This window comes from Altererythrobacter sp. Z27 (assembly GCF_052683155.1).
In genome coordinates, this window is the sequence record NZ_JBQYMC010000001.1 from 1,176,932 (window position 1) to 1,231,947 (window position 55,016).

At 63.4% G+C, this 55,016-nt stretch carries 55 protein-coding genes and 1 other RNA gene (2 of these 56 running past the window's edge); 33 read left to right on the forward strand and 23 right to left on the reverse strand.

The features are described 5' to 3' along the window. A protein-coding gene (locus ACUJ47_RS05815; RefSeq protein ID WP_445537473.1) for a S1 family peptidase crosses the window boundary here: on the forward strand, positions 1–1,556 show its 3' portion. Its footprint begins 19 nt before the window's first position; only the last 1,556 of its 1,575 coding nucleotides appear in the window; its start codon lies beyond the left edge, outside the window; the stop codon is at positions 1,554–1,556. Between the two features lie 17 nt (positions 1,557–1,573). Here ACUJ47_RS05815 and ACUJ47_RS05820 read toward each other — a convergent pair whose 3' ends face one another. Further along, entirely contained in the window at positions 1,574–2,401 is an 828-nt protein-coding gene (locus ACUJ47_RS05820) for a TauD/TfdA dioxygenase family protein (RefSeq protein ID WP_445537474.1), read from the reverse strand. A 206-nt stretch (positions 2,402–2,607) separates the two neighbouring features. Here ACUJ47_RS05820 and ACUJ47_RS05825 point away from each other — a divergent pair, with 206 nt between their 5' ends. From ACUJ47_RS05825 to ACUJ47_RS05860, 8 genes are all read left to right on the forward strand, one after another. Beyond that, positions 2,608–3,162, forward strand: coding sequence for a F0F1 ATP synthase subunit delta (locus tag ACUJ47_RS05825; RefSeq protein ID WP_445537475.1), 555 nt, complete (start codon positions 2,608–2,610; stop codon positions 3,160–3,162). Between the two features lie 2 nt (positions 3,163–3,164). Continuing rightward, positions 3,165–4,694 carry a F0F1 ATP synthase subunit alpha gene (atpA, locus tag ACUJ47_RS05830; RefSeq protein ID WP_445537476.1) on the forward strand — a complete coding sequence of 510 codons (1,530 nt, stop codon included), beginning with the start codon at positions 3,165–3,167 and terminating at the stop codon, positions 4,692–4,694. 28 nt (positions 4,695–4,722) lie between these two features. Further along, on the forward strand, positions 4,723–5,595 hold the full coding sequence (locus tag ACUJ47_RS05835; protein WP_445537477.1) for a F0F1 ATP synthase subunit gamma: 873 nt from the start codon (positions 4,723–4,725) through the stop codon (positions 5,593–5,595). Between the two features lie 15 nt (positions 5,596–5,610). Next, positions 5,611–5,967, forward strand: a complete 357-nt coding sequence (locus ACUJ47_RS05840; RefSeq protein ID WP_445537478.1) for a hypothetical protein — start codon at positions 5,611–5,613, stop codon at positions 5,965–5,967. 35 nt (positions 5,968–6,002) lie between these two features. Next, on the forward strand, positions 6,003–7,460 hold the full coding sequence (gene atpD / locus ACUJ47_RS05845) for a F0F1 ATP synthase subunit beta (protein WP_445537479.1): 1,458 nt from the start codon (positions 6,003–6,005) through the stop codon (positions 7,458–7,460). Between the two features lie 5 nt (positions 7,461–7,465). Then, a complete protein-coding gene (locus tag ACUJ47_RS05850; RefSeq protein WP_354144272.1) occupies positions 7,466–7,723 on the forward strand; it encodes an ATP synthase F1 subunit epsilon in 258 nt (85 codons plus the stop codon). Between the two features lie 178 nt (positions 7,724–7,901). Then, complete coding sequence (locus ACUJ47_RS05855) at positions 7,902–10,007, forward strand: prolyl oligopeptidase family serine peptidase (RefSeq protein ID WP_445537480.1); 2,106 nt, start codon at positions 7,902–7,904, stop codon at positions 10,005–10,007. Positions 10,008–10,203: 196 nt separating this feature from the next. Further along, positions 10,204–10,476 (forward strand): DUF1153 domain-containing protein, encoded by a 273-nt coding sequence (locus tag ACUJ47_RS05860; protein ID WP_445537481.1) that lies wholly within the window; start codon positions 10,204–10,206, stop codon positions 10,474–10,476. A 33-nt stretch (positions 10,477–10,509) separates the two neighbouring features. Here ACUJ47_RS05860 and ACUJ47_RS05865 read toward each other — a convergent pair whose 3' ends face one another. Beyond that, entirely contained in the window at positions 10,510–10,788 is a 279-nt protein-coding gene (locus ACUJ47_RS05865; protein WP_445537482.1) for an HNH endonuclease, read from the reverse strand. Between the two features lie 7 nt (positions 10,789–10,795). Continuing rightward, positions 10,796–12,154 (reverse strand): bifunctional UDP-N-acetylglucosamine diphosphorylase/glucosamine-1-phosphate N-acetyltransferase GlmU, encoded by a 1,359-nt coding sequence (gene glmU, locus ACUJ47_RS05870; RefSeq protein ID WP_445537483.1) that lies wholly within the window; start codon positions 12,152–12,154, stop codon positions 10,796–10,798. Positions 12,155–12,213: 59 nt separating this feature from the next. Between glmU and ACUJ47_RS05875 the strand changes: the two genes are divergently transcribed. The 3 genes from ACUJ47_RS05875 to ACUJ47_RS05885 all read left to right on the forward strand — a co-directional run bounded on the left by ACUJ47_RS05875 (position 12,214) and on the right by ACUJ47_RS05885 (position 15,120). Beyond that, entirely contained in the window at positions 12,214–12,897 is a 684-nt protein-coding gene (locus ACUJ47_RS05875) for an HAD-IA family hydrolase (protein WP_445537484.1), read from the forward strand. 143 nt (positions 12,898–13,040) lie between these two features. Further along, positions 13,041–13,976 carry an SDR family NAD(P)-dependent oxidoreductase gene (locus ACUJ47_RS05880; RefSeq protein ID WP_445537485.1) on the forward strand — a complete coding sequence of 312 codons (936 nt, stop codon included), beginning with the start codon at positions 13,041–13,043 and terminating at the stop codon, positions 13,974–13,976. 70 nt (positions 13,977–14,046) lie between these two features. After that, on the forward strand, positions 14,047–15,120 hold the full coding sequence (locus tag ACUJ47_RS05885; RefSeq protein WP_445537486.1) for a hypothetical protein: 1,074 nt from the start codon (positions 14,047–14,049) through the stop codon (positions 15,118–15,120). A 63-nt stretch (positions 15,121–15,183) separates the two neighbouring features. Here ACUJ47_RS05885 and ACUJ47_RS05890 read toward each other — a convergent pair whose 3' ends face one another. From ACUJ47_RS05890 to ACUJ47_RS05905, 4 genes are read right to left on the reverse strand one after another with little or no spacing between them, the layout of a single operon-like run. After that, positions 15,184–15,549 (reverse strand): DUF2794 domain-containing protein, encoded by a 366-nt coding sequence (locus tag ACUJ47_RS05890; protein WP_445537487.1) that lies wholly within the window; start codon positions 15,547–15,549, stop codon positions 15,184–15,186. Beyond that, positions 15,549–16,247: a serine O-acetyltransferase EpsC gene (gene epsC, locus ACUJ47_RS05895; RefSeq protein WP_445537488.1), complete on the reverse strand. Its 699-nt coding sequence runs from the start codon at positions 16,245–16,247 to the stop codon at positions 15,549–15,551. Before epsC ends, ACUJ47_RS05890 begins: the two co-directional genes overlap by 1 nt. A 26-nt stretch (positions 16,248–16,273) precedes the next feature. After that, positions 16,274–16,885, reverse strand: a complete 612-nt coding sequence (locus tag ACUJ47_RS05900) for an ATPase (protein WP_445537489.1) — start codon at positions 16,883–16,885, stop codon at positions 16,274–16,276. A gap of 19 nt (positions 16,886–16,904) precedes the next feature. After that, the gene (locus tag ACUJ47_RS05905) at positions 16,905–18,188 is read right to left on the reverse strand and encodes a heavy-metal-associated domain-containing protein (RefSeq protein ID WP_445537490.1); all 1,284 of its coding nucleotides are present in this window, start codon (positions 18,186–18,188) and stop codon (positions 16,905–16,907) included. Between the two features lie 73 nt (positions 18,189–18,261). Here ACUJ47_RS05905 and purM point away from each other — a divergent pair, with 73 nt between their 5' ends. The 3 genes from purM to ACUJ47_RS05920 are packed head-to-tail and all read left to right on the forward strand — an operon-like array spanning position 18,262 to position 21,551. Next, entirely contained in the window at positions 18,262–19,368 is a 1,107-nt protein-coding gene (gene purM, locus ACUJ47_RS05910) for a phosphoribosylformylglycinamidine cyclo-ligase (RefSeq protein ID WP_445537491.1), read from the forward strand. Further along, complete coding sequence (gene purN / locus ACUJ47_RS05915) at positions 19,358–20,335, forward strand: phosphoribosylglycinamide formyltransferase (RefSeq protein WP_445538869.1); 978 nt, start codon at positions 19,358–19,360, stop codon at positions 20,333–20,335. Before purM ends, purN begins: the two co-directional genes overlap by 11 nt. A 4-nt stretch (positions 20,336–20,339) precedes the next feature. After that, the gene (locus ACUJ47_RS05920; RefSeq protein ID WP_445537492.1) at positions 20,340–21,551 is read left to right on the forward strand and encodes a sulfotransferase family protein; all 1,212 of its coding nucleotides are present in this window, start codon (positions 20,340–20,342) and stop codon (positions 21,549–21,551) included. Here the strand turns inward: ACUJ47_RS05920 and mddA are convergent. The 4 genes from mddA to ACUJ47_RS05940 all read right to left on the reverse strand — a co-directional run bounded on the left by mddA (position 21,548) and on the right by ACUJ47_RS05940 (position 24,914). Further along, positions 21,548–22,285, reverse strand: a complete 738-nt coding sequence (gene mddA / locus ACUJ47_RS05925) for a methanethiol S-methyltransferase (protein WP_445537493.1) — start codon at positions 22,283–22,285, stop codon at positions 21,548–21,550. The two genes, ACUJ47_RS05920 and mddA, sit on opposite strands and share 4 nt — an antisense overlap. 149 nt (positions 22,286–22,434) lie before the next feature. Further along, positions 22,435–22,857 carry a nucleoside-diphosphate kinase gene (gene ndk, locus ACUJ47_RS05930; protein ID WP_445537494.1) on the reverse strand — a complete coding sequence of 141 codons (423 nt, stop codon included), beginning with the start codon at positions 22,855–22,857 and terminating at the stop codon, positions 22,435–22,437. A 96-nt stretch (positions 22,858–22,953) separates the two neighbouring features. Next, positions 22,954–23,400: a DNA polymerase III subunit chi gene (locus ACUJ47_RS05935; RefSeq protein WP_445537495.1), complete on the reverse strand. Its 447-nt coding sequence runs from the start codon at positions 23,398–23,400 to the stop codon at positions 22,954–22,956. 47 nt (positions 23,401–23,447) lie between these two features. Then, positions 23,448–24,914, reverse strand: a complete 1,467-nt coding sequence (locus ACUJ47_RS05940; protein ID WP_445537496.1) for a leucyl aminopeptidase — start codon at positions 24,912–24,914, stop codon at positions 23,448–23,450. Positions 24,915–25,025: 111 nt separating this feature from the next. Between ACUJ47_RS05940 and ACUJ47_RS05945 the strand changes: the two genes are divergently transcribed. The 5 genes from ACUJ47_RS05945 (at position 25,026) to ACUJ47_RS05965 (ending at position 31,200) form a co-directional block, all read left to right on the forward strand. Then, entirely contained in the window at positions 25,026–27,287 is a 2,262-nt protein-coding gene (locus ACUJ47_RS05945; protein WP_445537497.1) for an LPS-assembly protein LptD, read from the forward strand. 197 nt (positions 27,288–27,484) lie between these two features. Further along, positions 27,485–28,813, forward strand: a complete 1,329-nt coding sequence (locus ACUJ47_RS05950; RefSeq protein WP_445537498.1) for a peptidylprolyl isomerase — start codon at positions 27,485–27,487, stop codon at positions 28,811–28,813. Continuing rightward, positions 28,810–29,838 (forward strand): 4-hydroxythreonine-4-phosphate dehydrogenase PdxA, encoded by a 1,029-nt coding sequence (gene pdxA, locus ACUJ47_RS05955; protein WP_445537499.1) that lies wholly within the window; start codon positions 28,810–28,812, stop codon positions 29,836–29,838. The genes ACUJ47_RS05950 and pdxA overlap by 4 nt, the downstream gene beginning before the upstream one ends. Beyond that, a complete protein-coding gene (gene rsmA, locus ACUJ47_RS05960; protein WP_445537500.1) occupies positions 29,831–30,649 on the forward strand; it encodes a 16S rRNA (adenine(1518)-N(6)/adenine(1519)-N(6))-dimethyltransferase RsmA in 819 nt (272 codons plus the stop codon). Before pdxA ends, rsmA begins: the two co-directional genes overlap by 8 nt. A gap of 158 nt (positions 30,650–30,807) precedes the next feature. Then, on the forward strand, positions 30,808–31,200 hold the full coding sequence (locus ACUJ47_RS05965; RefSeq protein WP_445537501.1) for a PilZ domain-containing protein: 393 nt from the start codon (positions 30,808–30,810) through the stop codon (positions 31,198–31,200). A 4-nt stretch (positions 31,201–31,204) separates the two neighbouring features. Here ACUJ47_RS05965 and ACUJ47_RS05970 read toward each other — a convergent pair whose 3' ends face one another. The 3 genes from ACUJ47_RS05970 to ACUJ47_RS05980 all read right to left on the reverse strand — a co-directional run bounded on the left by ACUJ47_RS05970 (position 31,205) and on the right by ACUJ47_RS05980 (position 34,490). Then, the gene (locus tag ACUJ47_RS05970) at positions 31,205–31,624 is read right to left on the reverse strand and encodes a DUF3703 domain-containing protein (protein WP_445537502.1); all 420 of its coding nucleotides are present in this window, start codon (positions 31,622–31,624) and stop codon (positions 31,205–31,207) included. Between the two features lie 80 nt (positions 31,625–31,704). Continuing rightward, positions 31,705–32,379, reverse strand: a complete 675-nt coding sequence (locus tag ACUJ47_RS05975) for a helix-turn-helix domain-containing protein (RefSeq protein WP_445537503.1) — start codon at positions 32,377–32,379, stop codon at positions 31,705–31,707. Positions 32,380–32,393: 14 nt separating this feature from the next. Beyond that, complete coding sequence (locus ACUJ47_RS05980) at positions 32,394–34,490, reverse strand: malate synthase G (protein ID WP_445537504.1); 2,097 nt, start codon at positions 34,488–34,490, stop codon at positions 32,394–32,396. Positions 34,491–34,662: 172 nt separating this feature from the next. Here ACUJ47_RS05980 and ACUJ47_RS05985 point away from each other — a divergent pair, with 172 nt between their 5' ends. From ACUJ47_RS05985 to ACUJ47_RS06000, 4 genes are all read left to right on the forward strand, one after another. Continuing rightward, on the forward strand, positions 34,663–35,874 hold the full coding sequence (locus tag ACUJ47_RS05985; protein WP_445537505.1) for a hydrolase: 1,212 nt from the start codon (positions 34,663–34,665) through the stop codon (positions 35,872–35,874). Then, positions 35,871–36,887 (forward strand): arginine N-succinyltransferase, encoded by a 1,017-nt coding sequence (locus ACUJ47_RS05990; RefSeq protein ID WP_445537506.1) that lies wholly within the window; start codon positions 35,871–35,873, stop codon positions 36,885–36,887. The genes ACUJ47_RS05985 and ACUJ47_RS05990 overlap by 4 nt, the downstream gene beginning before the upstream one ends. Beyond that, a complete protein-coding gene (locus ACUJ47_RS05995) occupies positions 36,884–38,134 on the forward strand; it encodes an N-succinylarginine dihydrolase (RefSeq protein ID WP_445538870.1) in 1,251 nt (416 codons plus the stop codon). Before ACUJ47_RS05990 ends, ACUJ47_RS05995 begins: the two co-directional genes overlap by 4 nt. An 87-nt stretch (positions 38,135–38,221) precedes the next feature. Continuing rightward, positions 38,222–38,470 carry a hypothetical protein gene (locus ACUJ47_RS06000; protein ID WP_445537507.1) on the forward strand — a complete coding sequence of 83 codons (249 nt, stop codon included), beginning with the start codon at positions 38,222–38,224 and terminating at the stop codon, positions 38,468–38,470. Here ACUJ47_RS06000 and ACUJ47_RS06005 read toward each other — a convergent pair. From ACUJ47_RS06005 to mscL, 3 genes are all read right to left on the reverse strand, one after another. Then, a complete protein-coding gene (locus tag ACUJ47_RS06005) occupies positions 38,463–38,852 on the reverse strand; it encodes a VOC family protein (protein WP_445537508.1) in 390 nt (129 codons plus the stop codon). The two genes, ACUJ47_RS06000 and ACUJ47_RS06005, sit on opposite strands and share 8 nt — an antisense overlap. A 58-nt stretch (positions 38,853–38,910) precedes the next feature. Beyond that, positions 38,911–39,256: a transfer-messenger RNA gene (gene ssrA / locus ACUJ47_RS06010) on the reverse strand. A gap of 128 nt (positions 39,257–39,384) precedes the next feature. After that, positions 39,385–39,810: a large conductance mechanosensitive channel protein MscL gene (mscL, locus tag ACUJ47_RS06015; protein ID WP_445537509.1), complete on the reverse strand. Its 426-nt coding sequence runs from the start codon at positions 39,808–39,810 to the stop codon at positions 39,385–39,387. A gap of 157 nt (positions 39,811–39,967) precedes the next feature. Between mscL and ACUJ47_RS06020 the strand changes: the two genes are divergently transcribed. Genes ACUJ47_RS06020 through ACUJ47_RS06040 form a run of 5 tightly spaced genes read left to right on the forward strand, consistent with a single transcriptional unit; the run spans position 39,968 to position 43,449 of the window. Beyond that, positions 39,968–40,576, forward strand: coding sequence for a LemA family protein (locus ACUJ47_RS06020; protein ID WP_445537510.1), 609 nt, complete (start codon positions 39,968–39,970; stop codon positions 40,574–40,576). A gap of 8 nt (positions 40,577–40,584) precedes the next feature. Beyond that, a complete protein-coding gene (locus tag ACUJ47_RS06025) occupies positions 40,585–41,403 on the forward strand; it encodes a TPM domain-containing protein (RefSeq protein WP_445537511.1) in 819 nt (272 codons plus the stop codon). Further along, positions 41,404–42,081, forward strand: coding sequence for a TPM domain-containing protein (locus ACUJ47_RS06030; protein WP_445537512.1), 678 nt, complete (start codon positions 41,404–41,406; stop codon positions 42,079–42,081). A gap of 10 nt (positions 42,082–42,091) precedes the next feature. Beyond that, positions 42,092–42,661, forward strand: a complete 570-nt coding sequence (locus ACUJ47_RS06035; RefSeq protein WP_445537513.1) for an NUDIX hydrolase — start codon at positions 42,092–42,094, stop codon at positions 42,659–42,661. Positions 42,662–42,666: 5 nt separating this feature from the next. Beyond that, positions 42,667–43,449: an SDR family oxidoreductase gene (locus ACUJ47_RS06040; protein WP_445537514.1), complete on the forward strand. Its 783-nt coding sequence runs from the start codon at positions 42,667–42,669 to the stop codon at positions 43,447–43,449. 119 nt (positions 43,450–43,568) lie between these two features. Here ACUJ47_RS06040 and ACUJ47_RS06045 read toward each other — a convergent pair whose 3' ends face one another. The 3 genes from ACUJ47_RS06045 to ACUJ47_RS06055 are packed head-to-tail and all read right to left on the reverse strand — an operon-like array spanning position 43,569 to position 44,058. After that, positions 43,569–43,784: a PspC domain-containing protein gene (locus tag ACUJ47_RS06045; RefSeq protein WP_445537515.1), complete on the reverse strand. Its 216-nt coding sequence runs from the start codon at positions 43,782–43,784 to the stop codon at positions 43,569–43,571. Beyond that, positions 43,781–43,906: a hypothetical protein gene (locus ACUJ47_RS06050; protein WP_354144233.1), complete on the reverse strand. Its 126-nt coding sequence runs from the start codon at positions 43,904–43,906 to the stop codon at positions 43,781–43,783. The genes ACUJ47_RS06045 and ACUJ47_RS06050 overlap by 4 nt, the downstream gene beginning before the upstream one ends. 35 nt (positions 43,907–43,941) lie before the next feature. Beyond that, a complete protein-coding gene (locus tag ACUJ47_RS06055; RefSeq protein ID WP_354144232.1) occupies positions 43,942–44,058 on the reverse strand; it encodes an enoyl-CoA hydratase in 117 nt (38 codons plus the stop codon). A gap of 239 nt (positions 44,059–44,297) precedes the next feature. Between ACUJ47_RS06055 and recF the strand changes: the two genes are divergently transcribed. After that, positions 44,298–45,374 (forward strand): DNA replication/repair protein RecF, encoded by a 1,077-nt coding sequence (gene recF, locus ACUJ47_RS06060; RefSeq protein WP_445537516.1) that lies wholly within the window; start codon positions 44,298–44,300, stop codon positions 45,372–45,374. Here recF and ACUJ47_RS06065 read toward each other — a convergent pair. Further along, complete coding sequence (locus ACUJ47_RS06065) at positions 45,371–46,081, reverse strand: arylesterase (protein ID WP_445537517.1); 711 nt, start codon at positions 46,079–46,081, stop codon at positions 45,371–45,373. The genes recF and ACUJ47_RS06065 overlap by 4 nt on opposite strands. A 48-nt stretch (positions 46,082–46,129) precedes the next feature. Here ACUJ47_RS06065 and ACUJ47_RS06070 point away from each other — a divergent pair, with 48 nt between their 5' ends. Both ACUJ47_RS06070 and ACUJ47_RS06075 read left to right on the forward strand, forming a co-directional pair. Then, positions 46,130–46,834 carry an ABC transporter ATP-binding protein gene (locus ACUJ47_RS06070; protein WP_445537518.1) on the forward strand — a complete coding sequence of 235 codons (705 nt, stop codon included), beginning with the start codon at positions 46,130–46,132 and terminating at the stop codon, positions 46,832–46,834. After that, on the forward strand, positions 46,831–49,350 hold the full coding sequence (locus ACUJ47_RS06075) for an ABC transporter permease (RefSeq protein WP_445537519.1): 2,520 nt from the start codon (positions 46,831–46,833) through the stop codon (positions 49,348–49,350). Before ACUJ47_RS06070 ends, ACUJ47_RS06075 begins: the two co-directional genes overlap by 4 nt. Before the next feature lie 35 nt (positions 49,351–49,385). Here the strand turns inward: ACUJ47_RS06075 and ACUJ47_RS06080 are convergent, their stop codons facing one another. Both ACUJ47_RS06080 and ACUJ47_RS06085 read right to left on the reverse strand, forming a co-directional pair. Beyond that, the gene (locus tag ACUJ47_RS06080) at positions 49,386–50,219 is read right to left on the reverse strand and encodes a hypothetical protein (protein WP_445537520.1); all 834 of its coding nucleotides are present in this window, start codon (positions 50,217–50,219) and stop codon (positions 49,386–49,388) included. Positions 50,220–50,337: 118 nt separating this feature from the next. Continuing rightward, positions 50,338–52,923 carry a TonB-dependent receptor gene (locus tag ACUJ47_RS06085; RefSeq protein ID WP_445537521.1) on the reverse strand — a complete coding sequence of 862 codons (2,586 nt, stop codon included), beginning with the start codon at positions 52,921–52,923 and terminating at the stop codon, positions 50,338–50,340. Between the two features lie 301 nt (positions 52,924–53,224). Between ACUJ47_RS06085 and typA the strand changes: the two genes are divergently transcribed. Next, on the forward strand, positions 53,225–55,016 hold the 5' portion of the coding sequence (gene typA / locus ACUJ47_RS06090) for a translational GTPase TypA (protein ID WP_445537522.1). It continues 44 nt past the right edge of the window; the window shows 1,792 of its 1,836 coding nt (coding positions 1–1,792); the start codon lies at positions 53,225–53,227; its stop codon lies off the right edge, out of view.

Genomic DNA, 55,016 nt, shown 5'->3' on the forward strand with positions numbered 1-55,016 from the left:
TTTTCGCACTCTTCCTTGCGCTGGCCATGCCGCAACCGGCAGGCGCAGACCCCGCCGATATCGACGCGGCGGCGCGCGGAGTGGTGCGTGTGGTGATTATCGGCACTGACGGTCGAGAAGTGTTCCCGGTGAGCCACGGATCGGGCTTTGCCGTTACCCCAACGCAGATCGTCACCAACGCGCATGTGATCCGCGAGGCGCTGCATGACGACACGCTGAGGATCGGCGTAGTGCCCTCGGAAGGCGCCGATGCCGCCTATGCCCGCGCGGTTTCGGTCAACCCGCGCAATGATCTGGCGCTGATCGAGATCATCGACGGCAGCTTGCGGCTGCCCCCCCTTACGATTTCGGGCAGCACTCTGGGCGACATGGGTGAAGTCTCGGCGGTCGGTTATCCGATGAATGTCGACCAGGCGCAGGGGCTTGAAATTGGCGACATCTTCCGCGCGCAACCGCCGGTGAAGAGCCGCGGGTTCCTGTCCGGCGCGCGCCCTTCGCGCCAGTTCGACACGATCCTCCACACGGCGCCGATCGCGCGCGGCAATTCGGGCGGCCCGCTGCTCGACGGTTGCGGTCGGGTCGTAGGCGTGAACAGTTTCGGCGCGGATTCGGACGGTTCCGATGCCGAGTTTTACTTCGCCGTGTCGACCCGCGAACTGCTGCCCTTCCTGCGCAGCAATGAGGTGGAAGCGAGCATCAATGCGCTGCCTTGCCGTAGCCTAGACGATCTCGAACAAGCCGAGCGCACCCGCATCGAACAGCAGCGGGCGGAAGCGCGCGACCGGCTTGCAGCACGCGAAGCCGAGCTGAACGACCGGCGCGACCGTGCCCAGCTCGAAGCGCAGCTTGAAGTCCAGGGCGAGCGCGAGAACGCGATGGCGCTGGCACTGATCCTGCTGCTCATGGCCATCGCGGCAGGTTATGTGGCCGTGCAGGCGCGCGGACAGGAAGGCATGGAGCGCCGTGTGACTGCGGCGGGAGCCATTGCGATTGCCACCTTCTTCGCGGCAGTAGCGCTGTGGGTCATGCGCCCGGGGATCGACGAGATCGACCGGCGCGTGGAGGATGCGATGAAAGCCGCGACTGGCGAAGCGCCTCCCGAACCTTCGTCCGAGGCGCGCGAAGGCACCATGCTGTGCACGCTGGTTCCCGAGCGCAGCCGCGTGACTGGCGCGCGTACGGACGATGTCGAATTCGACTGGGCCGCCGACGGCTGCGTCAACACGCGAACGCAATACGGCCTCAACAGCGGCGAATGGACCCGCGTGCTGATCCCCGACGACGAGGATGCGGTTTCGGTCAACCGCTATGATCCGGAAACGCGAACCTTCCTGAGCGAACGCTACTTGCTCGGTCGCAATGCGATGGCTGAGGCTCGCGCCGCGCGCGACGGCTATGCCCCGCCGCAATGCCACACCACCGACGCAGCCAAGGTTCTGGGCGAACAACAGCAGGCGGTGATTTCGATGCTGCCGCCCCAGCCGAACGAGCGCCTTGTATATAGCTGTGCGCCGTCGACCTCGCGCGCGGCTGCCGCAGGTGGCGGCGAACAGTAAGCTAGTCGGCCAATAAACTACGCCGCGAGCGCTTCCCCGCTCAGCGTGATGCGATGCATCTCGCGGTAGTACCCTTGGTAATCGTTGAGGGCGTTATGCCATGTGGTGCGGTTGTCCCAGATCGCCACCGTGCCCGGCTCCCATTCGACCCGGCACTGATTGTCGTCGCGCACCGCTGCCGCGAGCAGTTTCTGGAGCAAAGGCAGGCTCTCTTCGCGCGACTTGCCGACGAAATTGATCGTGAAGGCGCTATTTACATAGAGCAGCTTGCGTCCGGTGTGCGGATGGCGGATCACCACTGGATGGACTGCGCCGGTCTTGAGGTCCTGCCCGCGAAGTTCGCCACCCATGTCGGTCTGCGCGTAGATGCCGCCTTCCTGATATACGTGATCGGCCGTGTGGAAGGCTTCGAGACCTTCGATCTCGGCCTTGAGCTCGTCAGGCAACGAATCATAGGCCGCGCCCATATGCGCGAACAGCGTGTCTCCACCCTTGGGCGGCAGCTCCCTTGCCACCAGGATCGAGCCCATAGCGGGAATCTGGTCGTATGAATGGTCGGTGTGCCAGGCGCCCCCGATATTGGTCACCTGGTCCGGCTTCTTACGTACGATCGCGATTTCGGGATATTTGTCCTGCAGCGGGAAGTAGTTGTTGATATCAATTCCGCCCCACCTTTTGGCAAAGGCAATGTGATCTTCGGGCGAGAAGTCCTGCCCGCGGAACATTGCGACCCCGTGTTCGTAAATCGCCTGCTTGATCTCGCTCATTTCCGCATCGCTGCAGTTGGCCAGCGAAACTCCCGAAATCTCGACCCCGCAATTCGGGGACATCGGCGTCAGCTTCATGTTCCTCTCCCTGGCCATTCCATGGGCCTTCGAGGGCTATCTTACGCCTTGAGGCAAACGAGTCCATAGAATCGCTTCCATTCGGGTTGCATCGCAGCATCCTCGATGCTAGGCGCGCGCCAGCTTTGCCGGGGTGCCCCCTTACGTGCCCGGAACGGTCAAGGCTGTGCAACGTTATCTTCCGGATCCAAGAGGACCTTCAACGCGTGGATATTTCCGCCGGTATACAGGCTAGCCTTGCTGGGCGTTATGCTTCCGCTCTGTTCGAGCTCGCAGCCGAACAGGGGGCCGTGACTGCGGTCGAATCGGACCTCGAAACGCTTGGCGCCGCGCTGGCCGAATCGGCCGAGCTGCGCGAAGTCACCACCAATCCCGAATTGAGCCGCAAGGCGCAGAGCGAAGCGATCGCCGCTGTTGCCGCGCTTCTCGGGCTTGGCACCCTGACGGGGAACTTCCTCGGCGTGCTCGCCGCCAACCGCCGCCTTTCGGCCGTTGGCGACATGATCCGCGCCTTCCAGACGATCGCTGCAGCGCAGCGCGGCGAAGTCACCGCAGAAGTCGCCAGCGCGCACCCGCTCACCGAAGAGCAGCTCAACGCGCTCAAGGACAAGCTGACCGCCCGCCAGGGCCGTACAGTAAAGCTCAAGTCGAGCGTCGACCCGGATCTCCTGGGCGGCCTCGTCGTCACCATCGGATCGCAGCGCATCGACGGCTCGATCCGCACCCGTCTGAATTCCCTCGCTAACGCGATGAAAGGCTGAAAATGGAAATCCGCGCCGCAGAAATCTCCAAGGTCATCAAGGACCAGATCGCCAATTTCGGTACCGAAGCCGAAGTGAGCGAAGTCGGCTCCGTTCTTTCGGTGGGTGACGGTATCGCCCGCATCCACGGCCTCGACAAGGTCCAGGCCGGTGAAATGGTCGAGTTCGCCAATGGCATCCAGGGCATGGCGCTCAACCTCGAAGCCGACAATGTCGGCGTCGTGATTTTCGGCTCGGACGCCGAGATCAAGGAAGGCGACAGCGTAAAACGCACCGGCACCATCGTGGACGTGCCGGTGGGCAAGGGCCTGCTGGGCCGCGTGGTCGACGCGCTGGGCAACCCGATCGACGGCAAGGGCCCGATCGAAGGGGCAGAGCGCCGCCGCGTTGAAGTGAAGGCTCCGGGCATCATCCCGCGCCAGTCGGTCAGCGAACCGGTGCAGTCGGGCCTCAAGGCGATCGACGCTCTCGTTCCCGTCGGCCGCGGCCAGCGCGAACTGATTATCGGCGACCGCCAGACCGGCAAGACCGCCGTCGCGATCGACACCTTCATCAACCAGAAGGACATCAACAAGTCGGGCGACGAATCGAAGAAGCTCTACTGCATCTATGTCGCCGTCGGCCAGAAGCGCTCGACTGTGGCGCAGATCGTGCGCCAGCTCGAAGAAAACGGCGCGATGGAATATTCCATCGTTGTCGCCGCGACCGCTTCGGAGCCCGCTCCGCTGCAGTATCTCGCGCCCTACACCGGCTGCGCGATGGGCGAATTCTTCCGCGACAACGGCATGCACGCCGTGATCGTGTATGACGACCTTTCGAAGCAGGCCGTCGCCTATCGCCAGATGTCGCTGCTGCTCCGCCGCCCGCCGGGCCGCGAAGCTTACCCGGGTGACGTGTTCTACCTCCACAGCCGCCTGCTTGAGCGTGCGGCCAAGATGAACGACAGCCAGGGTGGCGGCTCGCTGACCGCGCTGCCGATCATCGAAACCCAGGCAGGCGACGTGTCGGCCTATATTCCGACCAACGTGATCTCGATCACCGACGGCCAGATCTTCCTCGAAACCGGCCTGTTCTACCAGGGCATCCGCCCGGCCATCAACGTCGGCCTGTCGGTCAGCCGCGTCGGCGGTGCCGCGCAGACCAAGGCGATGAAGAAGGTCGCCGGCTCGATCAAGCTCGAGCTTGCACAGTATCGTGAAATGGCTGCCTTCGCGCAGTTCGGCTCGGACCTCGATGCCGCGACGCAGAAGCTGCTCAACCGCGGTGCACGCCTGACCGAACTGCTGAAGCAGGCCCAGTTCTCGCCGATGCCGGTCGAAGAACAGGTCGTGTCGATCTTCGCCGGCACCAATGGCTATCTCGACAGCGTCGCGGTCGACCGCGTCACTGCCTATGAAGAGCAGATGCTGGCGTTCATGCGCGCCGAGCATGCTGCCGTGCTCGCGGAAATCCGCGACACCGGCAAATTCGAGGACGATGTGAAGGCCAAGGTCGTCACCGCACTCGACGCATTCGCCAAGCAGTTCGCCTGAGCCTGAGAGAGACGAATAGGGAGCCGATATGGCCTCGCTGAAGGAACTCAAGGGTCGGATCAACTCGGTCAAGTCGACCCAGAAGATCACCAAGGCCAAACAGATGGTCGCAGCGGCCAAGCTGCGCCGTGCGCAGTCGGCTGCCGAAGCCGCACGCCCCTATGCCGAGCGCCTGGCTTCGGTGATGGCTTCGCTCGCTGCCAAGGTCGGCAAGAGCGACAGCGCACCCAAGCTGCTCGCCGGCACCGGAAGCGACCAGCGCCATCTGCTGGTGGTGGTCAACACCGACAAGGGCCTGTGCGGTGGTTTGAACTCGAATATCATCAAGGAAGCCCGCTCGCAGGCCAACAGGCTGATCGGTGCAGGCAAGGATGTGCAGTTCTACCTCGTCGGCAAGAAAGGCCGCGCGCCGATCAAGCGCGACTTTGGACAGCGCATCGCCAAGCTTTTTGACACGGCAAACGTCAGGACGCCGGGTTTCGACGAAGCCGACGCCATTGCGAACGAGCTGATCACCATGTTCGAAGAAGGCAAGTTCGACGTGGCTCACCTCGTCTACCCGACCTTCAAGAGCGCGCTGGCGCAGGACCCGACGACGGTCCAGCTGATCCCGGTTCCCTCGCCCGAGGAAACTGCGGGCGGCGATGCCGTGGTCGAGTATGAGCCGGGCGAAGAGGAAATCCTCGAGGAGTTGCTGCCGCGCTACGTCAAGACGCAGCTGTTCGGCTCGTTGCTCGAACGCGAAGCTTCCGAACAGGGCGCTTCGATGACCGCAATGGACAACGCCACGCGCAATGCGGGCGACCTGATCAACAAGCTCACGATCCAGTACAACCGCAGCCGCCAGGCCGCGATTACCACCGAGCTGATCGAAATCATCGCCGGTGCGGAAGCGCTGTAAGTTAGGGAAAGCCCAGTGAAGAAACTCGCCCTCATCGCACTCCTGCCAGCCTTCGCTCTCGCCGCTTGCGGTGAAGAGGCAGCGCCTGCGCCGCAGCCGACCCCGACCGAAACTGCCGTGGCAGTGCCGGAAGAGCCCGCTCTGCCCGCGCCCGACGCTGCAGTGTTCGCGGAGACTTTCGCCAAGGCATGCCCCGCAGCCAAGACCGTTAGCACCTCGGCTTGCAAGCGCGCAGGCTTCGGATCGGAAGACGTGATTTGCCAGTATGGCCTCGGCAAGGATGAATATCTGCGCCACTCGGCCACACTGACCCCCGGAGACGGCGAATGGACTGTCGCCGAACCCGAAACCGTTTGCGCCCAGGGCGCCTGACACAACGCCAAGAATTCTCAGAGCAGGACATAGAAATGGCCACCGCACCCGCATTGAACCAGACCACCAATGGCACGATCAGCCAGGTCATCGGCGCTGTCGTCGACGTTCAGTTCCCTAACGAACTGCCGGCGATCCTCACCGCGCTGGAAACCAAGAACGGCGACAACACCCTCGTCCTCGAAGTTGCCCAGCACCTCGGTGAAAACACCGTGCGCACCATCGCCATGGACGCCACCGAAGGCCTCACCCGTGGCCAGGAAGTGATCAACACCGGCGCGCAAATCTCGGTGCCGGTCGGCCCCAAGACGCTTGGCCGCATCATGAACGTGGTCGGCGAGCCGATCGACGAGCGCGGCCCGATTGGTGCCGATCAGCGCGCGCCGATCCACGCTGAAGCCCCTGCCTTCATCGACCAGTCGACCGAAGCCGCCATTCTCGTCACCGGCATCAAGGTGATCGACCTGCTCGCGCCTTACGCGAAGGGCGGCAAGATCGGCCTGTTCGGCGGCGCCGGCGTGGGCAAGACCGTGCTGATCCAGGAACTGATCAACAACATCGCCAAGGGCCACGGCGGCGTGTCCGTGTTCGCCGGCGTGGGTGAACGTACCCGCGAAGGTAACGACCTCTACCACGAATTCCTCGACGCCGGCGTTATCGCCAAGGACGCCGATGGTAATGCCACCAGCGAAGGTTCGAAGGTGGCGCTCGTGTTCGGCCAGATGAACGAACCCCCGGGCGCCCGCGCTCGCGTGGCTCTTTCGGGCCTGACCATGGCGGAATACTTCCGCGACCAGGAAGGCCAGGACGTGCTCTTCTTCGTCGACAACATCTTCCGCTTCACGCAGGCGGGTTCGGAAGTGTCGGCTCTGCTTGGCCGTATTCCTTCGGCCGTGGGCTACCAGCCGACCCTGTCGACCGACATGGGCAACCTTCAGGAACGCATCACCTCGACCACCAAGGGCTCGATCACCTCGGTGCAGGCAATTTACGTTCCGGCCGACGACTTGACCGACCCTGCGCCGGCAACCTCGTTTGCCCACTTGGACGCAACCACCACTCTGAGCCGCGCGATTTCGGAACTGGGCATCTACCCGGCGGTTGACCCGCTCGACTCGACCAGCCGCGTTCTCGAACCGCGCGTTGTCGGCACAGAGCACTACGAAACCGCTCGCAAGGTCCAGGAAACGCTGCAGAAGTACAAGAGCCTGCAGGACATCATCGCCATTCTCGGCATGGACGAACTGTCGGAAGAAGATAAGCTGACCGTCGCCCGCGCGCGCAAGATCCAGCGCTTCCTGTCGCAGCCGTTCCACGTCGCCGAAGTGTTCACCAACATCCCCGGCAAGTTCGTGCAGCTCGAAGACACCATCAAGTCGTTCAAGGCGGTGGTCGAGGGCGAATACGACCACCTGCCCGAAGCAGCCTTCTACATGGTTGGCGGCATCGAGGATGCGGTGGCCAAGGCCAAGAAGCTGGCTGAGGACGCCTGAGACCGATGGCACTGCACTTCGAACTCGTAACGCCGGAAAAGCTGGTCCGCAGCGAGGACGTCTACATGGTGGTCGTCCCCGGTTCGGAAGGCGAGTTCGGCGTGCTTGAGGGCCATGCGCCCTTCATGTCGACCATTCGCGACGGCGCCGTGCAGGTCTACAAGACCGAAGGCGCAAGCCCCGAGACCATCCAGGTCCGTGGCGGCTTTGCCGAAGTGGGCGATGCCGGCCTGACGGTGCTTGCCGAGCACGTCGAAGCCTGATCGTTCCGGCGACATATTGAAATTGCAAAGGGCGGCCTGAAAAGGTCGCCCTTTTCATTTGCGGAACAGGACGATCCGATTAGGGTTGCCCCATTGAGAATCCGGTCCCGGGTTCGCCTTCACAAATATCCGGAGAGGACATTTGAACCTTGTTTCGAAACTGGCGCTGGCCGCAGTCATGACCATTGGTACCGTAAACCCCGCTTTCGCAGATAATCAGGCCGCCGACACCGGCGTTCCCGGACCCGAGCAGGATCCGCATATCTGGCTGGAAGAAGCTCGCGGCGAAAAGGCGCTCGAGTGGGTCAAGGCCGAGAATGAGCGTACGCTGGGCTTGCTCACCGCCGATCCCCGCTTCGAGCAGCTCAAGGCCGAGGCGCTGACCATCCTCGACAGCGAGGATCGCGTTCCCTTCGTGTCGATCCGTCCCGACGGGCTCTACAATTTCTGGCAGGACAAGGCGAACCCGCGCGGCCTTGTCCGCAAAACCACGCTGGAAAGCTACCGCAGCGATGCGCCCGAGTGGGAAGTGGTGCTCGACGTCGACGCACTGGCCAAGGCCGAAGGGCACGAATGGGTATACCAGGGTTCGACCTGCCTGCCGCCCGAGCAGCGCCATTGCATGATCTCGCTTTCGGATGGCGGCAAAGACGCCACCGTGATGCGCGAATTCGATATGGCGACGAAGAGCTTCGTCGAAGGCGGCTTCGAATTGCCCGAAAGCCAGGGCAACATGCAGTGGATCGACAAGGACACGCTGCTCGTAACGCGCAATTTCGACGATACGCTCAAAACCGAGAGCGAATATCCCTACACCTCGCGCATCTGGAAGCGCGGCCAGTCGCTCGACGATGCTCAGGAAATCTTTCGCGGCTCGCCCAAGGACGTGTGGGCGGGCGCCAGCCTGCTGCGCGACAACAAGGGCACGATCCACGCCTACACAGCCTTCCGCGCGGTGAGCTTCCACGAAACCGAATATTACGTGCAGAAGGATGGCGAGTGGCTGCGGCTGGATATCCCGCTCAAGGCCTCGCCTTACGGCATTGTCGATGGACACCTGCTCTATTCGACCGATGTGGACTGGGCCGTGGACGGCCAGACTTTCCCTGCCGACAGCCTGATCTCGGTCGACCTTGAGGAATGGAAGGCCAACCCCAACGGCGCGAAGAAGACGCTCGTCTGGGCGCCCGGCGAACGCCAGACCAAGCAGGGCGGGTCGATCACCGGCAATTCGCTGTTCGTGACCATGCTCGACAATGTCGTGGGCAAGGTTGTGCGGTTCGACTTCGCAGACGGTGCCTGGCACCAGACGCCGGTTGCGCTGCCCGACAATGCGACGCTCGGCATCGCGACCTCGTCGAACGAGACCGACCAGATCATGTTCACGGTCACGGACTTCCTCAATCCGACCACGCTTTATTATTCGGACGGCGGAACGCCCGAGGCGATCAAGACCTCGCCGCTCTATTTCGACCCGGCGGGGATGGATGTCGAACAGTTCTCTGCGACCAGCAAGGACGGAACGAAAATCCCCTATTTCATCGTCAAGCCCAAGGGCATGAAGGTGGATGGGACGACCGCGACGCTGCTGACCGGTTACGGCGGCTTCCAGGTGCCGCGCCTGCCCGCCTACCTAGGCACGACCGGCAAGCTGTGGCTCGAAAAGGGCGGCGCCTATGTGCTCGCCAACATGCGCGGCGGCGGCGAGTTCGGGCCGAACTGGCATCAGACCGCGATCCGCGAGAACAAGCAGCGCACCTGGGACGACTTCATCGCCGTGGGTGAAGACCTGGTGAAACGCGGCTTCACTTCGCCGCAGCATCTCGGCATCCAGGGCGGCTCGCAAGGCGGGTTGCTGGTGGGCACTGCCTTCACCCAGCGGCCCGATCTGTTCGGCGCCGCGATCGTCCAGATCCCGCTGTTCGACATGCTACGTTACCACCTGATCGGCCGCGGGGCATCGTGGATCGGCGAATATGGCGATCCGCGCATTCCCGAACAGCGCGCCTGGATCGAGGGATACTCGCCCTACCAGAAGATCGTCGAAGGGGTGGACTACCCCTCGCCCTTCCTCTGGGCCTCTACCGCCGATGACCGCACCCATCCCGCGCATGCGCGCAAGGGTGCCGCCAAATTGAAGGCGCTAGGCCAGCCTTATTACTACTATGAGGAAATGACCGGTGGTCACTCGGGCGGCGTCGACAATGAGCAGCGAGCGCAACTCCAGGCACTGCAGTTCATCTACCTGATGGAAAGGCTGATGGACGACCGCACGAAGGACTGAGCGCAGTCTTTCGCAAAATCGGCAAGGGCGGCCCGCAAGGGTCGCCCTTTTCGTTTGCGGCGAGGAGCATGAACGCTTCATCGCGCGGCTGGCACAGCCCGCATGATGAATCGCGCCCTAAGCACAAGCGATTACCCGGAATTAAGCCTCGAAACCGAATGATTACAGGCAATGGGGGCCTGTCAGGAGATGAACCATGCCCTATGCCCCGAACGAGACCGTAGCCGACGCAATCAAGCGCGCCGCCCTGCCCAAGACACATCGGATCTACTGGTCCGCAGCCCGCAAGGCCGAAGTCGTGCGGGCAGTGCGTAAGCAGGTGATAAGTTTTGCTGAAGCGCGCGAGCGCTATTTGCTCAGCCACAGCGAATTCCGCGAATGGGAAGACCTGGTCGATCGGCGCCATCGCAATGAAGTGCAGCCCAGGCAGCCGCCCGAAGCGGTGCGTCACAAGCTCGAAGAGGCCTGACCCGGGCCTGCCAGAACAGCCGCCCGCTTTCGCCTACCTTGTCCTGGTCGGTGCGTGAAAGTCGGGCGGCTTGGAACTGACCCAGCTGACGAATTTGGCAATGTCGACATGCGCAAGGATTAAGGCGCGATCATCGCCAATCCGCGCCAGCTGGGAATTGGTGAAGTGCGTATGGATCGCCTTGTGGCAGATCGGGTGAACTGGGACCGTCCCCCGACCCTTCTTCGCCTTCGGCACAGGATGATGCCATTGCAGCAGCGTTTCGATCGGGCGGGTGCACAGCCAGCAGGTGAGCGCTTCATCGCCATCCATTGGCGGGTCAGCCCTTGTCTTTCGCCGCGGCCTTTTTCTTCTTCATCGCATCGTGAAAGCGGTCGGCCCAGCCGGGTTTGACGATCTGCTCGCCGCGCACCATGCGCAAATCCCCGTCGCCGACATCGCGGCTGACGGCGCTGCCCGCCGCGACAATCGCGTCTGCGCCGATCTTGACCGGCGCGATCAGGGCGCTGTTCGATCCGATGAAGGCACGTGGGCCGATTTCGGTCTTGTATTTGAAATAGCCGTCGTAATTGCAGGTGATGGTTCCTGCGCCGATATTGGCATGTTCGCCCACGATCGCATCGCCCAGATAGGTCAGGTGGCTGGCCTTGGCTCCCTCGCCCAGCACTGCCTTCTTCATCTCGACGAAATTGCCGACCTTGCTGCCCTTCTCCATCACCGCGCCGGGCCGCAGCCGCGCGAAGGGGCCGACCGAGCAGTCGGCCCCAATAGTCGCGCCGACCAGATGGCTGAAGGCATGGATCGTGGCGCCATCGGCCACGCTGACACCGGGGCCGAACACGACATTGGGTTCAACCGTCACGTCGCGCCCCAGCCGCGTGTCGAAAGCGAAGAATACGGTCTCGGGCGCGACCAGCGTCGCCCCGTCTGCCATCACCTCGGCGCGGCGCGCGGCCTGCCATTGCGCCTCTGCCCGAGCGAGTTCGGCGCGGCTGTTGATGCCCTGCACTTCGGCCTCGTCGGCCTCAACCCAGGCGCTTACCCTGCCGTCACCCAGCGCGGTCATCACGATATCGGGCAGGTAATATTCGCCTGCGGCATTGTCGTTCCCGATGCGGCGCAGCAAGGCAAATAGATCCTGCGCCCGCACCGCCATCATGCCCGAATTGCACAGGTCGATCGCACGTTCGGCAGCAGTCGCATCGTTGAATTCGACCATCTTGGCGATGGTCCGGCCATCCTCGCTGATCACCCTGCCATAGGCGCCGGGGTCGGCCGCACGGAACGCCAGCACCACGCAAGGCGGCGCATCGGCTTCATGCAGCCTGTCAAGCATCCGCCGCATTGTCTCAGGCCGCACGAAAGGCACGTCGCCATAGAGAATCAGCACATCACCGTCGAACCCGGCAAGCGCGGCTTCGGCCTGCTGGACCGCATGGCCGGTGCCCAGCTGCGGCTCCTGCAGGCAGCAATCGGCACGGCCCTGCACTGCCGCCTCAATCTGCTCCGCCTTGTCTCCCACGACCACTACGGTGCGCGCGGGCTCAAGCTCCGCCACCGAAGCAAGCAGATGGTCGAGCAAGGCGCGCCCGGCGATCGGGTGCAGCACCTTGTGCAGGTCGCTCTTCATGCGGGTGCCCTTGCCCGCGGCAAGGACGATAGCGGCGAAATCACTCATGCGCGCTTCATGGCACCAAACGCTTGCGGTTTGAAGAACCATCGGCCACCGCATGGTGCATGGCTGATTTTCCTTTCCGCGGCATAGGCTTCGACCTCGACGGCACTTTGCTCGATACTTTCCGCGATCTGGGCGCCGCGGTGAACCATGCGCTCGAACTGGGCGGGTTCTCTCCCGTCTCGGTCGAAAGTTCGAAAGACCTGATCGGCGGCGGCGCCAAGATCATGCTAGCCCGCGCGGTCGAGACGCAGGGCGGCATGCCCGAAGAGGATTTCCGTGCGCTCTACAAGGCGATGCTGGACTACTATGCCGAGCACAACGCAGTCCACACCCGCCCCTATCCGCATGCCGAAGAGGTGCTGGCTGATCTTGCCGCGCGCGGCGTGCAGATGGCGGTCGTCACCAACAAATTCGAGGCCTTTGCACGCAAGGTGCTCGGCGATCTGCGCCTCGACCGGCATTTCGTCAGCGTGATCGGCGGCGATTCGATGGGCCGCGCCGCGGACGGAAGTTTCCTTGCCAAGCCGGCGCCCGATCCGGTGATCGAAGCGCGCAAGCGTTGCGGCGGCGAGGCATTCGCTTTTGTCGGCGACAGCTCGTATGATGTGCGCGCCGCGCGCGGTGCCGGGGTTCCGGTGGTGGTGGCGGGATACGGTTATTGCGACGCCGCACCGCACGAATTGGGCGGCGACGCGGTGATCGATTCGCTTGGCGAGCTGGTCGCGGCGCTCGAGCGGCTTTGAGGCGCTTGTCGACGGCAAATGCCGTTACGGAATCGCGACCTCACCAAAGTGCGGTTGCAAGGCGGGCGCGAACCTGCCAACCGGACGTCACATTTACGCAAACGTAAGGCCGCTGGGCCGACCTGAAGCAGGAGAGAACCCCCATGAGCATCGACTTCAAGGACAAGGTTGCGATCGTCACCGGCGCCGGCGGCGGTCTCGGCCGTGAATACGCACTCGAACTCGCGCGGCGCGGCGCAAAGGTCGTGGTCAACGACCTCGGCGGATCGCGCGACGGCACCGGCCATTCGGACATGGCTCTGCAGGTGGTCGAGGAAATCGAGAAGATGGGCGGCGAAGCCGTTTCCAACGGTGGTTCGGTCACCGAATACGAGCAGATGGAAAAGATGGTTGCCGACGCCAAGCAGAAGTGGGGCGGCGTGCATGTCCTCATCAACAATGCCGGCGTGCTCCGCGACAAGACCTTCGCCAAGATGACCCCGGAAGATTTCGAATTCGTGCTCAAGGTGCACCTGACCGGTTCGGCCTTCGTCACCAAGGCTTGCTGGGAAACCTTCCGCGAGCAGGCCTATGGCCGCATCCTCATGACCGCTTCGTCGACCGGCCTGTTCGGCAATTTCGGCCAGGCCAATTATGGCGCAGCCAAGCTTGGCCTCGCTGGCCTGACCAAGACGCTGCAGCTCGAAGGCGCGAAGTATAACATCAGGGTCAACACGCTCTCGCCGGTTGCCGGCACGCGCATGACCGAAGACCTGTTCCCCGAAGCGGCTTTCAAGCTGTTCGATCCGGTGAACGTCGTCCCCGCGGCGCTGTTCCTGGTGAGCGAAGATGCGCCGACCAACGCCATCGTCGGCGCTGGCGCAGGCGGTTTCCACAGCGCCTGGACCGTGATGAACGAAGCGGTGTGGCTGAAGGATGAAGACCGCACCGTGGAAGGCTTCGCAGCGAATTGGGACAAGATCTCGTCCTTCACCAACCTCACCGCTCCGCAGAGCGGAAGCGAGCAGAGCGCCAACATCCTGAAGGCAATGCAGAAAGTGCTCGGCCCCGACGCGGCGCCTTCCAGCGCGCGCGGCTAATCACTCACTGTATTGACACAGTAACACACTAAGCGTACCTCTCCCTGCATTAACAGGGAGAGGTTTGCCCATGTATACTGAAGACGACCTGCGCCAGGCGGTGGCTTCGGGTGCGATCAGCGCCCAGGCCGCAGACGCACTGCGCGAGTCGGTGAAGTTGACGCGCGATGCGCCGGCCACCGACGAAGAGCATTTCCGCCTCATCAACAGCTTCAACGACATCTTCGTCACCATCGCGGCGGTGCTGCTGCTGGTGGCGATGGCCGGGATCGGCCAGTCCTTCACTCCGAATCTAGACGGACCGCCGCCCTTCTCCGGCCTGCTGATTGCAGGCGCGGCATGGGGCATGGCCGAATATTTCACCCGCATCCGCCGGATGGCGCTGCCAAGCATCGTGCTGCTGCTCGCCTTTGTTGGCGGCGTATTCGAAATGCTGCTCGGTACGATCTTCATGTCTCTCGGCGGGGACAATTTCGACGGCAATCAGGTGCTCGGCGGGTCGCTCATCGCGAGCTCCGCGCTGATCACGGCAGGCGCAGCATGGATTCACTGGCGGCGATTCATGGTGCCGATCACCGTCGCTGCAGGTGCAGGCGCATTGACGGTCACTGCCATCGCGCTCATCGTAACGATCATCGGCCCGAACAATATCGACCGTCCGGAGCCGATCTTCATCCCCCTGGTCTTCATCGCTGGCCTGTGCGTCTTCGCCTTCGCCATGCGTTGGGACACCAGCGACCGCGAACGCCAGACGCGCCGCAGCGATGTCGCCTTCTGGCTGCACTTGCTCGCTGCGCCGATGATCGCGCATCCGCTGTTCCACTGGCTGGGCGTGACGGGCGGCAACAACATCGGCCTTGGCGCTGCAATGGGCGTGCTCGTGGTCTATGTCGCGCTCGGCATGATCGCGCTGGCAATCGACCGCCGCGCGCTGTTGGTCTCGGCGCTGGCCTATGTGCTCGCCGCCCTGACCTTCCTGTTCGATCGCTTCGGCGCGGTCGAACTCAACGTTGCGCTCACCGCCCTGGTGATCGGATCGGCGCTGCTGACGCTCTCGGCTTTCTGGACCCCGATCCGCCGCGCGATCGTGCAGCCGCTACCCGAAGGGCTCCAGGCGCGTCTGCCGCATGCAGCGACTGCCTGACGAAGGGAATTCGCAAAAAATAAAAGGGGCTCGCACTGGTGTGCGGGCCCCTTTTCATTGCGCTTAGCTGCCGACTGCTTTGACTAGCCGGCGTTCCATCGGCGCCAATACACCCGCCAGTTCATGTCCGCGCTTGAGCACTTGCCCATGCTCGCCGAACAACGTCCACATACCCTGCTTCGAACGTAGCGCCGGACGCTTCTCGATCCAGGCTTGCGGATGCTCGGCGGTGCGGCGGAAGGCCGCGAACACAGCAACGTCGCGGGTGAAATCCATCGCATAGTCGCGCCATTCGCCTGCAGCGACCATGCGCCCGTAGAGATCGAGGATTCGCTGCAGCTCTTCGCGCTCGAAGCCGACCTGGTTGGGAACACGACCCGGAAATGCGACGACGGACCCTGGCAGCCCGGAGCGCATGCCCGAGTTCATCAATCGTCAGTCCCGCTGCGCTTGGCCAGTTCCCGCGGCATCGCGAGGCGCTTCAGCGTCTCGACCTCGGCCTTGAGATCGGCAATCTCGCCCTCGAGCTTTTCGATGCAATCGCGGCTGGGTTCGCACGGATCGTCGCAAGGCGTGCCATAGGGGATGAATTCGCGCATCCATTCTTCGGCGGGAACGAGCGTGGAGCGCGCCTTGAGCCCGATCATGGTCGCACCTTCCGGAACATCATCGGTTACCACCGCATTGGCGCCAACGCGGGCCCGCTCGCCCACTGTAATCGGACCGATGATCTGCGCCCCTGAGCCGATTATCACATTGTCGCAAATGGTCGGGTGGCGCTTTCCTGCTATGCCGTTGGCGGGGTTGGTGCCGCCCAGCGTGACGCATTGGTAGATCGTCACATTATTGCCGATCTCGGCGGTCTCACCGATCACGGTGAAGCCATGATCGATGAAGAAATTGCTGCCGATACTGGCGCCCGGATGGATGTCGATCGCGGTAAGGAATCGCGAGAAATGGTTCACCAGCCGCGCGAGGAAGAACAGCTTGGCTTCGAACAGCCAATGCGCAATCCGGTGGAAGAACAGCGCCCAAACGCCCGGATACAACAGGATTTCCCAGCGCGAGCGCGGAGCGGGATCGCGTGCCCGGACCGAGTCCAGATAGGCTTTTAGCCGGTCGAACATAAGTGTTTTCTCCCACCAAACGCGGGTCAAAGCAAGCGCGCCTGCTCCGGGCCCTGCGTGGCGTCCAATGCGTCTCGCCACAATGACATGGTGGCTGGCACCTTGCGTTCAAGGCTTAGCCGGTCGATCGCGATCACAAGATGCTCGATTTCCGCGAAGCTGCGTTCAGCGCGCGGAACGAGATATTCGAGTGCGCCTTCGCCCAGCATCAGCCCGCGCTGTTCGGCAATTGCCGCTATCAGCCGGGCGACCATATCGTCATCGGGCACACCGATTTCGAGCTGCAGCGAGCCGCCCAAACGCGAACGCAGGTCAGGCAGGGCGATCTCCCAGGGCTGGCGATCCGAGATCAGCAGCAATGGCTCGCCAGTCTCCTGTGCGCGGTTCCAGCGGTGGAACAATTCGGCTTCGTCCCAGCTGTCCGCCCCATCGATCACATGGATGCCTTGCGTCTCCGCCCATTTGCCCAGCAGCGACTTGCCCGAACGGGGCGGCCCGGTGAGCGCTGCGGTCCGAAAGGGCCATGCCTGGGGGTTGGAGAGCGCCTCATAGGCAGCGGAATTGGCATTGCCGATCACAACCCGGCTAGCCTCACCGCTGCCCGGAAGCGCCAATGGAAGCGCGATTTGCGTAGGCATGCGCCTTCCCTCCCCGCGCCTAGCGGCTGATGGCGAGTGCGTTCGAGCCCTGCTGCACCGAGAAGCCTCGTGCACGAAGGCCCGCAGCGAGTTCGTCCAGCGAACCAGCGAAACTCACGCTCATCACCGATGTGCCGCCGAAGGCGAGGCTGGTAGTCGCCGCGCCGCGCACGCCGGGCGTGGCGCGCACAGCGGCAAGCGTCGCGTCGATCGATGCGGCATCGGGGCTCGCAAACTGGACCACATAGGCGGTCACAACACCTGCCGGTTGGGTCGGTTGGGCAACGCCCGGCCCTGCGCCCGGCTGGAGCTCGCCTGCAGCGATCGCCGCTTCGCGCGCTTCGATTGCACGACCGATCTCGATCAATCGCGCGATCGCAGGATCGACGATCATGTCGACTTCCTGGTTGAGCGTGGGATCCGGCCGCAGCTTGCCTTCCGCAAGTGCGTTCTCGAAAATCAGGTCGAAGCGACGCACGGCCTGCCCGAGCATGTCCTGCAGCCCTTCGGGCGTATCCGCAGTCATGGTGAAACCATCCAGATACCGGTTGTCAGGGCCATAACGTGCCGTGAAAGTCCCTGTCACCGGCCCGCCGGGATAGGCATAGTTGAGGTGGGCAACCGGCACGAGCACGTCGGCCGCACCGAACTGGTCGAGGATCACTCGCCACCAAGCGCGGCTGCGGCGCATGGTCTGGCCTTGGTTCAGCAGCAGCGAATCGCCGCCGGCCCCGGCCGGTCGGACATAGTTGATGCGGCTCGTTCCCGGATTGAACTCGGCCCATGCGCGCTGCCACGGGTTGCGCACTTCGTACATGGTGTAGGTGCCGGCGCTCGCCGTGACGGGAAGCAGCAGCATCGGTGCGGATGGCTGCCCGCGCTCGCCGCTTCCGAGGTACTGCCCGGCCCGCGTGCGGTCGAAAATGACGCCCAGTTTCGCCCTGTAGCGGCGCGGACCGATCAACTCGTTCTCGATCACGACTGCGGATACCATCCCTTCGATAGCCGATGCCGGAAGGTCGGGCCCGCCGATCTTTTCCCATGCAATGCGTTGCGCCTCGCGCCAGCCTTGCTCGCGCGCCTGTTCGGCATTGTCTGCTCGAACGTCTACCTCGATCCCGCCGACATCGATGTCGCTGCTCGACGCGACCGGAGGAATCCCACGATCGCCTGCCACTTGCGCCACCAGTGCGGCAATCCCGAACCCCAGCAGCGCAAGCGCGGCAATCCCAGCCAGAACGCGTGCGAGCGGGCGGGCGGGAAGCATTGGCGACAGGCGCGAGGTGAGAAGGCTGGCAGTCATCGGGGAAAAGCTGACGCCTTTTGCCTAAAGGCGAGTGGAATTCCAAGCGCGAAAGGCTAAAGCCGTGCACATTATGGCCAGCAACAACCCGCCGCCCGAAAGCTACACCTACCAGGATGCCGGAGTCTCGATCGACGCGGGCAATGCGCTCGTCAAGGCGATCGGCCCGCTGGTGAAGGCAACCGCCCGCCCCGGCGCAACCAGCGAACTGGGCGGCTTCGGCGGGTTCTTCGATCCCAAGGCGGCCGGATACAAGGATCCGCTGCTGGTCGCCGCAAATGACGGCGTCGGCACCAAGCTCAAGCTCGCGATCGAGCATGACCGGCATGACACCGTGGGGATCGACCTTGTCGCCATGTGCGTCAACGATCTGATCGTGCAAGGCGCCGAGCCGCTGTTCTTCCTCGACTATTTCGCCACCGGCAAACTCGAAAACGGCATTGCCGAACGCGTCATCGCCGGCATCGCCATTGGCTGCAAGCAGGCCGGCTGCGCGCTGATCGGCGGCGAAACCGCCGAAATGCCGGGCATGTATGCGGCAGGCGATTACGACCTGGCCGGCTTCTGCGTCGGCGCGGTCGAGCGCGGCGAGCAATTGACCGGCGAAAAGGTAGTGCCGGGCCATGTGCTGATCGGGCTTGCGTCATCGGGCGTCCATTCGAACGGCTATTCGCTCGTCCGGCGTCTGGCGGAAGACAAGGGCTGGAAGCTCGACCGCCCCGCCCTGTTCGATTCCGACCGGCTGCTGATCGATGCGCTGATCGAGCCGACGCGAATCTATGTCGCCAGCCTGCTGCCGCTGATCCGCGAAGGCCTGATCGACGGGCTTGCGCATATCACTGGCGGCGGCTTGCTCGAGAATATCCCGCGCATCCTGCCCGAAGGCGCGCATGCCATGGTCGATGCCGATAGCTGGGAACAGCCGCGGCTGATGGCCTTCCTGCAGGCGCAAGGCAATATCGAGCCGGGCGAAATGGCGCGCACCTTCAATTGCGGCACCGGCATGGTGCTGGCGGTCGCGCCGGACAGGGTCGAAGCGGTGCTCGAGCGGCTAGCGGCAGCGGGCGAAACCGCCTTCCGCATCGGAAGCATCGAAGGCGGCGCGCGCGGCTGCACCGTTCGCGGCGGTCAGGGCACATGGTCGGCCAAGGACGATTGGGAGGCGACGCATCTTGCCTGAGGCAGGTCGCGCCAAGGCAAAGGTCGCCATTTTCATTTCCGGCGGCGGCACAAATATGGCCGCGCTGCTTTATGCCAGCCGCCTGCCCGGCTGCCCCTATGAGATCGTGCTGGTGGCGAGCAATCGCAAGGATGCGGGCGGGCTCACGCTCGCGCGGGCCGAAGGGATTGCAACTTTCGCACATCCGCACAAGGGAATGGAGCGCGCCGAACACGATGAAATGATGGAGCGCGCCGCCCGGGATGCCGGGGCCGAATATATCGTGCTGGCCGGCTATATGCGTATCCTGTCGGAAGAATTCGTGACCCGCTGGGCCGGGCGGATCATCAACATTCACCCCTCACTACTGCCCAAATACAAGGGACTCGACACCCATGCGCGCGCAATCGCAGCGGGTGACAGCCACGGCGGCACAACCGTGCATCTGGTGACACCGGAACTCGATTCTGGTGCGATCCTGCAGCAGGTCGAAGTCGCGATCCTGCCGGGCGACACGGCAGAAGCGCTGGCCGAACGGGTCAAGCTCGCCGAGCACCAGCTCTACCCGCGCGCGCTGGCAGATTACGTTTCGCGCGGCAATGATCCGGCCTGGCTGATCGAGCAGCTCCGCCAGCGGGTCGCCGCGCTGCCCGAAGTCGAGGAGCGACCGAGCCATGGGGCGCCCGGCTGGCGCACAGGAGGCAAGAGCGGCAAGTATTTCGCCTATTTCAGCGACCAGCACCACGGCGAAAAAGCCATTGCCTTGCTGGTGAAAACCAGCGGCCCCGACGAAATGCACGCTCTGATCGAGAACGATCCGGCGAGCTTCTATCGCCCGGCCTATTACGGGGCGAGCGGCTGGGTCGGCCTGGTGCTCAACCGGCCCGATCTCGACTGGGGACAGGTCGAACACTGGCTCAAACGGAGCTGGCGCAGCGTAGCGCCAATACGGCTGACTTCGTTGATCGACGCAGCGGAGGAATTCTAACGCAATGGGGGCGATGCCGCCCGAACGGCCGCATCCACTGGCGCGCGCGCCGATCGTGGAAAAGGCATGTGCCGGGCTGGAACGCGCCTGGGCCAAGGGCTGGCTACCGCCGCCGTCGATCGACCCGGACGAGCTCTGGCGACGTGCGGCCAAGGGCTATCCTGCCGAGGCGGAGCGCGGCGACCGCAGCGATGAGGATGTCGCGGATTTCCGGTCACGGCTCAGCGCATTGTGCTCGGCGGTCGCAAGCGAAGCCCGACTCAACGCACTCGGCAAAACGATGGCTCACGGCCAGATCGTGCGCGTGATCCGCCAGCGGCTGGGGCTCGGCCAGCTCTGGCTGCAACGGCCGGAATTGCTCGATACGCCGCTTGCTCCCCCGATCGTAATCGTAGGCCCCATGCGCAGCGGCACAACCCGCATCCACCGCCTGCTTGCAGCCGACCCCGCACATTGCGCCACGCGATTCTGCGACAGCTGGTCGCCAGTGCCGCAGCGGATCGACATGCGCCCGCTGTGGGGCGGCATGATGCTCGCAGTGGCGCGCCAGCTCGATCCATGGATCGACGCGCTCCACCCGATGGGGGCGATGCGAGCCGAAGAGGAACTCGGCTGGATCACCAGCGCGCTGGGCCACAGCACTTTCGAAACGCAATGGCGCGTGCCGTCCTTCACTTCGTTCTGCGAGAAGCGCGATGCGACGCCAATCTACCGCGAATTTGCGCGCATCTTGCGCACCGACGCCGCCCATCATGGCAATGCCATGCGTCCGCGCGTCCTGAAGGTCCCGCAATTTTCGGAGGAGCTGCCTGCCCTGCTGGCGCAGTTCCCCTGCGCGCGACTGGTGATCGCGAGCCGCAATGGCGAGGATGTGTTGCGAAGCGCGGTTTCGCTCGTGGCCAACCAGATGACGATCCAGTCCGACCATGTCGATCTCGACTGGATCGAATCCGAATGGCGCCGCAAGCTCGACCTCAGCCACGCGATGGTCGAAGTGGCGTTGGCGGATTTCACGGGGCCGGTCGCGCATGTGCATTTCGATGCGCTCGGCGCGAATTGGGAAGCCGAAATCGCGCGGATCTACGCCGAATTGGGGATCGATCTTGCTCCGGAAGCCCGCACGGCCATGCGCGCCGAAATGTGCGAAAGCGAACACAGCCCGCACCGGTTCCATGCCATGCAGCTGGCGCGCTTCAGATCGGGAAAGGCGGCTTAGCTCGCCTTGCCAATTCCCGGGATGAAGGCCCCCACCCGCTTGCGATAATCGGCATATTGCTGGCCAAATACGGCCAGCAGGTCGCGCTCTTCATAGGAAATGCCGATCATGATGTAGATCGTGAAGCCGACCGCCGCGAGTAGATGGCTGTAACTCATGTCCGGCGCCGCCCAGAAAGCGATGAAAAAGCCCGTGTAGAGCGGATGGCGAACGAACTTGTAGAACAGCGGCGTTCGCATTTTCGGCGGCGCTTCCTGCTTGCCCGTAAGGTTGAGCCAGGCCTGTTGCAGCCCGAACAGCTCGAAGTGATTGAGCAGCCAGGTCGAAATGAACAATATGCCCCAGCCCAGCCAGAACATTGCCCAGATCGCCATCCGTGCAGTCTCGTTCTGCACCGACCAGATTGTGCCTTCGATCGGGTGCCAGAACCGGAAAAGCACGACCAGCACCAGCGCGGTCACAAGGCAATAGATGCTGCGCTCTGCCGCCGCGGGGATCATCTTGGTCCAGGCGGCCTTGAAGCCGGGCCGCGCCATCACCGAATGCTGAATGCCGAACAATGCAATCAGCCCGATATTGATGAGCGCCGCAGTAGCCGGTGCCGCAGACAGCCCCTTGTCGACATGCGTCGGCATGAATTCAAATCCGCCGACCCAGCCGACCAGATAGACGAAGCTGGCAAAGAACGCGGCGTAGCACACCAGCGCCAACGCCATGATGACAAGCCTTCCCATTGTTCCCCTCCCCGGAAGAACGATGCGACCCAAGCGGGAGGATAGCACCCGCTGCCCGTCAGAGCGAATCGCCCGGCCAAGCCCCTGAATCGAAAGGGCCCCGCCGCTCAATGAACGACGGGGCCCCGGAAACTTTCAGGTGAAAGCTATCAGCCGACGATTTCTTCAGGCTTGAAGAAGAAGGCGATCTCGATCGCTGCGTTTTCGTCGCTGTCCGAACCGTGGACAGTGTTTTCGCCGATCGACAGCGCCAGTTCCTTGCGGATCGTGCCTGGAGCGGCGTCGACCGGGTTGGTCGCGCCCATGATGTCGCGGTTGCGAGCGACAGCGTCTTCACCTTCGAGCACCTGCACCACCACCGGCTCGCTCATCATGAAATCGACGAGTTCACCGAAGAAGGGGCGTTCCTTGTGAACCGCATAGAAGCCTTCGGCCTGTTCGCGGGTCATGTGGATGCGCTTCGAAGCGACGACGCGCAGGCCGGCTTCTTCCAGCATCTTGGTGACGGCGCCGGTCAGGTTGCGGCGCGTTGCATCGGGCTTGATGATCGAAAAGGTGCGGGTAACCGCCATGCTTTTGTTCCTTGCGAATTTGGGGGTGTTTTCGAGTTGCGCGCGCCCCTAGCGCCGAGTTGGGGCCACTGCAAGCCCCGCGACGTACAGCTATGGCTAGGCCCCTGCCCGCCAGCGGCCCGCCTCATCCTGCTTGTGTATCTCGCGCGCGACCTCTTCGGCCCCGTCAAGCTCGCGCCAAAGCGCGCGGGCAGCCTCGGTCTCGGCAGCACCGAAGAGTAAAAGCGCACGCTCGAACTGCAGGGCTTCCGGACGCCACTGGCCGTCCGCCAGCAGCACCATGTTCGCTCCATTGGCGGCCTCGACCTTGTCCGACAGCAGGATCGGCTGCCTCTCGGCCTGGCCCGCATCCGCCTCGCCATTGGCAAGGAATTCCTCGGGCCCGCCGCGCCATAATTCGCGCCCGATCACCGCGCGCTGCCCCGGATCACCGCTCACCACCAGCAGCCGCTGGCCCGCCTGCAACACCTTGCGCGCCAGCATCGCCGCGACGCGTTCCACCGGGTCGCGGCTCAGCTGGTAGAAATCGACGCGCGTAGCCATTTTGCGCCCTATCGCATTGCGTCAGGAAACGGCTGGCATGCCATGCCTTAGCCCTTCAGCGTATTGCGAACGAAGCGATCGAGCAGGCGTACGCCATAACCGGTCGCGCCCTTGTCCCAGGTGCGGCCCGGCTTGTCCGACCAGACCATGCCGGCGATGTCGAGATGCGCCCAGGGCGTATCGTTTTCGACGAAGCGCTTGATGAACTGCGCGGCAGTGATCGAACCGCCTTCACGCGGACCGAGGTTCTTCATATCCGAAATCGGGGAATCGATCAGCTTGTCGTAAGCCGGGCTGAGCGGCATCCGCCACAGCTTGTCGCCCACGGCGGCGCCAGCTTCCGCAAGATCGGCAGCGAGATCGTCATCATTGGCGAAGATGCCGCCATATTCATGGCCGAGCGAAATGATCATCGCACCGGTAAGCGTTGCCAGGTCCACGATCAGCGAAGGCGAGAATTCGCGCTGGGTCCAGGTGATCGCATCGCCCAGCACCAGGCGGCCTTCGGCATCGGTGTTGAGCACTTCGACCGTCTGGCCGCTCATCGAGGTGACGATGTCGCCGGGGCGCTGGGCCCGTCCGTCAGGCATGTTCTCGACCAGCCCGACAACGCCGACGATATTGGCCTTAGCCTGGCGCTTGACCAGCGTGAGCATGGCGCCCGCGACCGCGCCAGCGCCGCCCATGTCCCACTTCATATCCCACATGCCCGGCCCGGGCTTGAGCGAAATGCCGCCTGTGTCGAAGGTTACGCCCTTGCCGACGAAAGCGACCGGCGCATCGCCGGGCTTGCCGCCCATCCACTTGATCGCGAGCACGCGCGAGGGTTGCTCGCTGCCCTGACCGACGCCGAGCAGCATGGCCATGCCGAGCTTTTCCATCTCATATTCGTCGAGCACCACCAATTCGGCACCGGTACCTGCGAAGCGCTTCTCGCAGCGTTCGACAAAGCTGATCGGGTAGATCTTGTTGGCTGGTTCAGCGACCAGTTCGCGGGTGAATTCGACGCCTTCCGCCACTGCGGCTGCATCCGCCCAGGCAGCTTCGGTTCCGTCAGGCGCACCGATGACGGTGACGGTAGCGAGCGTCTTCTTCTGCTCATCCTTCAGGCGAGTGCGATAGGCGTCATGCCGCCAGCTGCGCAGGCGCAGGCCCAGCAGCACGGCCGCAGCGGCATCGGCGTCGAGGCCGCTACCGCCGAAATCGACAACCAGCGCGGTTTCACCCGAAGTGAGATATTTGGCGGCCAGCGCCGCACCGGCCTTTTCCAAGCCCTCTGCACGAACATCGCGCTTTGCGTCGGCATCGCCTGCACCTGCCAGCGCGACCCGCACCAGCTTGCCGCCACGCTCGACAAAGCCTTCGAAGAATTGACCGGCCCGGCCCTTGAATCGAGCAGCCGCTGCCCCGTCGACGATCGCGCGTTCGAGGCGCGCGGGCATGCTGTCCTGGTTCACGACATGCGCCATCAAGCTAGCATCGGCGGGCGCGGTTTCGCTGAAATTGATCTGCATTGGTACTCCGAACGGGAAGGGCCTGCACAGGCAAGTCGAGTAATGCGCCGGGTTCCGACGCGTCAGTGAATGGCGATTGCGATTAGGCGCGAGCGGTGCGATAGGCAAGCCATGTCCCCGCCGCAGCAGCAATGCCTGCAAGCTTCCTCTATCCGCTTGCCGTTACAGGGCGCCTTGTGCGCATCGCTGGCCGTGGCGCTTGCGTGGGGCACGCCGCTTGCCGCGCAGGATGTAGTCGAGCCGGTTGCTACCGAACAGGCTGCGCAGCCGGGCCGGATCATCGCCTTCAGGGCCGACAATCTCGACTATGACGATACCGGCGATGTCGTAACCGCAAGCGGCAATGTGCTGATGTCGAGCGAGGACCAGTCGGTCCGCGCCGACGAAGTGCGGTGGGACCGGCGCAGCGGCACCATCTACGCCAATGGCAACGTTCGCCTCGTCGATAATGGCGGGAACCAGCTCTACACCGAATCGGCCGAACTGACCGAGCGCTTCGAAGCCGGTGCTATTGCCGAAGTGCTGGTGGCGCTGAGCGCTGGCGGGCGACTGGCAGCAAAGGGCGGCGAGCGCAGCGAAGGTGGCGACGTGGTTCTGCGCGATGCGGCATACACCGCCTGCCCGGTGATCGACCCGGAAGGATGCGACAAGACGCCGAGCTGGCGGATTACAGCCAGCAAGGTCATCTTCGATCCCGAAACCAACCGGATCAGCTTCAACGGGGCCATGCTCGAACTGTTCGGTGCGCGCATCCTGCCGATGCCCGGGCTCGCCTTTCGCACCGATGGCCGCGCGATTTCGGGCTTCCTGGTACCGGACCTGCGGGTCTCGGAATCGAACGGCGTCGAAGTCAGCGGCAGCTATCATTGGCGGATTGCCGACAACAAGGACCTCACAGTCGGCACGCATCTCTACACCAAGGCGACGCCAATGGTGTCGGGCGAATGGCGGCACCTGACCGACCGTGGAGCCTACCAGATTACCGGCTATGCCACGCACAGCCGGCGCATCACCGACTTTACCGGTGAGCCTACGTCCGAACGCGACCTGCGAGGTTATTTCGCCGCCAACGGCCGATTCCAGTTCACCCCCGAATGGAGCCTGACCAGCTCCATTCGCGTGGCCAGCGACCGGACATTCCTGCGCCGCTACGACATCAGCCGCGACGACCGGCTGCGCTCGACCATCAACCTCGAGCGCATCGACCAGAACTCCTATTTCTCGCTTGCGGGCTGGGCAACGCAGACCCTGCGGCTTGGGCAACCGCAGGGCCAGGTGCCAGTGGCCTTGCCCGTACTCGACTATCGCTACCGCATCGCCGATCCGGTTGTGGGTGGAACGGTAGAGTTGCAGGCCAACAGCCTCAGCCTTGTGCGCAAGGACGGGCAGGACACGCAGCGCGCCTTTGCCTCGGCGCGGTGGGACTTGCGCCGCTTAACCGGGCTGGGCCAGGTCGTGACGCTAACCGCTCTGGGCCGGGGCGACATCTACCATAGCGACGAGAATTTATTGACCGCGACCGAGAGCTATCGCGGCGAAGCAGGCTGGCAGGGCCGTGGCATCGCCGTGGGTGCGATCGACGTCGAATGGCCGTTCGTGGGCGAGGCGTTCGGCGGCACGCAAGTGCTCAAGCCGCGCCTCCAGCTAGTCGCAAGCCCGTCGATCCGGAACCTTGAGATCCCCAATGAGGACGCGCGCGCGATCGATCTTGAGGATTCCAACCTCTTCTCGCTCAATCGCTTCCCGGGGTATGACCGGGTCGAAGACGGGGTGCGGCTGACCTATGGCTTCGATTGGGAAGTGCAGCGGCCCGGATGGCGTGTCAAAACTACCATAGGCCAGTCCTACCGCTTCGACACGCAACGCCAGATCCTGCCCGACGGCACCGGCCTGTCCGAACGCGTGTCGGACTTCGTGGGGCGCACCGAAGTGCGCTATCGCGACCGCGTGAAGCTGACGCACCGGTTCCGGGTCGACAAGGACAGCCTCGCTGTGCGTCGCAATGAGTTCGACGCCACTATTGGCAGCGAACGCACCTATGTCGAAGTGGGCTATTTGCGGCTCAACCGCGACATCGCCGGTATCGAGGATTTGCAGGATCGCGAGGAGCTGCGCGCAGCTGCGCGGATTGCCTTTGCCCGCTATTGGTCGGTGTTCGGCGCAGGCGTCTTCAACCTGACGGACAAGCGGGAAGACCCCACCTTCACTTCGGACGGTTTCCAGCCGATCCGGACCCGATTGGGCATCGCCTATCGCGACGAATGCCTCGAATTCGGGCTCACCTGGCGGCGCGACTATGTCAACGCGGGCGACGCGGCGCGAGGCGACACCTTCCAGCTGACCTTTGCTCTCAGAAATCTTGGCCTGCGCTGACAATTGTCCGCTTCGCCCGGTGTGGGGGATTGCCGCGCAATCGGGCGTTGGCAGGCAAGCACGAAACCGTTATCTGGGCGGCGGCTAACCGCCATGGGAGCAAATCAGCTGGCGTTAAGACGGCAATTGCCAATGGCGGAAATGAAACTGGCGCGAACATGCGTCGCAATTGGAATTAACGCGTGACTCGCAACAGCTTGACCAAAGGCATTCTTTCGCTCGCTGCCCTCGGGCTTGCCGCAGTACCGGCCAGCCTTACGGCTCAAGCCGGGCCAACGGCGGATGACCCGCTGGGCATCCCCGCCGATATCTCGCTGATGCGCGAAGCCAATCCCAACGTCCGCACTGCCACTGCGATCGTCAACGGCCAGGTCATTACGGGCACCGATGTCGACCAAAGGCTTGCACTGGTGGTTTCCGCTTCGCGCAACCAGCTGAGCGAGGAAGAACTCCAGCGGCTGCGGATGCAGGTGCTGCGCAATCTGATCGACGAGACGCTCCAGATCCAGGCGGCGACGGCGCAGGAAATCACTGTGACGCGGGCCGAAGTGGACCAGCGCTACAATTCGCTCGCCGCCCAGAATTTCGGGCAAGACCCGGCCGCAATGGACCAATATTTGCTTTCGGTCGGCTCCTCGCCCGCTTCGCTCAAGCGCCAGATCGAGGGCGAGCTGGCGTGGCAGAACCTGCTTCAGCGCAATATCTCGCCCTTCGTGCGGGTTTCGCAGGAAGAGGTCAACGAACTGCTCAAGCGCCTCGAATCGTCGCGCGGCACCGACGAATACCGGCTCGGCGAGATTTTCCTTTCGGCGACGCCTGAAAACCGCAATTCGGTGATTCAGGGTGCGCAGCAGATCGTCGAGCAATTGCGCCAGGGCGCCAGCTTTGTCGCCTATGCCCGGCAATTCTCCGAAGCTTCGACGGCAGCGGTTGGCGGCGACCTCGGTTTCGTGCGCCTCGCGCAGCTGCCGGCGGAACTGGCCACGGTCGCGGCCGAAATGCAGCCCGGCCAGCTCGTCGGGCCGATCGAAATTCCCGGCGGCTTTTCGATCCTGTACCTGATCGACAAGCGCCAGGTGCTGATGGCCGATCCGCGCGATGCAGTGCTGAGCCTGAAGCAGATTTCGATCAGCTTCGAGCCCGGCGTGACGCAGGAAGTGGCCGAAGCGCAGGTAGAACGCTTCGCCACTGGCGTGGAAGCCATGCGCGGATGCGGCGATGCCGATGCTTCGGCCGCAGCGCTGGGAGCCATCGTGGTCAGCAATGACCAGATCCGTGCCCGTTCGCTGCCCGAGCAGCTGCAGAACATCGTGCTCAACCTCCAGATCGGCCAGACCACCCCGCCCTTCGGTTCGATCGAAGAGGGCGTGCGCGTGCTGATGCTGTGCGGTCGTGACGATCCCGAAGTGGCCGGTGGCCCGAGCTTCGACCAGCTGATGGACCAGCTGGAGGAGGAACGGATCAACAAGCGCGCCCAGCGCTACCTGCGCGACCTGCGCAACGACGCCTATATCGAGTACAATTGAGCGCGCAGCAGCCACTTCCGATTGCCATTTCGCTGGGCGATCCGGCAGGCATCGGGCCGGAACTGAGCGCAGAGGCGTGGGTGCGGCGCAGCGAGGCTGGACTGGAGCCGTTCTTCGTGCTCGGCGGCGCGAAGGTGCTGGCGGCTGCCAGCGCCCGTCGCGGACTCGATTGCCCGATCATCGCCATCTCGCATCCGGCTGAAACGCATGTCGCCTTCGCGCATGGGGTGCCGGTATTGGGCGCAGCCGACGCTGGCTATACGCCGGGACAGCCCGATGAAGCCGGTGCGAGGCTGGCGCTCGCTTCGCTCACCGAGGCCACGCAGCTCGCGCGCGACGGAGAAGCTGCTGCGCTGGTCACCGCTCCGATCGCCAAGGCCGAGCTGGCGAAGGTGGGGTTCGATTTTCCCGGACAGACCGAGTTCCTCGCCGACGCCTGCGGCGCAGCTGCCGAAGATGCCGTCATGATGCTCGCGGGGCCGAGCCTGCGCACGGTGCCATTGACCGTGCATTGCGCACTGGCGGAAGTGCCAGGCCTGTTGAGCCGGGAACTCATCTGCCACAAGGCCCGCATCGTCGCCGCTGCTCTGGCGCGCGATTTCGGGATAGACCGCCCTCGCCTCGCCCTCACAGGGCTCAATCCCCATGCAGGGGAAGGCGGCAAGTTCGGCGACGAGGAAGCCCGCATCATCGCGCCCGCTGTAGCGGCGCTGTGCGACGAAGCGATCGACGCCACCGGCCCCCATTCCGCCGATGCACTGTTTACGCCGCGCAGCCGCGCGACTTTCGACGCGGCGCTGTGCATGTACCACGATCAGGCGCTGATTCCGATCAAGGCGCTCGACTTCGATGAAGGGGTGAACGTCGCGCTTGGCCTGCCGATCATCCGCACTTCGCCCGATCATGGCACTGCATTCGACATCGCGGGCAAGGGCATTGCCGATCCCGGCGCGATGATCGCTGCGATCCGCTTGGCGGGCGAAATCGCGGCGCGGCGCGCCCAAAGCCAGCTAGCGCATGGCTGACCTGCCACCATTGCGGGAAGTGATAGCAAAGCACGGCCTCAGTGCATCGAAGGCGCTTGGGCAAAACTTCCTGTTCGACGCGCAATTGCTTGACCGCATCGCGGCCATCCCGGGCGATTTGCAGGACAAGGCCGTGCTTGAAGTGGGGCCCGGACCGGGCGGACTGACCCGCGCCCTGCTCAAGGCGGGAGCGCGCGTAACCGCGATCGAAATGGACAAACGCTGCCTGCCCGCGCTCGCCGAATTGGGCGAAGCCTATCCGGGGAACTTGCGCGTGATCGAAAGCGACGCGCTCAAGCTCGACCACAATGAATTGATGGGCGAGCCATACGCTGTGGTCGCCAATTTGCCCTATAACGTCGGGACCGCGCTCTTTACGCGTTGGCTCTCAGGCGAAAGCTGGCCGCCGCAATGGACTTCGCTCACGCTGATGTTCCAGCTCGAAGTGGCGCAGCGGATCGTCGCCGAAGCAGGTAGCGGCGCCTATGGGAGGCTGGCGGTCCTCGCGCAGTGGCGCAGCGCCGCAAAGCTGGCGATGAAGGTTCACCGCAGCGCATTTACTCCTCCGCCCAAGGTGATGAGCGCGATCGTCCATGTCGAACCGGGCGACATGCCCGATGGCGTGTCTGCACGCATACTTGAAAGAGTTACCGAGGCTGCATTCGGCCAACGCCGCAAGATGCTGCGCCAGAGCCTCAAGGGCGTGCCTGGTGCGCTCGAAGTGCTGGCATCGCTTGGTATCGACTCGCAGCGCCGGGCCGAAACACTTTCAGTCGACGAGTTCGTCGCCGTGGCTCGCGCGCTCAGCTGAGCGCCCGATTGCAGGCCCGATCTTAGTGCCGCGGCGAAACTATTCCGCAGCAAAGCGGCGGGCATAGATGGTAAATTTCGATTAAACATGAATGCCAACCGTTCGGCATCGCTTGGCTGCCATAGCACAGTTTCAATCGGAACCGGGGGCAGCAGGGAATGAGCCTGTACGACGCACGCAAGAGAGCCGCACAATTGGAGCGCCGCCGCAGCGCGCGCTTCGCGGTCGACCTCGAAGCGTTGTTCCGTTCGATCGCGCACGAGCGCATGGGCCGGCTGGCCAATATCTCCGAACAGGGCGCCAAGTTGATGATGGACCCGCCACCGCGCGAAGGCATCTCCGGCTGGCTCGCTTTCGCCGGGCAGGAAATCTTTTGCCGCGTGATCTGGGCCAGCAATGATTCCTGCGGCATCGAATTCGATCGCCCGCTGGCCCAACCGGTGCTTGTCGCCATCGCAGGCGAACAGGTGAATCAGGCCGGCCCGGTCGCCAATGCGGGCAATATCCAGATGGGCCGCAAACGCGGCACGCTCGTCTCCAGCGGCGGCTAGGGGCTCAGCCCAGCAGCCGCACCGCGAACACGATTGCTATCAGCACCGCCAAGCGCAAGGCAACATCCCGCCATACGTGATAGCCTGAAAGTTCCGCTGCCAACTTAGGCGGATAGGGCATCGGTTTGAGAGGGTTCACGTTGGCGCCTCCGGAATTGCCTTTCGGCAACCAGCCAACAAGCCAGAACAGGGGTGAGCCAATCAATCGCGTGATTTGCCCGCATGCTTCGCGTTCGTCGCCCGTAAGCCGCGCGATCCGCAGCATGGCCCAATGTGAGCGCAAATGCCTCAAAAGCCAGCGTTGCCCAAGGATATGTGCCTGTTCCAATTCAGCAAAGGCCAGCAGATAATCGCCCCCATCTTCAGCTTGCCGAGCTCGATCCATCGCATGTTCGAACAGCGCCTTCAAGCGTTTACGGTCCACATGATCCTCCGATCCACCATGACTGTGGCCCTTGTTAGCGCGCTTATTGCCGATCAGTCTTGAACGAATCGATTGCCGGTTCAGGCCATGATTCGGGACAGTACTGCCGGGGTAATACCAAGCATGGACCGTGTGGTGCGGGTAAAATGCGATTGGTCCGAAAAGCCACCTACGGCTGCAGCATCGGAAATCGAGCAACCTTCCACCATGGCCATGCATGCGCGCCGGATCGCAGCCCAGCGGCGCCAGCTCGTCAGCGGCATGCCAAGTTGGCGCGCAGCGATCGCGCGAAGGCGTACAGGCGACAATCCAACCGCTCGGGCGATCTCAGGTAATTTCTCTTCGAGAGCTGTCGGCTCCTGCAGGCGCCTGAGTGCTGCCTGCAAGCGCTCATCGACAATGCCGAAAGGCCCAGAATTCAGTAAGCTTTCCAGTCGCTCTTGGGCGTCTTCAACAACTTGGACAGGTCCGGTCGGAAGATTTTCCAGCAATGCCGCGCCAAGGTCACTGGTTGGTTCAATCAGATAAACTCGACCACCCCTGAGCGAGAGCAAACGGTGCCTGACGTGAGGCCAAACAACGATGGCGCTTCCGCGGACCTCATTGCCATCTGCCGTTTCAATTCTGGAGTCCGAACCAATAACAACTTGGGCCGCGATGTGGCTGTGGGGGTGGTTGTCACCAACACTTCCTTCAAACAGAACGAACCTGTCTTCGAAGGTAACATGACCGTGCCAATTATCGTCATGAGCCATGGCCCTGGTCGACTTCAGCTACCCTTCTTCACCAGGCGCCAGTGGTGCAGCAGCGGCTCGGTGTAACCCGAGGGTTGCTCGACGCCCTTGAACACAAGGTCACAGGCGGCGCGGAAGGCCGGGCCATCCTCATTGCCGATCAGCGGCTCGTAGAGCGGATCGCCTGCGTTCTGCGCATCGACCTTGGCGGCCATGCGCCGCAGGCTGTCCATCACTTGCTCCTTGGTCACAACACCGTGCAGCAGCCAATTGGCCATATGCTGGCTGGAAATGCGCAAAGTCGCGCGGTCTTCCATCAGGCCGACGTCGTTAATGTCGGGCACTTTGGAGCAGCCCACACCCTGGTCGATCCAGCGCACGACATAGCCGAGCAGGCCCTGAGCATTGTTGTCGAGCTCTTCGCGCAGCTCGTCCTCAGACCAGTTCACGCCTTCGGCCAGTGGAATGCTCAGCAGGTCATCGAGCGGCGGGATCTCGCCCAGCCCCTTCTGCACCTCGAACACGTCGCACTGGTGGTAATGCAGCGCGTGAAGCGTCGCGGCGGTGGGTGAAGGCACCCAAGCGGTGTTCGCCCCGGCTTTCAGGTGCCCGATCTTCTCGACCATCATTTGCTTCATCAGGTCGGGCGCGGCCCACATTCCCTTGCCAATCTGCGCGCGGCCCGACAGGCCGTGCTTCAGCCCGATTGCGACATTGCGCTTCTCATAGGCGGTGAGCCATTTGCTGGTCTTCATCGCGCCCTTGCGGATCATCGGCCCGGCTTGCATCGAAGTGTGGATCTCGTCGCCCGTGCGGTCGAGGAAGCCGGTGTTGATGAACACCACGCGATCCTTCACTGCCCGGATACAGGCGGCGAGGTTCGCGCTGGTGCGGCGCTCCTCATCCATCACGCCCACCTTGATCGTGTGGCGAGGAAGGCCAAGCAAATCCTCCACCGCATCGAACAGATCGTTGGTGAAGCCGCATTCTTCCGGCCCATGCATCTTGGGCTTCACGATATAGATGCTGCCGCAGCGGCTGTTGCCGTATGTCGCGTGGCCTTCGACATCGAGCGCGCCGATCGCGCTGGTGAAGACCGCATCCATGATGCCTTCGGGCACTTCGCCGCCATCGGCGAGCCTGATTGCCGGGTTGGTCATCAAATGCCCGACGTTGCGCACGAACAGCAGGCTGCGGCCCGGAAGGCTGTGCGCATTGCCGTCGCGGTCGGTGTAGGGCTTGTCGCTCACGAGCGCGCGAGTGAGCGTACGCCCGCCCTTCTCAAAGCTTTCCTGCAAATCGCCGCGGATCACGCCCAGCCAATTGGAATAGGCGAGCTGCTTGTCTTCCGCATCGACCGCCGCGACCGAATCCTCGCAATCGCAAATGGTGGTCAGCGCGGCTTCGCAGACGATGTCGGCGATCCCGGCCTTGTCGGTCTTGCCGACCGGATCCTCGCGATCGAACACCACTTCGATGTGCAAGCCATTGTTCTTGAACAGCAGGCCCTTCTCGGTCTTGCCGACATATTGGCTTTCGTGCTGCAGTTTACCGTCATGCTCATCCGCAAGATCGGCCCAGCTCTGGCCCACCAGCGGCAGCGCCTGGTCGAGGAATTCGCGACCTCGCGCGATCACCGCAGCCCCGCGTTCTTCGTCATAGCCGCCCGGTCGTGCCGGGGGCGCATCGAGCGCATCGGTGCCGTAGAACGCATCGTAAAGGCTGCCCCAGCGCGCATTGGCCGCATTGAGCAGGAAGCGTGCGTTGAGCACGGGCACCACCAGCTGCGGGCCGGCCATGGTCGCGATCTCTGGATCGACATTCTGCGTGCCGATGGTGAACTCGCCCGGTTCGGGAACGAGATAGCCGATCTCGCGCAGGAAGGCCTGGTATTCGCCCTGGTCGAGCGGCTTGCCGCGCCGTGCTACATGCCAGGCATCGATCTTCGCCTGCAGCTCGTCCCGTTTGGCCAGAAGGCCGCGATTGCGCGGCGCAAACTCTGCCAGCAAGGCCGAAAAGCCCGACCAAAAGGCATCCACATCGCGGCCGAGCGGGGCCAGAACCTCCGCTTCAAGGAAGTTCGCCAGTGCAGGATCGATCCCGATCCCGGCGCGGGTGACATATTCGCTCACAAATTCCTCGCACAGTTGGGCCAGCCGGCTTGCGGCAGGCGGATTATCGGACTGTATCCCGGGGAGGAATGGCGCGGGCTATGGCCAATGCATAGGCCAATTGCAACCGGGCAATGGATGAGTTCATCGCACGGCTTGGCCTGACGTTACGGCACGGCTAGAGCGGTTACACATGCAACAAACGCCTGCCTCGCACACCGCCCTTACCGAACGGATCGATGCCCCCGCCATGCTCGAACAGGTGCAGGCGTGGAGCGCGATCAATACCGGCACCGCGAATCTGGACGGGCTGGCGAAGCAGGTGGATGCCTTGGTCAATGCATTCTCTGCGCTGCCCGGCGAGATCGAGCTGGTCGAGCCCGCCCCGGTTACCGCCATCGACGCGAACGGGCATGAATTCGCCAAGCCGCATGGCAGGCACATGGTTCTGCGCGTTCGCCCGCAAGCGAATCGCCGCATCCTGCTGACCGGCCACATGGACACGGTCTTCCCAGCCGATCACGCATTCCAGGGCCTGAAATGGCTCGACGGCGAGACCCTCAACGGCCCGGGCGTGGCCGACATGAAGGGCGGGATCGCGGTGATGCTGCAGGCGCTGAAGGCAGCCGAGGCCGCCGGGACGATCGGTGCGCTTGGCTATGACGTGATGATCAATTCGGACGAGGAGACCGGCTCGCTCGCTTCGTCCGGGCTCATCGCCGAACTGGCGCAGGGAAAGCTCGCGGCGCTCACCTATGAACCCGCCGCCCTGCCCGATGGCACGCTGGCGCATGAGCGCGGCGGCACAGGAAACTACTCGATCACCTTCACCGGCAAGAGCGCACATGCCGGGCGCGATCCGCATGAAGGCCGCAACGCCGTGGTCGCCGCGGCAGACCTGATCCTGCGCCTCAAAGGGATGGAGCGCGACGATCTCACCATCAATCCCGCCAAGCTCGAAGGCGGCGCGGCAAACAATGTCGTGCCCGACTATGCCGTGCTGCGTTTCAATATCCGGCCCAAATCGACCGAAGCGATGGAGGGCTTCGAGCGCGATCTCGCGCAAGTCCTCGCCGCGGTCGAACTCGAACACGAAGTCGGGATCCATCGCCACGGCGGAGTCACCCGCCCACCCAAGCCGGTCGATGAGCGGGCGCAGCGCCTGTTCGACCTCGTCAAGGCCTGCGGCGCCGAACTGGGCCAGGCAATCCGCTGGCAAAGCTCTGGCGGGGTGTGCGATGGAAACAATATTGCCGCCTGCGGCGTGCCTGTGGTCGACACAATGGGCGTGCGCGGCGGAGCAATCCATTCGCCCGAAGAATTCCTGATCGTGCCCAGCCTGGCCGAACGTGCTGCGCTGTCCGCGCTTGTCATCACCCGCATTGCCAACGGAGAACTCCATTGACCTTCCGCCTGCGCGCCGCCCGCGCCGACGACCTCGAACCGCTTTACGAGATGGCCAAGCTTACCGGCGGCGGCTTCACCAATCTGCCGCCTGACCGAAATGCGCTCGGCGCCAAGCTGGAACGCGCCGGAACCGCCTTTGCCAATGAAGCCGATGCGCTGGCCGACGAGCAATTCGTGCTGGTGCTGGAGAATTCCGAAACGGGCGCGATCCGCGGCACTTGCCAGTTGATGACCCAGGTGGGGCAGCGTTGGCCGTTCTATTCCTATCGGCTCAACACGCTGACCCAGTATTCGCAGGAGCTCGACCGCACCGTTCGCGCCGAACTGCTGAGCCTCGTCACCGACCTCGAAGGTTCGAGCGAGGTCGGCGGGCTGTTCCTCCACCCCAATGAGCGCGCAGGCGGGCTGGGCCTGCTGCTGGCGCGCAGCCGCTATCTCTTCATCAGGATGCATCGTGCGCGCTTTGCCGACCGCGTGCTGGCGGAACTTCGCGGGATCATCGACGAACGCGGCGGCTCGCCCTTCTGGGACGGGGTCGCAGGCCGGTTCTTCGGGATGAACTTCCAGGAGGCCGATTATTTCAACGCGATCAACGGCAACCAGTTCATCGCCGATTTGATGCCCAAGCATCCGGTCTATGTCGCGATGCTGGATGACGAAGCGCGCAGCGTGATCGGGGTGCCCCACCCCACCGGTCGCGCGGCAATGCGCATGCTAGAGAACGAAGGCTTCCGCTTCGAAGGCTATGTCGACATTTTCGACGGTGGGCCGACCATGACCGCGCGCACCGACGAAGTGAAAAGCGTGGCCGAGGCAGAATCGCGCACGGTCGCCTCGGTCGATTGCGACAAGGGCGAACGCGCGATCATCGCAACAGGCAAGCTTGCGACATTCCGGGCCTGCTTCGGCGCGCGCGCGCTTGGCGAGGACGGGTCGATCGCAATCGATTCGGTGACCGCGGACGTGCTTGGTGTTGGTGTGGGTGACACGGTGTGGAGCGTTACGAGGTGACTCTGCGCGAAATCAATTTCGACGGAATCGTCGGGCCCAGCCATAATTACGCGGGCCTGAGCCTGGGGAACATCGCCAGCGCGAAGCATCAGGGCAATGTCTCATACCCGCGCGCGGCCGCGCTGCAGGGCGTGGCCAAGATGCGCGGAAACCTCGCCCGGCTGGGCGTGCAGGGCTTCCTCCTGCCTTTACCTCGGCCCAATAATGGCTTGCTGCGCGCGCTGGCAGTCGACGAGACTGCCGAGAGGGGCTTGCTCGCCGCAGCATGGTCGGCCAGCAGCATGTGGACCGCCAATGCCGCCACGGTCAGCCCCGCGCCCGACACGGCAGACGGCAAATGCCACCTGACGCCGGCCAACCTCGTCACCATGATCCACCGTGCGCAGGAATGGCCCGACACCAAGCGCCAACTCGAAATCGCCTTCGGCAATCGCGAGCATTTCACCCTGCACGATGCGGTGCCGCCGAGCTTCGGTGACGAAGGCGCGGCCAACCACATGCGACTATGCGCCAGCCATGGTGAACCGGGCGTGGAAGTCTTCGTCTATGGGAGATCCGGTGGCAAATTTCCCGCACGCCAGCATGTCGAGGCCTGCCGGGCGGTGGCCCGCCTGCACGGGCTTGATCCCGAACGCGCAGTATTCATCGAACAGAACCCCGCCGCAATCGAAGCCGGCGCCTTTCACAATGATGTGGTCGCGGTCGCCAATGAGGGCGTGATCTTCGCGCATGAGCTTGCCTTTGCCGACCGGCAGGCCGCCTACGACGCGATGCGCAAGGCCTTCCCGCCGCTTCAGGTGGTCGAGGTTCCCGACAGTGCAGTCAGCCTCGCCGAAGCGATCAAGACCTACCTCTTCAACGCACAGCTCGTAACGCTTCCCGAAGGGGGAATGGCGCTGATCGTGCCCGAAGAATGCCGCGAATCGCCAAGCGTGTGGCGCTGGTGCGAGCAAATGACCGCTTCGAACGGCCCGATCCGCCAGGTAATCCCGGTCGACGTGCGCCAGTCGATGGCCAATGGCGGCGGCCCTGCCTGCCTGCGCCTGCGCGTTGTGGCGGACCCGGCGGCGGTCGATCCGCGCTTCCTTCTCGATGAAGCTAAGGCGGATGTGCTCGAGTCGGTCATCGCGGCGAACTGGCCCGAACAGATCGATCCCGCCGACCTGGGCAAGGAAGTTTTGAAAAACAGTGTCACATCGGCACGTTATGCCCTGCTGGAAGCGCTGGACCTCACCGAACTAGGTTAACGCGCTGGACACCATGCGCGCCATCAATAGGATAACCTCCTGTTAACCAGCCGTGCCTTGTCGCGGCGGATTGGAAAGAGGCTCCTGATGCTGCGCAAGATCGGTCGGCTGTTCGTGATCAAGACGCGCTGGGAAGCGTATCTGATCATCTACGCGCTGGCCCTGGGGGCGATGACCCGCGGCGCGCATTACACGCTCCAATATCCCGGTTTCGGTGGCTATCTGCTCTGGGCTGCGACCGCTGGTGCGGTGTTCCTGGGCGGAGCGAAGATCCTCGACGCGATCCGCTACGAGCAGGAAAAGCGCGAACGCGAAGAGACAAACGAAGCTAGCTAGCTTCGGGCCGCGGCCCGATCAGGCAAAAGCCGTGTCCGAAGGGATCGCTGCAGAAGGCAACATCGGGCAATGCCCCTCCTCCCGCCTTCTGTTCCGCACGCCCACCCGCGCGAACAATTGCAGCGAGCGTCTCTTCAAACTCCTCGACATGGAAATCGGCATGAACCGGCGTCCAGTGCCGTGCATAGTCGCGGATATCGTCTGACCCGGGCGCCGGCCTCGTCCCGGCATCCTTCTGCATCACCCCGATCCGCGCCTTTCCGTTCGTCATGATGACGAAATTCGGCAGCGGCCGCACCCGCTCCTCGAAACCGAGCGCATCGCGATAGAACGCGATCCCCCGATCCAGGTCGGGAACATCGATCGTGACGACAATGTGCATGAGAAACTTCTCCGGCTGAGAAGGTGGGGGATTCTGTTGCTAGGCTCCCCCGGGCCCCCGGTATCCGTTCTGTTGCCCGGTCGGTCCAACCGCGCTTTAGCTTTGTAAATTCAGGCCGTTAGGCCGTCACATTACGCAGCAATAGCGAGTGCTTCGTTATCGTTGGCACTTGTGTGTTTTGAACAGTTTTACGGGGTACTCAGCCCGGGTGAAAACAACGTTTTTCAACACACGTCGATCCTGGTTCGGCCCCGTCATAACCCCCGGATTTCGCCGGGTTTTGTGGTGGAGCCGCCGGGTACTGCCCCCGGGTCCGTTGTGCCTATTGCACGCCGCAGTTTATCACCATAGCCGGCCGAAACCGGCAGGCCCTATATAGGCATTGCAGCATTAATGGGAAGTGGATGGGAGTTTAGGTGCCCGTGTGCGTTTCCTCGCTCATGCGACCTGAAGGTCGCATCGCTGCGGGCGGGCGGTCGCCCTTGCGGCCCTTCGGGCCGAATTGTGCCAGTCGGCAACCGCCCTGCGGAACCTACTTCTTCAGCGCATCGCGGATTTCGGTCAGCAATTCGATCTCGGTCGGGCCGGAGGGTGCGGGCGGCGCCTCTTCCTGCTTCTTCATCAGCTTGTTTGCCTGCCGCACCAGCAGGAAGATCACGAAGGCAAGGATCAGGAAATTGATCAGCGCAGTAAGAAAAGCGCCGTATCCGATCATGGCCGCTCCCGCTTCCTTGAGCGCGGCATAATCGGTCAACGAACCTTCATAGCCCGCAGGCGCGCTGAGCAGGATGAACTTGCTGGTGAAATCGACGCCGCCAAAGATCGCACCGACGAGCGGCATGATGATGTCGCCTGTCAGCGAAGTGACGATCGTGCCGAATGCACCGCCGATGATCACGGCAACCGCCAGGTCGAGCACATTGCCTTTGGCGATGAAGGCCTTGAATTCCGAAAGCATGTTATCCTCCTCATTTAGCCGGGGAAGGCGCGCAGTCTTGCACTGCCCCCCGCGCTTGCCAAGCCTCGGATCTGCTTGAATATCCACAGGGGTGTCCTATAATCCCAACACAGATGCCCGCTCCCCCTGCGCCGGGCCATGTCCGAAAGGAATTCCGATGAATTTCGTCGTTGCACTCCGCCGTTTCGCGCTTGCCGCCGGCCTTGCGCTCAGCCTGTCCGCTTGCGGGATCAATTCTGTCCCTACCGCTGAAGAGAACGCCAAGGCCAAGTGGGCCGATGTAGAGGCGCAGTTCCAGCGCCGGGCGAACCTCATCCCCAATCTCGCGGAAGTGGTCCGCGGCGCCGGTGAAAACGAGCGCTCGATCCTGACCGAAGTGACCGAGGCGCGCGCCCGCGCCACCAGCGTCAACATCGATGCGAACGATCTGGGCGATGCCGAGAAGATGGCCGAATTCCAGGCCGCACAGGCGCAGCTGGGCGCAGGGATCGGCCGCCTGCTGGCAAGCTTCGAGGCCTATCCGCAGATCCAGTCGAACCAGAACTATCTTGCGCTTCAAAGCCAGCTCGAAGGGACGGAAAACCGCATTGCCGTGTCGATCCGCGACTATAACGAGGCGGTTCGCCAGTATAACACCACCATCCGCACCTTCCCCGACATCATCGGCGCGAAGGTGATCCATGGGGCCGAGCCGATGGTGCCTTATGAAGCCGTCACCGAAGGCGCCGAAGTCGCTCCCGAACTCGACATGACATCGGGCAACTGAGCCAGCCGGTGCGCGCGCTTGCGCTGATCCTGGCTGCATTCGCGGCGCTGATTTCCGCACCCGTTGCGGCGCAGGAATTCCCTGCGCTGACCGGGCGCGTGGTCGATGCCGCGAACATCATTCCCGATGCGACCGAGGCCGAACTCAACCGGAAGCTCGAAGAACTCGAAGCGCAAACGCAGCGGCAGTTGGTCATCGCGACCATCCCCGACCTGCAGGGCTATGATATCGCCGATTATGGCTACCAGCTCGGCCGGACGTGGGGGATCGGCGATGCCGAGCGCAATGACGGTGCGCTGCTGATTGTCGCGCCCAGCGAGCGCAAGGTGCGGATCGAGGTCGGCTATGGGCTTGAGGGCTATCTTACCGATGCGCTTTCATCGCTCATCATCAACAACGCGATCCTGCCGCGCGCGCGCGAAGGGGACCTGACCGGCGGGATCGTGGCGGGCACCGATGCGATTATCCAGCAGTTGCAATTGCCGGAAGAAGAAGCGCGCGCCATCGCCGCCGAGGCTGGTGCCAAGCGAGAAAGCGACAGCGGATTCCCGGTTGGCGCGATCTTGTGGATCGCCTTCATCCTGTTCTTCTTCGTGCTGCCGATGCTGCGCGGGCGCCGTAGGCGCAGGCGCTATCGCGGCAAAGGCCGCGACTTCGGCGACACCGTGGGCGACATCATCCTGTGGGAAGTCGGCTCTGCCATCCTGCGCGGCGCTCTATCGGGCGGCGACGACTGGGGTGGCGGCGGAGGCGGCGGCTTCGGTGGAGGCGGTTTTTCGGGCGGCGGCGGCAGTTTCGGGGGCGGTGGCGCCTCCGGGGGGTGGTAAATGGGACGCTATCTGACAAGCGAACAGCACCGGATCGTTTCCGATGCCGTGGCACAAGCCGAACTGCACACCAGCGGCGAGATCGTGACCGTGCTTGCCGATCGCAGCGACGGTTACTCCGATGTCGCGCTGTGGTGGGCGATCGCCGCTGCATTCACCGCGATGACCGTCATCGCTTTGTTCCCGCAATTCTACATGTCGAAACTGGAACTGCTTGGCGGCGGTTGGAACCACCAATGGACGACCGGCGAACTCTTCGGCCTGCTCACCGCAGTCGGCCTGCTCAAGTTCTTCGCCGTGCTACTGGTCCAGCAATGGCAATGGCTCAAATTCGCGCTGATCCCTGCGCCGGTGAAGCATTCCCGCGTGCACGATGCGGCGATCAAACACTTCAAGGTTGGCGCCGAGCGGCGCACCCATGGCCGCACCGGCGTGCTGATCTACCTTTCGATGCGGGAGCACCGCGCCGAGATAGTCGCTGACGAAGCGATTGCGGGGCAAGTCCAGCCCGAGGTCTGGGGCCAGGCCATGGCCGACATGCTCGAGCAGATTCGCCGCGGCTGCATGGCCGAAGGGCTTGCGGCCGGGGTGCGCGACGTTGGCGAAGTGCTGAGCCAGCACTTCCCGCGCGACGAGCATGACGAGAACGAGTTGCCCGACCGGCTGATCGAAGTCTGACGCTCATCGGATGAGTGATCCCGATTCCGCTCCTCCGAGCGACCCCGATGCCGCAAAGCCCGAGACCATCGAGTGGCAGGGCAAGTTCGTCACCGCCAAGACCCGCGGCCGGTGGGAATATGTCGCACGTTCGCGCGGAATTCGCGCCGCCGCCATCATCGCCATCGACGACGAGGGCCATGTCATCCTGGTCGAGCAATATCGCGTGCCGCTGGGGCGCATCTGCCTCGAGATTCCCGCCGGGCTGATCGGCGATGACGAGAGCAAGGCCGGTGAAGCCGACGAAGAGGCCGCGCTTCGCGAGCTGGAGGAAGAAACCGGTTATCGCGCGGCGCGGATCGAGAACCTCGGCGAATTCTATTCCAGCCCCGGCATGGTATCCGAAAGCTTTACCCTGCTGCGCGCGCATGGGCTGACCAAAGTGAGCGAAGGCGGCGGTACCGCCAGCGAGGATATCAGGGTTCACCGCGTGCGCTTGTGCGATTTGCCGCAATTCGTTGCGGAACGGCGCGCGAAGGGGCACGGTGTCGATGTGCGTGTCGCCATGTTGATGGCGGCTGGATTTATCGGAGAGGATTGAAGGCTATGGCAGGACGGTGTGCGGGCAAGCTGGCGCTGGTAACGGGTGCGGCGCAAGGTCTGGGTGCGGCCCATTCGCGGCGGCTGGCGGAAGAAGGCGCGCGGGTGCTGTGCACCGATATCAATGGCGCGGGCGCCGAATCAGTTGCCGCGGCGATCAATGCCGATCTGGGCGCAGGCACAGCCTATGCAGTGCAGCACGACGTCACCGATCCGGTGGCGTGGGAAGCCGCGGTCGAGGCGGCGCGCGACAACCTTGGCGGGCTCAACGTGCTGGTCAACAACGCCGGGATCGGCGTGGGCGGCAATATCGAAACCTGCAAGTTCGAAGACTGGAAGCGCTGCTTCTCGGTGAATGTCGATTCGATCTTCCATGGCTGCCAGAAGGCCCTGCCGCTGATGCGCGAACACGCGCCGGGATCGATCATCAATATTTCGAGCATTGCAGGCCTGATCGCGAGCGACACCATGCCCGCCTACAATTCGTCCAAGGCGGCGGTGTGGATGCTGAGCAAGTCGATCGCGCTCCACTGTGCGAAGAAGAACATGCAGATCCGCTGCAATTCGGTGCACCCCACCTTTGTCGACACGCCGATCCTCGACGGGACCGCGCGCAACCACAATCTCGACAAGGATGTGCTGATGGAAAAGCTGGCCCGGCAGATTCCGCTGAAATTCGTGGGCGAACCCAACGATATCGCCAATGCGGTGGTCTATCTGGCGAGCGATGAAAGCCGCTTCATGACCGGAGCGGAGCTGAAGCTCGACGGCGGCATTTCGGCGATGTGATTTGAAGCGCGCATTCGAATAGCGGATACGAAAGAGGGGCCAAGCTGGCCCCTCCCGGTTTGTTCAAGATCGTTGCGCAGCGGTCCGAAAAACCGGGAACCGCTTTTTCTTCGCTGCGCTCAATCCGCGATCAGCGCGATCGCGAGATAGACCAGGATCAGCGATCCGAAGCCGATCACAGTGCCGGCAACGAAGCCCAGGCGCACCATCAGCGGATCGATCCCGAAGTAATCGGCGATGCCGGCGCATACGCCGAAGATCTTGCCGTCCTGCTTGTCCAGGTGGAAACCGCGACTGGGCGCGCCACCGGCGGGGTTGGGATCGAGCTGGTTCATGCGACTACTCCCGAAAGCGGGGTGGCATAGTCGATAACCGTCGCCATCATGACGGCGGACATCGCGAGCGAAGCGACAGCAGCGAACATGCGGTTGCCGATATCGAAACGGGAAAACATCATCTAACTCCTTTTCTGAACCTTGTGTGCCTGTTCAATCAGGCGAACATGAGGGGGCTGCCGGGAACGATCGTTGCGGCCATCACGGCAGCGGAAAGAACGAGCGAGGTAATCGCGGCAAAAAGCTTGTTGGTGGTGTCTGCATTGAAAAACATTGTCTCTAACTCCTGTTTGTAACTCTCCGACGAAGTATTTCGCGGAACACCCAACTGACTGCAGGAGGTGTGCCAATTTCGAAAAATGGCGGAATTCTGCGGTTTTTTGATTTTCCACCTCACAACACGCCATTCACAGATCCGAAAGGTTGGTTTTTTTCACCATATTTCAGGATCGTTGATTTCACGTCAGTCGAAAGTGGCCAATTCCGCCCGGGATGCTAAGCGCTGGGACAGCCATGGCGCTCGATCGCATCGCCCTTTCGCACTTCCGCAACCACCGCCAGACTGAACTGGGCGGAACGGCGCAGCTCAACCTGCTGGTGGGCGAGAATGGCGCGGGCAAGACCAACATCCTTGAGGCGCTTTCGCTGCTCGCACCGGGGCGCGGATTGCGACGCGCTGCGCTTTCCGAGCTCGCAGGCCCCGATGGTGGCGGCGGATTCCAGATCGGCGCAAGCCTGAACGAGCAAGGCCATGAGAGCGCGCGGATCGGCACTTTCGTCGAGCCGGAGCGGCCCGGGCGGCGGCTGGTCCGCATCAACGGGGCGGAGGCCAGCGCGCAAAGCCTGGGCGAATGGCTCGCAATCGGATGGCTGACCCCGGCAATGGACGGGCTGTTCATGGACAGCGCGGGTGCGCGGCGACGCTATATGGACCGGCTGGCACTGGCGATCGACCCGGCGCATGCGCGCGCCGTGTCGCGCTTCGAGACCGCGCTGCGCGAACGCAACAAGCTGCTCGAAGACAGCCGCGACGCCACCTGGCTCGAAGCAATCGAAGCGCAGTTGGCCGAACACGGCGCGCAAGTGACCGCCGGCCGTGCAGCATTGGTGGCAACACTGACGGACGAGCTGACTGCCCTGCCCGACCAGCCATTCGCCCGCCCGATCCTCACCTACCGCCCCGGTGGCCCCGCCACGCGCGAGGAACTGCGTGCGGAACTCGCGCGCTACCGCAATCGCGACCGGGCTGCCGGACGGACGCTTGCCGGGCCGCATCGCGACGAGCTGGAAGTCGTGATGTCGGGCAGCGGCCAGCTTGCCAGCTCCTGCTCGACCGGCGAGCAAAAGGCGATGCTGATTGCGATCACTCTCGCGCATGCCGCGCTTGCGGCGGAAGGCCGCCCGGGCGTCCTGCTGCTCGACGAGGTCGCCGCGCATCTCGACCCTGTGCGGCGCGCCGCATTGTTCGAGCGGCTGCGGCTCGGCCGCGCACAGTTGTGGCTGACCGGAACCGAACCCGCGCCGTTCGAGGATATACTGGGCGAAGCCGCCGTCTGGCGGATTAGGCGCGGTACCGCAGAACGGCTTTAATCGCTTTCCTCGCCCGGAGGCAGCGCAGCCGAAACCTCGCCAATTGTCGCCGCCACCAATTCTTCGATGCCATCCTCGGTCGGATGGATCCGGTCAGCCTGGAACAGTGACGGGTCCTGGTAGATCGCCTCGAGCCAGAACGGCACCAGCGCCGCGCCATATTCGCGCGCCAGATCCGCATAGAGCGCATCGAATTGCGCCTGGTATTCGGGACCGTAGTTGGGCGGCGCGCGCATTCCCATGACCAGCGCCGGGATGCCGCGCGCCTTGAGCTCAGTAAGAATTGCAGCGAGGTTCGCGCGCGTCTGTTCAGGCGAGAGGCCGCGAAGCAAATCATTGCCGCCCAGTTCCAGAATGAAGAGATCGGGCTTTTCCGCCTGCGCATCGAGCGTAAACTTCAACCGCTGTAGCCCGGCGGCGCTGGTGTCGCCCGAAATGCCCGCATTGGCGACTTGCGCGTTGATCCCGCGCGCGCGCAGCGCAGCCTCCAGCCTTGCCGGATAGCTCGCATCCTTCGCGACATTATAGCCCGCAAAGAGACTGTCCCCGAAGGCGAGGATATTGCGCTCCGGCCCCATTACGGGAACCGTGGCCACTTCCGCTGCATTGGTATCGGAACCCGCGCCTGCCGCATCGTCGGCGGGCACATCTGCCCCACAGGCTGCGAGGAATAGCGCGAGCATGATCGACCAAACGCCTTTTGCCATCTGCGAGTCTCCTTGTGCGGCCCCCTCCCCTATGCGAATGCGTAACCCGTGACAAAGCCCCCTCTCGCAATATCCGCCCGAAATCTCACCCTCACGCTCGGCAGCGATACCGCGCCGGTCGAAATCCTGCGCGGGATCGACCTCGACATCGCTTCGGGCGAAGTCGTGGCGCTGCTTGGTGCATCCGGCTCGGGCAAAAGCTCGCTGATGGCAGTAATGTCCGGCCTTGAACGCGCGACGAGCGGCGCTTTGGTGGTTGCCGGAGCCGATTTCACCTCGATGGACGAGGACGCGCTGGCGCAGGCCCGCCGCGGCCGCATCGGCATCGTGTTGCAAGCGTTCCACCTCTTACCGACCATGACTGCAGCCGAGAATGTCGCCACCCCGATGGAACTGCATGGGGTCGCCGATGCGCGCGAACGCGCAATGGACGAACTGAAGGCAGTCGGCCTGGGCCATCGGCTCGACCATTATCCCACCCAGCTGTCGGGCGGCGAGCAGCAACGCGTAGCCATTGCCCGCGCGATCGCGCCGCGCCCCGAATTGATCTTTGCCGACGAACCCACCGGCAATCTCGACGCTGCCACCGGCAAGGACATCATCGAGCTGTTGTTCGCGCGCCGCGCGGAAACCGGCGCGACCCTGCTGATGATCACGCATGACCGCGCGCTGGCCGAACGGTGCGAGCGGGTCGTCACCATGGCCGACGGCGTGATCGTTTCCGATACCGCTTCCGCCAGCGCCGCAGCATGAGCCAGCACCTGACCTGGGGAGCGGCCTGGCGCATTGCCCGGCGCGATCTCAACGCCCGCTTCAGGGGCCTCAGGCTGCTGCTCGTATGCATTTTCCTAGGCACCGCCGCGCTCGCCGCGATCGGCACGCTGACTGCTGCAATCGAACGCGAACTGGCCAATCGCGGGCAGGAATTGCTCGGCGGCGATCTCGAAGTCGAAGTGTGGCAGCGCGACCTTTCCGATGAGGAAAAGGCGGCGCTGAGCGAATATGGCGAGATCTCGGGCGGCACCCGCATGCAGGCGATGGCCAGCACCGCCAATGCCGCAGCGCCGATCGAACTCAAGGCGGTAGACGCCAAATGGCCGCTCTATGGCACGCTAACGCTCAAGGACGGGCGCAGTGTCGCCGCACCGGCGGCAGGCGAAGCGTGGCTCGGCCAGGGCGCGCTCGACCGGCTGGACATCGCAATGGGCGACCGCTTCCGTGTCGGCACGGCAGAACTTGTCGCGGCCGGGGTGATCGACAACGAGCCCGATCGCCTGTCCGAAGGGTTCCAGCTCGGCCCCACCGTGATCGTGGCCGAGGAATATCCCTTGCGCGCCGGGCTGATTGCGCCGGGCACGCTCTACGAGAGCAAATACCGCGTCGCCTTCAGCGGCACGGAGGATCCGGCGGATGTCGCCGAAGCGCTCGAAGCGCGCTTTCCCAATGCCGGTTTCGATTTCCGCACCCGTGACCGCGCATCACCCGGCGCGGACCGCTTCGTGCGCAACATGAGCGATTTCCTGACCCTTGTCGGGCTTGCCGCGCTGGTGATTGCAGGGATCGGGATCGGCGGTGGGGTCGCATCCTATCTCGATGCGCGGCGCAATTCGATCGCCACGCTCAAGGTGCTCGGCGCTTCGAGCAGAGACATTGTGCGCATCTATGGGCTTCAGGTCGGCGCTGCCGCATTGATCGGAAGCATCGCGGGGATCGCCACCGGCGTACTTGTAACCCCGCTACTGGGCGCTGCTCTGCAAGGCCTGCTGCCGGTCGAAACCGGCTTCGTGATCGAGCCCGCGCCGCTGGCGCTCGCGGCTGCATACGGCCTGCTGGTCGCCTTCGCTTTCGCGGCGACGCCACTCCTGCGCGCCCGCACATTCCCTGCGATGGCGCTGATGCGGGCACGCGTTGCGCCGCTGGCGCGCGACTGGCGCGCGCTGGCATGGACCGGCGCCGGGATCGCCGCGATCTGCGCGCTTGCCCTGCTCACGACGTCGCAGCCCATGCTTTCGGGCGGGTTCCTTATCGGCGCGGGCGGCGCGTTGATCGCGCTGGCGCTGATCGGACTTGCGATCCGCATTGCCGCAAGGCGCGCGCCGCGCACCGCCAATCCCTTGCTGCGCGCAGCAATCGCCAATCTTCACCGCCCCGGCGCACCCACAGGGGCGCTGGTGACCGCGCTCGGCTTCGGCCTTGCCGCCTTCGTGCTGCTCGCTGCGATCCAGAGCGCGATCGACGGCAATATCCAGCAGCGCGTGCCCCGCGAAGCGCCCGACTATTTCGTGCTCGACATCCCGCGCGACGGCGAAAGCGATTTCCGCGCTCTGGTAACCGGGCTCGATCCCAATGCTTCGATCCGCACCGTTCCCGCACTGCGCGGTTCGGTGCTCGCCTATGGCAGCAAGGGCAACATGACCCGCGTCGCCGACCTTGAGGAAATTCCCGAAGGGGCATGGGTGCTGCGCGGCGAACGCGGGCTGACCTATTCGGACAGCTTGCCGCCGGGCAATTCGCTGGTCGAAGGCGAATGGTGGAACGAAGGCTATGACGGCGAGCCGCTGGTTTCGGTAGAGGCCGATTTCGCGCGCGCGATCGACCTCAAGCCCGGCGATTACCTCACCATCGGCGTGCTCGGGATCGAACGCGACGTGCGCGTGGCGAATTTGCGCGTGATCGACTGGGAAAGCATGGGCTTCAACTATGCCCTCGTCTTCTCAAGCAATGCGATCTCCGATGCGCCGCACAACCTCGCCGCGACGATCGAACTGTCGGACAAGAGCGTTTCAGGCGAATTGCTGCGGCAGATGGTGGCACGCTTCCCGTCGAGCTCGATGATCGAAATCGGCCAGGTATTGGTCGAAGCACGCACTATCCTTGAGCAGGTGGGCGCAGCGACGCTGGCTGCCGCCTCGGTCGCGGTCCTGGCCGGGCTCGCGGTGCTGATGGGCGCGATCGCCGCGGCCCGCGCCTCGCGCACCTATGACACGGTGGTCCTGCGCGTGCTCGGCGCAAGCCGCCGCCAGGTACTGGGCATGCAACTCGCCGAATACGGACTGCTCGCCCTATTGCTGGCAGTCGTGGCGCTGGCGCTCGGTTCCACCCTCGCATGGTTCGTGATTACCGAGCTGTTCGAATTCGACTGGCTGCCGAACTGGCGTCAGGTGCTGGGCGTGCTCGGCATCGGGCTGGTGCTGGTACTCGGTTTCGCGCTGGGCGGTTCGCTGCCGCTGCTCAAGGCCAAGCCCGCGCAGGCGCTGCGCGAACTTTGACCCTGAAAAGCAGATGCCGCTGAGGCCGCACGGCCCTATTCTGCTGTTTCGCTGCCGACGAGCTGGCTGTGCACCACCGCACCAAACGTTGACCCGAGCACAGCCAGCAGCACCGCCAGTACCGCGAAGATAACCACCATGCCGAAAATCGCGCCGATGGCGGGGCCGACATCGCCTTGCGACAAGCCCATGATCGTCCCGAAGAACATGGCGAACGGCACGCCGACCGCCACAAGTGCAATGGCGACGAACACCAGCAGCGAGAGGAAAATGCCGAGCACCTTCCCCTTGGTGAGCTGCCAGCTGCGAACAATTGCGGTGATCGGATTTCGTACACCTTCGACTGCCACCACAGGAGGCAGGATGATCAGGCGACAGGCCAGGTAGATCAAGAGCGCGGCCATGGCGATGGCCCAAACTCCCTGTGCGAGCACACCGGCCATTGCCACTCCTTCGCCCACCATGCCAAGCACCAGCAAGCCGACGAGATAGCCCAGCAACAGCAGGACGGTCGTACCCAGCAGCGTGAGCCCATTGGCGAAGCCGGAGCTGAAGGCATCCCCAAAGCTCGTTTGCACCAGCGGCGATGCCATGCGGCTCATCGCGGCACTCTGCGCCGACGCTATGTACACATAGCCGAGGTAGATAATCGCCATGAACAGCAGCATGCCCAGGCCCATCGCGCCAAGGGCATTGGGGTCGCCTTCAAGCGCCGCAACAGACACCGATGCCCCTATAAACATGAATGCGACCGCGGAAACGAACATCTGGATCGCGAAATAAACGAGCCACAATCCAACCAGGCTGCCCAACCGCGCCTTTACTATTTCAAGTACGGTGCCCCAGACCTTGGAAACGCTGACTTGCATGTGATCCCCCTCACAAAGACAAACTGCAAGTCAATGCAACACAATCGCGTCGATTGCGCAATGAAGAAGGGGCCGGCTTTCACCGACCCCTCCAGTATTTGCTTCAGGACGCTAGCCGTCAGAACTTGTAGCGAACCACGCCGCCATAGGTGCGCGGTGCGCTGGGATAACCCGAAACCGTACCGGCCTGCGCCACGCCATCGAACACCGTGAGGATGTACTTGTCGTCAAGCAAATTGCGTGCCCATGCACCGATCTCGAAACCGTTCTCGAGCGCCAGCGTGATCGACGCGTTGACCAGGTTCACTTCGCGCATGAAGTTGTTCGGGCCATAGGTCGGCAAGCCGTTGTTGATGCGGGTGTTGCTTTCATGCGCATAGTCGAGGCGGCTGATCAGGCGATGGCCCGCGTCGAACTCATGCGTATAGGTTGCCGAGGTGGCCAGGTTCCACGAAGGAATGCCACCTGGGCGCTTGCCCGAAAGATCGCCCACCGGGCTTTCGGTGAAGCTGTCGTACAGCGGATCGAGGTAAGTCGCTGCGAACGTAAAGACGAGCCCGTCAGCTGGATTGATCCGCGTGTCGAGTTCGAAGCCCTTCACCGACTGTTCGCCCGCATTGTTGAGCTGGAAGCCCGTGCCGGTGAACAGGAAGCTCTGGAAGCCCTTCAGCGTCTGGTCGAACAGCGCCAGATTGATGTTCACGCCCGGGAGCGAAGCCTTCAGGCCCACTTCCCAGACCTTCGCTTCTTCCGGACCGGCAAAGCGCGAACCGGTGGTCAGGTTCGGCACGCCAAGTCCGCCGTCCTGGATCGGCGACGAAGGTGCGAGGATCGACGAGCGATACGGGCCGGGGATGTAGTCCCCAAACAGCGGGCGCGAATCGCGCGACAGGTTTACCGAACTCGCCTTGAAGCCGGTCGCGTAGCTGAAATAGACATTCACGCGATCCGAAACGTCATAGGCGGCGCGCAGCGTGTAGCTGAAGTCGTCGTCGCGGGTCTTCCCGTCCTCAACCGCATTGGGAATGTTGAGGAACGGCGGCTGGAACTGGAACGGCGCCAATGCCAGCAGCGGGTTGGTGGCGGGATTGATCGCCTGGCTCGCGATGAACTGGAACGCTGGTGCAGTCGCCTGGCCCGTCGCAAAGCTCTGGATCACCGCCGGCGTGACCTGGCTCGGCGGGATCGAAAGCGCCTGCGCGATACCGCCGACGATATAGGCATCGACAAGATTGATGTTTGCGAGTTCGTCGTAGGAAGTCTGGCTAAGCGCGAAATCCTTCTTGTCCTTGGTGTAGTTGAACCCGCCGGTCAGGACGAGGCCGTCGAACACTTCGAAATCCACCGTGCCGAAGATCGACCACGAGGTATTGTCCATCGAATAGCTCTCGGAGGTCAGCGGACCGGGAGAGAAGATGCTGTTCTGCGGAAGGCCGAGCGCCGCTTCCACGCCGCTGAACAGGCCGATGCCGCCGCCCAGCAGTTCGAAGAAGGGACGCGACACCCCACCCGTGATCAAATCGCTTTCCTGGTTGATCTTCTCGTCGAAATAGAAGCCGCCCAACAGGAAGTTGATCGGGCCGTCGAAATCGGAAGCGATCCGCAGTTCCTGAGTGAAGGTATCGACCTTCTGGTCGCGGATTTCGCTGACAATGTCGGCGCTGGTGAAATCGACGTCCTGGTCGACGAAGTTCTTCAGTTCGCGATAGGCGGTGATCGAAGTCACCGAAATCGGGCCGGTTTCCCAATCCATCTGGACCGAGCCGCCGTAATTGTCGACCTGGTTCACCGGGACGCGATTGAGATAGGCGTCATAGCTGAAGAAATCGGTGCTCAGCGCGCCGCCAACGCCGACGACTGCCGCAGCCGTGGGGCCTGCCACCAGCGTGCTGACGGTGCAGCAGGATTCATCGATGCTGGAATAGTCGACGATCGCGCGGATGCGCAGGTCGGCGGTCGGTTCGATCAGCAGCTGGCCGCGCGCGGTCCAGCGGTTGCGGTCCGACAGTTCCTTGTCGAGATTGACGATGCGGGCATAGCCGTCGCGCTTGTTGTAGCTGCCGTCGAGCGAGAAGGCGATGTTATCGCTGATCGGGCCGGTAACGTCGCCCTTGATCTGGATATTGTTGTAATTGCCGTAGCTGGCTTCAATGCCGCCGCCGAAGCTGAACTGCGGTTCGCGGGTGATGACCGAGATCACGCCGGCCGAAGCGTTCTTGCCGAACAGGGTCGACTGCGGGCCGTTGAGCACTTCGATGCGCTGGACGTTGGCAAGGTCGTTGAGCGACGAGGCCGAGCGCGAACGGAACACACCGTCGATAAAGACGCCGACCGAAGGCTCGATGCCGAAGTTGTTGTCGCCATTGCCGAAGCCGCGGATAATGAAGGTCGAGGACGACGAGTTCTGCAGCTGGCTGACGCGCAGCGAAGGCGCCACGGTCTGCAGGTCGAGCACGTCGCGGATCTGCGCCTGCTCAAGCGTTTCGCCCGAAGTCACCGAAACCGAAATCGGCGTTTGCTGCAGCGTCTGTTCGCGCTTGGTCGCGGTCACGACGATCACATTGCTGGCGAATTCCTCACCCTCGTCGGACGCAGCGTCCTGCGCCTGCGCTGCAGCAGGCATGGCAAGGGCAATGGCCGCCGCGCCAGCGAAAAGCGCAACGCGGGGCGAGCCGGCAAAATTGCCGGACAGAATAGAACGCATGATATCTCCTCTCTTGAACGACCGGGGATGGAGATGCTGCCTGGAGAGAAACATCGACCCTGATCCTTGCCGCCCCTAGTAGGAGAGCGCTGGAATCATAACAAGATTCATCGGTGTAGCGCGACATCCTCGCCGCTCCGTGTTGCTGCAGCGACACACCTTACGTTACGTCCACTGTGCCTTATCGCATGTCCGGTGCTTGTGATGTGCCAGCGCATCGGCTAGGGGCGCGCAGCTTTGTGCGGCGCAACATGCCGCCAATCCCCATATCTGCCTGCCAGACCCCATTCGAAAGACCATCATGTCCCGCTCGCTGCGCAATATCGCGATCATCGCCCACGTCGACCACGGCAAGACCACTCTGGTCGATCAGCTGTTCCGCCAGTCGGGCACTTTCCGCGAGAACCAGCGGATCGAAGAGCGCGCGATGGATTCGGGCGATCTCGAAAAGGAACGCGGGATCACCATCCTTGCCAAGTGCACCTCGGTCGAATGGGAACAGGGCGGCGACACCACCCGCATCAACATCGTCGACACGCCCGGCCACGCCGATTTCGGCGCCGAGGTGGAACGCATCCTGAGCATGGTCGACGGCGTGATCCTGCTGGTCGACGCCGCCGAAGGCGCGATGCCGCAGACCAAGTTCGTCACCGGCAAGGCGCTGGCGCTGGGCCTGCGCCCGATCGTGGTGGTCAACAAGATCGATCGCCCCGATGGCCGCCCGCAGGAAGTGCTCGACGAAGTGTTCGACCTCTTCGTCAGCCTCGACGCCCATGACGAACAGCTCGACTTCCCGGTGCTCTACGCTTCGGGCCGCGACGGCTATGCCAGCGACGACCAGGAAGCGCGCGGCGGATCGCTGGCGCCCCTGTTCGACCTGATTGTGAACCACGTGCCTGCACCGGGCCTCGACGAAAACGGCCCCTTCAGCTTCCTCGCCACTTTGCTCGACCGTGACAATTTCATGGGCCGCGTGCTCACCGGGCGCGTCCAGTCGGGCAAGCTCAAGGTCAACGACCCGATCCATGCTCTCGACATGGACGGCAATATTGTCGAGACGGGGCGCGCCACCAAGCTGCTCAGCTTCCGCGGGCTCGAACGCGTGCCGGTCGACGAAGCGCAGGCGGGTGACATCATCGCTCTTGCCGGCCTCGAAAAGGCCACCGTTGCCAACACCATCGCCAATCCTTCGCTCAAGGAGCCGATCGCTGCGCAGCCGATCGACCCGCCGACGCTGGCAATGCGCTTTGCCGTCAACGACAGCCCGCTTGCCGGGCGCGAAGGCGACAAGGTGACCAGCCGCATGATCCGCGACCGCTTGCTGCGCGAAGCGGAGACCAACGTCGCCATTCGCGTCACCGAAAGCGCCGACAAAGACAGCTTCGAAGTGGCCGGGCGCGGCGAACTCCAGCTGGGCGTGCTGATCGAAACCATGCGCCGCGAAGGCTTCGAACTCGGCATCAGCCGCCCCAAGGTGCTGTTCCGCGAAGAGAACGGCCAGCGGACCGAGCCCTATGAAACCGTCGTGATCGACGTCGATGACGAACACTCGGGCACGGTCGTGGAGAAAATGCAGCGCCGCAAGGCCGAGCTGGTCGAGATGCGCCCCTCGGGCGTCGGCAAGACCCGCATCACCTTCTCTGCACCCTCGCGCGGCCTCATCGGCTATCACGGCGAATTCCTGTCCGACACGCGCGGCACCGGCATCATGAACCGGCTGTTCGAAAAATATGGACCCTATAAGGGCCCGATCGAAGGCCGCATCAACGGCGTGCTGATCTCGAATTCGGATGGCGACGCGGTGGCCTATGCGCTCAACGCGCTGGAAGAGCGCGGCGAGCTGTTCATCAGCCCGCAGGCGCGCGTCTATGAAGGCATGATCATCGGCGAAAACGCCAAGCCGGACGATCTCGAAGTCAATCCGCTCAAGTCGAAGCAGCTCACCAACATCCGCTCTTCGGGCAAGGATGACGCGATCCGCCTCACTCCGCCGCGCCGGATGAGCCTGGAACAGGCGATCGCCTATATCGACGATGACGAGATGGTCGAAGTGACGCCCAAGTCGATCCGGCTTCGCAAGGCGATCCTGTGCC

What these genes read in the sequence shown, in the direction of transcription:
- ACUJ47_RS06000 (WP_445537507.1), top strand. Translation starts at nt 38,222, where the DNA reads ATGCTGCGCAAGATCGGTCGGCTGTTCGTGATCAAGACGCGCTGGGAA.
- ACUJ47_RS05935 (WP_445537495.1), bottom strand. Translation starts at nt 23,400, where the DNA reads ATGGCTACGCGCGTCGATTTCTACCAGCTGAGCCGCGACCCGGTGGAA.
- ACUJ47_RS05820 (WP_445537474.1), bottom strand. Translation starts at nt 2,401, where the DNA reads ATGAAGCTGACGCCGATGTCCCCGAATTGCGGGGTCGAGATTTCGGGA.
- ACUJ47_RS06065 (WP_445537517.1), bottom strand. Translation starts at nt 46,081, where the DNA reads ATGGCAAAAGGCGTTTGGTCGATCATGCTCGCGCTATTCCTCGCAGCC.
- epsC (WP_445537488.1), bottom strand. Translation starts at nt 16,247, where the DNA reads ATGTTCGACCGGCTAAAAGCCTATCTGGACTCGGTCCGGGCACGCGAT.
- ACUJ47_RS06040 (WP_445537514.1), top strand. Translation starts at nt 42,667, where the DNA reads ATGGCAGGACGGTGTGCGGGCAAGCTGGCGCTGGTAACGGGTGCGGCG.
- ACUJ47_RS05945 (WP_445537497.1), top strand. Translation starts at nt 25,026, where the DNA reads ATGTCCCCGCCGCAGCAGCAATGCCTGCAAGCTTCCTCTATCCGCTTG.
- ACUJ47_RS05835 (WP_445537477.1), top strand. Translation starts at nt 4,723, where the DNA reads ATGGCCTCGCTGAAGGAACTCAAGGGTCGGATCAACTCGGTCAAGTCG.
- atpD (WP_445537479.1), top strand. Translation starts at nt 6,003, where the DNA reads ATGGCCACCGCACCCGCATTGAACCAGACCACCAATGGCACGATCAGC.
- ACUJ47_RS05875 (WP_445537484.1), top strand. Translation starts at nt 12,214, where the DNA reads ATGGCTGATTTTCCTTTCCGCGGCATAGGCTTCGACCTCGACGGCACT.
- ACUJ47_RS05905 (WP_445537490.1), bottom strand. Translation starts at nt 18,188, where the DNA reads ATGACTGCCAGCCTTCTCACCTCGCGCCTGTCGCCAATGCTTCCCGCC.
- ACUJ47_RS06005 (WP_445537508.1), bottom strand. Translation starts at nt 38,852, where the DNA reads ATGCACATTGTCGTCACGATCGATGTTCCCGACCTGGATCGGGGGATC.
- glmU (WP_445537483.1), bottom strand. Translation starts at nt 12,154, where the DNA reads ATGAGTGATTTCGCCGCTATCGTCCTTGCCGCGGGCAAGGGCACCCGC.
- rsmA (WP_445537500.1), top strand. Translation starts at nt 29,831, where the DNA reads ATGGCTGACCTGCCACCATTGCGGGAAGTGATAGCAAAGCACGGCCTC.
- ACUJ47_RS05985 (WP_445537505.1), top strand. Translation starts at nt 34,663, where the DNA reads ATGCAACAAACGCCTGCCTCGCACACCGCCCTTACCGAACGGATCGAT.
- ACUJ47_RS05885 (WP_445537486.1), top strand. Translation starts at nt 14,047, where the DNA reads ATGTATACTGAAGACGACCTGCGCCAGGCGGTGGCTTCGGGTGCGATC.
- ACUJ47_RS06085 (WP_445537521.1), bottom strand. Translation starts at nt 52,923, where the DNA reads ATGCGTTCTATTCTGTCCGGCAATTTTGCCGGCTCGCCCCGCGTTGCG.
- atpA (WP_445537476.1), top strand. Translation starts at nt 3,165, where the DNA reads ATGGAAATCCGCGCCGCAGAAATCTCCAAGGTCATCAAGGACCAGATC.
- ACUJ47_RS05965 (WP_445537501.1), top strand. Translation starts at nt 30,808, where the DNA reads ATGAGCCTGTACGACGCACGCAAGAGAGCCGCACAATTGGAGCGCCGC.
- mscL (WP_445537509.1), bottom strand. Translation starts at nt 39,810, where the DNA reads ATGCTTTCGGAATTCAAGGCCTTCATCGCCAAAGGCAATGTGCTCGAC.
- ACUJ47_RS06080 (WP_445537520.1), bottom strand. Translation starts at nt 50,219, where the DNA reads ATGCAAGTCAGCGTTTCCAAGGTCTGGGGCACCGTACTTGAAATAGTA.
- ACUJ47_RS06020 (WP_445537510.1), top strand. Translation starts at nt 39,968, where the DNA reads ATGAATTTCGTCGTTGCACTCCGCCGTTTCGCGCTTGCCGCCGGCCTT.
- ACUJ47_RS05900 (WP_445537489.1), bottom strand. Translation starts at nt 16,885, where the DNA reads ATGCCTACGCAAATCGCGCTTCCATTGGCGCTTCCGGGCAGCGGTGAG.
- ACUJ47_RS05860 (WP_445537481.1), top strand. Translation starts at nt 10,204, where the DNA reads ATGCCCTATGCCCCGAACGAGACCGTAGCCGACGCAATCAAGCGCGCC.
- recF (WP_445537516.1), top strand. Translation starts at nt 44,298, where the DNA reads ATGGCGCTCGATCGCATCGCCCTTTCGCACTTCCGCAACCACCGCCAG.
- ACUJ47_RS05940 (WP_445537496.1), bottom strand. Translation starts at nt 24,914, where the DNA reads ATGCAGATCAATTTCAGCGAAACCGCGCCCGCCGATGCTAGCTTGATG.
- ACUJ47_RS05920 (WP_445537492.1), top strand. Translation starts at nt 20,340, where the DNA reads ATGGGGGCGATGCCGCCCGAACGGCCGCATCCACTGGCGCGCGCGCCG.
- mddA (WP_445537493.1), bottom strand. Translation starts at nt 22,285, where the DNA reads ATGGGAAGGCTTGTCATCATGGCGTTGGCGCTGGTGTGCTACGCCGCG.
- ACUJ47_RS05975 (WP_445537503.1), bottom strand. Translation starts at nt 32,379, where the DNA reads ATGGCTCATGACGATAATTGGCACGGTCATGTTACCTTCGAAGACAGG.
- ACUJ47_RS06050 (WP_354144233.1), bottom strand. Translation starts at nt 43,906, where the DNA reads ATGATGTTTTCCCGTTTCGATATCGGCAACCGCATGTTCGCTGCTGTC.
- ACUJ47_RS05880 (WP_445537485.1), top strand. Translation starts at nt 13,041, where the DNA reads ATGAGCATCGACTTCAAGGACAAGGTTGCGATCGTCACCGGCGCCGGC.
- purM (WP_445537491.1), top strand. Translation starts at nt 18,262, where the DNA reads ATGGCCAGCAACAACCCGCCGCCCGAAAGCTACACCTACCAGGATGCC.
- ACUJ47_RS06045 (WP_445537515.1), bottom strand. Translation starts at nt 43,784, where the DNA reads ATGAACCAGCTCGATCCCAACCCCGCCGGTGGCGCGCCCAGTCGCGGT.
- ACUJ47_RS06035 (WP_445537513.1), top strand. Translation starts at nt 42,092, where the DNA reads ATGAGTGATCCCGATTCCGCTCCTCCGAGCGACCCCGATGCCGCAAAG.
- ACUJ47_RS06030 (WP_445537512.1), top strand. Translation starts at nt 41,404, where the DNA reads ATGGGACGCTATCTGACAAGCGAACAGCACCGGATCGTTTCCGATGCC.
- ACUJ47_RS05865 (WP_445537482.1), bottom strand. Translation starts at nt 10,788, where the DNA reads ATGGATGGCGATGAAGCGCTCACCTGCTGGCTGTGCACCCGCCCGATC.
- ACUJ47_RS05850 (WP_354144272.1), top strand. Translation starts at nt 7,466, where the DNA reads ATGGCACTGCACTTCGAACTCGTAACGCCGGAAAAGCTGGTCCGCAGC.
- ndk (WP_445537494.1), bottom strand. Translation starts at nt 22,857, where the DNA reads ATGGCGGTTACCCGCACCTTTTCGATCATCAAGCCCGATGCAACGCGC.
- ACUJ47_RS06055 (WP_354144232.1), bottom strand. Translation starts at nt 44,058, where the DNA reads ATGTTTTTCAATGCAGACACCACCAACAAGCTTTTTGCCGCGATTACC.
- ACUJ47_RS05890 (WP_445537487.1), bottom strand. Translation starts at nt 15,549, where the DNA reads ATGAACTCGGGCATGCGCTCCGGGCTGCCAGGGTCCGTCGTCGCATTT.
- ACUJ47_RS05855 (WP_445537480.1), top strand. Translation starts at nt 7,902, where the DNA reads ATGACCATTGGTACCGTAAACCCCGCTTTCGCAGATAATCAGGCCGCC.
- ACUJ47_RS06075 (WP_445537519.1), top strand. Translation starts at nt 46,831, where the DNA reads ATGAGCCAGCACCTGACCTGGGGAGCGGCCTGGCGCATTGCCCGGCGC.